The organism is Symplocastrum torsivum (genome assembly GCF_059505465.1).
On sequence record NZ_JCACKQ010000002.1, the window covers coordinates 56,484 to 114,154 of the forward strand.

The window sequence follows — 57,671 nt, forward strand, 5'->3', positions numbered from 1 at the left end:
ATTATTGGATACGTGCGAACTTGTGATTGTTGAAGCTGACAAAGAGCGATCGCATTGGATTGAGAAAAAGATTGAGGATACCACAAATATCCAATATGCTCATTTGCTTAACAGTGGAACCTTTCACAAAACAAAAGCTCTAAATCTAGGCTTAGCACTATCAAAAGGTCAATTTGTCGCACCATTTGATGTTGATTTAATTCCTATAGAAAACACCTTACTGCGACATCTCAAAATGGCAGAATTATCGCCGCATTTTCTAGTAACTGGATATCGTGTCATGTCAAGTTCTCTAAGTGTTGATGTTGATAACTTAGCCACTGAAATCGAACAGACATCAATTGCTCCAGAAGATATGCCAACAGCACTTTGGAAACAGCTTATTCGACAAGAACGCTTTGGCGTTGTGCCGTTATTTAATCAGTCTCGTCTTGTCGAAATCGGTGGTTGGGACGAAGCCTTTGTTGGTTGGGGTGGGGAAGATCAAGACATCATTGAGCGGTATCTTGACGGTGGGCGATTCTTGTGCAGGTGTCCAGAACTTGTGTATTTACATTTGCCTCACGAACCTAACCAACAATGGACAGAAGCCCCGCTTGTAGAGCAAAACAGGAAGCATTATTACGAAAAAATGCAAGCTCGACGAAAACCCATGTGAGCTAGAGAGAGCAGAGGAAAAGGCTCTATTGAGAAACGGTAAGTATATATACAGATACGGATTTCGGGTTTAGCGCCATAGATTGGGCATTATTACCCTGCAATTAGAGATTTAGAGATAACGTATGAAACACAGAGGTACACAAGAGTGAAAAAGGTAAGTAACTGGAAAAGTGCGATCGCCTTTGTTACATTGACGTTCTTATCTTTGATTGGAGTTAAGACTGCCTCGGCGACTACAGTAACGGCACAGACAACACAACCCGAAACCCAAAGCTCAACACCATTTCTCAATCCTGGTGAAACAATCCTGGCTCAGAGTTGCCCCTACGGAGGCACTAAATCACCTTATGCGAGGGTGACAACTCGACAGGGAGGTTCCGTCAATATCCGTTCCAGCCCTAACGGGAGAATCATCGGTGCAGTACCCAATGGCTGGGCTGTTGTCCCAGGTAGGAAAGACCCAACTGGCAGATGGACTTATCTTGACTATGGCACCTACTATCGTTACCCCTCTTTCATTTCCGCTCCAACGCTCCGAAGCGGTTGGGTTTCAACAGCTTTCTTAAGACAGCTTGGGTCGTTTTGTGAAAAGCCAGTGTCGATGATGCGTAGCAATCTCAAGGCGTTATCTGGAACCAAGCAGGTTCTAGTGAATGAAGACTGGGTGCAAATGGGTGACAGGATAGCTAGCAGGATTCCTAAGAAATAAGCGATCGCGTTTTTCATTTCAGGATGAAGCTTATTGCCCCCTAAATCCCCCAATTCTGGGGGACTTTGAACAAAAAAATATTAGATTCTTTCACCAATGACCTCTAAAATCTGCTGGAGAACTCCATCCAAATTGGTCATTACTGCCTGATTGTGAAACCGCACCACTTGATATCCAAAGCGGTTGAGTTGCTTGGTGCGAGCTGTATCATAATCAATTTGTTGGTCATGGATTTCTCCATCCAGTTCAACCACCAATCGACACTGAGGACAGTAAAAATCAACAATAAACGAACCCACTGGATGCTGACAGCGAAACTTGAAGCCGTTGAGTTGGCAATTTTTTAAAGCTTGCCATAAAGTCCTCTCAGCAGGAGTTAGGTTCTGCCGGAGGTGTCGAGCAGCAGCAACGATATTCGGAGTGGTTCCCCGGATGCGCTTAGGTGGCATAGGTAAGTGACATAGTTTAAGATTGGAGACTTTCTACGAGTGCCCATTACAAGCCGATTATCCACCAGTTTCCCACTCAACAGTTCAAAGTCCCCCAGAATTGGGGGATTTAGGGGGCGAAAGGGACTCAAACGCGCACCAGGGTTGTGTATAAACAGTACCTTCCCAAAGGTTCAAAGCAAGCCCTATGAGTCAAACGCTTGAACACCTGAGGCGGATGCTAGAAGCAGCAGTAACAACACCAGGCAATTACGATCGCTTTCGTGAAGCAGGTTTGATTCATAGTAATGATTGCCTTCAACTTTCACCTGACTGGCAGCAGGCATTTTTGAACCTCCGCCCAATTGATAAACAGACGGTTCGTGAGAGTCCGGGTTTGTTTCTCGCAGACGTTGACGATATTGTTTATCGCGGTGCTACCAGTGGCAGTCGAGGGCAGTCTTTTATTTATTTTGCGGGTACAAAGTGGAACGAGGTGAGGATTAGCTCACGTCGTCGAGCGCTTGAATGGTGGGGTATAGGTGAAAATACTCCAATCATTAATGTTGCCAGTCGGATGCAACCTGTACGGGCAATTGATGTTGCGATCGCAGGTGAACCTACGCAATATTTTATTCACATACTGAACAGCCTAATAACAGAGCGTCCAGTTGTGATTCGCGGCTATCCTAGCCGATTGTGTGAAGTTGCGACACGGCTTAAAAATAAGAGTACACCAAGTGTCATTGCTGTCATTTGTACTGGAGAATGCCTCTTTGAATACCAACAAGCTTTACTAGAATCAGTTTTCCACGCTCCAGTTATTAACGAGTACGGGTGTCAAGAGACAGGGATTTTCGGGCTGACTTGTCCAGAAGCCGGACACCTACATCTCGATGGTGAGCGCTGCTTGTATGAAGTCATCGATGGGCAACTGGTTACAACCGACCTTTTCAACCTCGTGATGCCAGTTGTACGCTACAAATGCGGCGACCTTGTAGAGTTAAACACAGAACCCTGTCCCTGTGGTCGTCCTGGTTTTACAGCCAAGGTTTTGGGACGCATTGAGGACAATGTTCGCACAATTGAGGGCTTAAAGCGTCCAGGTGAAATTTCCATGCCAGCCCTTGAGGGTATTCTGAATTACCAGGTAGTGCGTCGGGAAGGGACACAGATTGATATTTGGATACAGCCAGGAGACTCTGTGGATTTCACACCTCAGTCCTTAGAACCTCTGGTTAATTGGATGGACGCTACGTTTGGAGAAGTCCGTGCTGAAATCTTTTTGGATGATGCTCAGGAGATGAACACTGTGCCTGTGCGTCGTTGTAATGATGCGTTCTGGATTCGCTGCATTACCAAGGAATCGTGGACAAAATGGTTGAATGAGCCACGATTACCAAAAGGTGCTGCTTTTCAGGCGGCTCAATTACTGAAGAAACTGATCGAGCCAGGAGTGATTGTTGGTTCTGGGTTACCGCCTACAACCCAGGCAATGCTAACTGACATTCTTGATAGTCCACCTTGTAAAGAGCCACAGGTAGAACGGATGACAGCGCGGGTATTGCTGTTTGCTTGTAGCTTCCTGGCTGATGAGCCAGAGGTGGTATCAATTTATCATCGTGCTGCCGAGAGAGTGAAGCGTGCTGTGGCACAAATTGGTCAGTATGATGGTACTGCAATTGTTGACTTACTCGTTCCCACACTTTTTCTAGAGACGAACGTTGCAACAGCAATCTGGGCTGAGTATCCTTTACCTGTACATTTACAAGGCTCACTCGATACCTTTAACGTCCATCATCTGCTACATGCGTTTGAGCCAGCACTACGTCAGGCAAATGCATCTGGGTCAAAAACTATTGTGCGATCGCTAAAACCTATCCTATCTATATTGATTGGTGATCTAAACTTTTTTGCGCCACGCTTTGGGACTTGGCTTCTTGCTCATTGGGGTGAGCTAATTCATGGACAAGCGATCGCATTATCCCCCATACCAAAAGCACCCAAGGATGATGATTTTTTGACGGCTTGGCTGGCATGGCGGCAAGACATGATCAGGGGTGGACAGCATCAAGATATAAGATTATCTGCATTAGCTGACGCGGCGCGAGCGCATGAAGAACAAGCACGAGTTTACCTGGAGAAAGGTTACGGCAAGTTAGTTAGGGGAGAAGAACTTCACCCGCATCAGTGGCTCGACATTCTGGGGGCGAATGCTGGGATATTAAGTCAGGGACTACCCAGTGATGAGGTCGATCCAATTCCCTGGGCACCAATTATGCGATCGCTAGTTAAGCCGTTACAGATGCGCCAAGAGTACGAATTAGCTTATCAATGCTTGGTTGCCTCAGCAATACCATCGTCTCGTACCTCTGCATTTGAACGTTTAGCATTGAAGGTTAACGACAAGCAATCAGTGATTTACGACCTTGTTGCTTCAGGAATTATCTGAATCTACGTTACTAGTGCAGTTGCAAAAAATAGTCGAGTTGAATGTGCGATCGCTTATCAGGTAGAACTGTCACTGTGCATCGGCAGCGGTAAACTGATAGAACTCAGTTTTTCTCCAGATGAACGCTCAGATTCCACTCCTTAATTTATTTGAATACGAAACAAGAGCTACTGAACACCTCACTCAGATGGCGCTTGACTACTATGCTGGTGGTGCTTGGGATGAAGTCACCCTACGGGATAATCGGGAAGCTTACGATCGCATCAAGCTTCGTCCCAGGATGTTGATGGATGTCCTCAATCGCTCAACTTGCACAACGGTTCTTGGGCAAACCTTATCGATGCCTATTCTCATTGCCCCAATGGCGTTTCAGTGTTTAGCTCATCCAGATGGAGAAGTTGCGACAGCCAGAGCTGCTAGTGGTTTGGGAACCAGTATGGTAGTGAGTACACTGGCGACAAAAAGTTTGGAAGACGTTGCTGATACCTCGAACCAATGGCGACAGGAAAACCAGGAAGTAATTGAGCAACAAGAGGAGTTAGCATCCAACAATTTTTGGTTTCAACTCTATGTACATCGCGATCGCGGTTTAACTCAAGCTTTAGTAGAACGTGCCCAATCTGCTGGTTATCAAGCAATTTGTCTAACTGTCGATTCTCCAGTTATGGGACACCGGGAGAAAGATAAGCGTAACCAGTTTACGCTACCTACAGGAATGTCCCTAGCCAATTTAACGACTCTCAAAGACTTGAAAATCCCTGAACGTTTTGGCGAATCTGGCTTATTTGCCTACTTTTCCGAACAAATTAATCCAGCACTAACCTGGGCTGATTTAGATTGGTTATGTTCTTTATCACCTTTGCCTGTGGTTGTCAAAGGGATTCTGCGAGGAGATGACGCGCTAAAAGCTGTGGAACATGGAGCAAACGCCGTAATTGTATCGAATCATGGGGGGAGACAACTTGATGGTGCGATCGCATCAATTGAGGCTTTAAGTGAAGTTGTCGCGGCTGTCTCTGAGCAAGCTGAAGTCTTGGTAGATGGTGGTATTCGCCGAGGAACTGATGTTCTCAAAGCTTTAGCCCTAGGCGCAAAAGCCGTTTTACTGGGGCGTCCCGTGTTGTGGGGACTTGCTGTTGGGGGAGAAGCCGGAGTACGTCATGTCCTTCAACTGCTACGCGATGAACTAGACATTGCTATGGCATTGAGTGGCTGTGCGTGTGTTGATGATATTGATTCGAGTTTGGTATTGCCTCCAAAGTTTGGTTGGTAGCTGAAATTAGGCAGAGGAGACAAAGGACTCTTTGTCATAGTCACCCAAGGGTTTAGCAGCAGCCCCAGCGACCGTGCTAACAAAGTCAATCTGTCTCAAGGCTGATTGACTTTAATAGCTCTAAATCGGGTTTAGAACTGCGGGATTAACAGAAGGGTAGTAGCGCTAGAGATTTTCTTCTAATATATTAAGAAATATTAATTAACAAAAAAACCTATCCATAGGAACATGTCTGACAAAGTTTTAGGTAAACCGCGCCCTCTATGGCAAGTCATTCTCTTCTCAGGTGCCAGCTTGATGCTCTATTACGGCTGGTACAAGTGGATAATCCAAGAAGAATTGCGTCGTTACAATGGCGATGGTTGGTCGGGTACGCTGTGCTTACTTCCTTTTGTCTTAGGTGTAGTGGTTCCCCAAGCTTTATGGATATTTGACCCGGATGTTCCCGGATGGTTTGGCTGGTTTTCTTTGCTAGGTGTTGCCTGGATTTATATTGTTCAATTCAGGTTGTATAAAACGGTGAATGAACTTTATCGCCAAGAAGGTTTGAAAGCACCGCTTGTTGTTTGCTGGATTTTTGTACCAGGACTAAATTTAATTGTTGGATTCAGACAAATTCATTTTTTAAGTGAATATTGGGCAATGAAACAAAAGATTACGGTTAAAGATCCACTCGCCCAGAGTATTCCTTTCCTCTCAGCAAATGCTTGATATAGCAATCAGCAGTCAGCTTTCAGCGGTCAGCTTTCAGTCAATTAGGCTCTAGCGAAGGAACGCAAGCTCCCGTTAAGGTCCTAACCTAAGTGGCTACTGCTATATAGCTCCAAAGCCGTCAGCTATCAGCGGTTCAGATTCCCGTCTTCTCAAAGAAGACGGGAATCTAGCCTTCAGTTTGCCGTTTACTTATCACCATGTTTTCGAGATTTCAGCGATCGCAAAATTGCAGTTGTGCGATTAGCAATTTCTGGACGTGTCAAAATGCCTTGTGAAGGGCTAAATAAAAGCGCAAGTAAAAATAAACTGAAGGTTACCAATACGATCGCTGGGCCAGAGGGGATATTCAAGTAGTAGCTGCTGTAAACCCCGCTGATACTAGCAATAATTCCTAAAATTGCTCCCACTATCATGACTTGGTGTACTTCTTTCACCAAGAGATATGCTGTAATCCCAGGCCCAACGAGTAGGGAAATGACTAGCACAACACCTACCGTTTGCATACTCACAACAATCGTGAGCGTGATACCCGCCATTAAACCGTAGTGAAGGGCATTAATCGGATACCCAAGCGCTCTAGCACCCAGTTTATCAAAGGTAAAAAATAGTAATTCTTTATAGAAGAGTTTAACTAAACCTAAAATAATTACAGTAATGATAGCCGTGCGCTGAACATCATTGATTGTTACGCCCAAGATATCACCAAATAGAAAACTATCCAAGTCTAAATTACTTTTTAGCAAGGTAATTAGAACAATACCTAAAGAAAAGAAGCTAGAGAAGGTTAGCGCCATTGCTGCGTCAACTTTGACACGGGATTGTGAGCGAATCCAGGCAATTACAAATGTACTCAAGACACCGGAGATGAAAGCTCCGAGTAAAATATTAACGCCCCAGAAAAACGCGATCGCAAGTCCCGGTAAAACCGCATGGGCTATCACATCTCCCAGCAAAGCCATGCGCTGAACAATCAGATAGGTACCCACCACCGGGCAAAGAATTCCCGTGAGAATGCCTACTGCGATCGCATTTCGTATGAACTCGTAGCCCAGTGGTTCTATTAACCAATTCAGCATATTAATGGTAGATTTTGGATTTTTATGCCTGTTTTAGCCTCAAATAATCACTAAGCTCTAACAAACATATATCGTCTCTGCTGACTCATTCAAAAGTTGTGACTGTAAACCAGCACCATAAGCCTGTTGAATATTGTCTAATGTCATCACCTCTTGAGGAGAACCATTAGCAATTAAATATTGGTTTAACAACAGCAAGCGATCATAGTGAGACAATTCCTTCCCCCACTCATGAGAACTAATTAATAAAGTTTTCCCCTCTGCCTTTAGTTCAGCAAATATCTGAAAAATAATCGCTTCAGTCTTTTTATCAATACCTGCAAGGGGTTCATCAAATAAGAATAAAGAGGCTTGCTGTGCTAGCGCTCGTGCCAAAAAAACCCGTTGCTGCTGTCCACCCGAAAGTTCTCCAATTTGACGATGCCGCAGTTCCCACATTCCTACCCGTTGAAGTGCGGTGGCAACAATTTCTTTAGATTGATGATTAGGAGAACGGAACCATCCGGTGTGTTTGCTACGTGCCATCATCACCACACTCCAAACGGTTGTCGGATAATCCCAGTCAATTTGCGATCGCTGTGGCACATAAGCACAGCAACGAAGCTGTTGTTTGAGTACCTGTCCGCAAAACTTCACGACACCACTTGCCGTAGGCACTAATCCCAGCATCGCTTTAATCATTGTGCTTTTACCAGCACCATTGGGACCAATCACACCAACTAACTGTCCTGGTTGTAAGTAGAAGCTGACATTCCCTAAAGCGCGAACCCCCCGGTAGTTGACAGCTAAGTCTTGAACTTCTAACATTAACGAGCAATATGAGAATCATTATCGTTCTATTATATTGGCTCAAAGACTGGTCATGTTAAAAAGCATCGTCATGAAAACTCGCAGCTTAGGAAGCACAGCTTTCTTGCTACTGGTACTAGGGATAACAAGCTGTAGTGTCCGTCAGCAGACAACTAATTCAGCGTCTGACACAACGGCGACATCACCGTCCTCAGCAAATAGCGAAAAGCCAAAAGTTGTCGCAACTAGTAGTGTCCTTTGCGACATTACCCAAGAAATTGCCCAAGATACCGTTGATCTTACCTGTTTGATTCCGGCAGGGACTGACCCCCATGTGTATGAACCAAAGCCAAGCGATCGCAAAGCGATCGAACAAGCACAACTCATTCTCTACAACGGCTATGGTTTTGAACCGGGGTTGATCAAGATTATCGAGTCAAGCAAAAATTCTGCGTCAAAAGTCGCTGTCAGTGAAGTAGCTGTTCCTGAACCCCTTGCTGGTGAAGAGCATGATCATGAGGGTGAGGAAAAAGCAGAAGCCGGTCACGCTCATGAACATGAAGGTGAGGAAAAAGCAGAAGCCGGTCACGCTCATGGTGAAACTGACCCCCATGTTTGGAATAATGCCCAAAATGGTATCCGCATCGCTGAGACAATTAGCGACAATCTAGAAAAGTTATCCCCCAACAATGCCGCACAATACACCAGCAACACCGAAAAAATGACCAGTGAACTAGCGCAGCTAGATAGCTGGATTAAATCGCAAATCAGCACAATTCCAGCGAATCAACGCACATTGGTCACAACTCATGATGCAATGGGCTATTACTCTACCGCTTATGGTATTCCTGTAGAAGGTGCTTTACAGGGTATTAGCACTGACGAAAGAGCAACAGCAGGACGGGTAAAAGAACTGGTGGGAGAAATTAAAAGTACGAAGGTACCCACAATTTTTGCTGAAACTACAGTTAATCCGAAGCTGATCGAGTCGGTAGCTAAAGAAGCGAATGTTAAAGTTTCAGACCGAAAATTGTATGCCGATGGAATCGGAGAAAAGGGTTCAGAGGGTGATACTTACGAGAAGATGCTGATTGCCAACACCCAAACAATAGTGGAAGGACTGGGAGGCAAGTTCACGCCATTTCAGGCGAAATAAAGAGAAATACACAATCAATCCGAAGGTGGAATAATCAAGCGTAGGCTTTTTTTAGTTCTTGCCAGCGCTGGTTCCACAGTTGTTGCATCGCTTGCATCACCTCTGGTAAGTCAGAAAATTCTTGGCTTTGCTGTCGAATTTCCGGGGCTAATCGCTCTAGTCCCGTAAAATCTCGGCAACAGTACAACACTTGTTGCCAAGCCGAATACCACTCGCTTCCGGCTTGCTGATGAGCGCGAATGGGAAGAGTGCGTTCTTCTTCTTCCCGCAAGTGTTGAGCTTGTTGCGCCCAAGCGTCCCGCCACGGTTGCACGGCTTGAGGATTGTCATGCTCATCGTACCAGTCTCGTTCGCTGCGTAAGATTCCGCCTAACTGGTCGAGGCTGGCGCGGGATGTGCAGCGTTTGATAACAGCAATTCCCTGTTCAATCCAGAGGGGCAAGCTGCGATAACTGATGAATTTGGCACGGGATTCAACGAGTTTCACCCAGATTTGGTGCTGCCAGCACTCTATGCGATCGATTTGGTTGAGGGAAACTTTGAGGAAAGTGGCAACTTGCTGCCGTACTTGGTCGAGGGGTAATTGTCCGGGGTCGATGAACCCGGCGGTGATTAAGTTCTGGGACATGAGGGTAGATTGCTCCTGTTTTTGGGTGAAGGTGTAGTGACCCAAAATATTAGCCACCCCGCTTTATTGCATAGAAAGTCGGGGTGGCTAGAGGAGTGTTACCATTTCTTCTAGCCTCCAGACTGCTTACTCAGTTGGGGGGTTAGCCGCTCTTAAGCTCTGAACTAGCTTTTGAGTGGCGCTAAGATTTTTAGGTTTACTGAGTTAATTAAGATTACCTTAGCAGATTGAGTGATTTCTGCAATAAGGTCAAGTTTTTGTTATAAATCTTTAGATGATTTTGTTCTACTGTGCCTCATCTTAAGCTCCATAGCGTTAGCATAAGCTTGTTACAGAACTCAGAACACAATAAGGGTAAAATTATCAATTATAGCTTCTTTCTAGGAGGCGCAAAAAATGCTTAACGAAATTATCTGGGAGCTTGAAAAAGATCAATTTAATGAAACAGCACTTGATGTTAATAGTATCAAGCAAATTCTTGAAAGTCATCTTACTTCTAATGGAATAGAAGATGAAATCTCTGAGTTCTTTAGAGAAGTAGCTGCACTAAAAGGTAAAAGTGTTGATGATACACTACTTGAAATGATTGCAGGGAGTCAAAAATACATAGAGGCAGTCAATACACCTGTTGAGATTAAGGATGATATACCAACAAACGTAAATAAGTATGCAGATAAACTCGAAAAAATCTCTGTAGGTATAGAATCTTGCTGGGATATTTTTTCACAGGAAAGTCATCAATTTTTTATTAACTTAGCTTGGGATCTCTGTAGAGCAAGTTCAAAATTTTATGGCTGGAGGGGCCTATTGATTAGATTGCGGCTTCTTTTCCTCTCTATTCAACAAAAAGAAGATTTATTTAAAAAATATAAAGATTCTTTTTTGTTTATACCAAAAGCTGTGGATAGAGCTATAGAGCTTAGAGGCTCAAAGCCTACTGTACGATTACAGGCTACAGCACAATCTTTACTGAAACGTGCAAAAGGAATGAATACAGCCCAAGAAACATTATTACCATATTTAAGACACTTAGGACGTGATGAAGAAGAGCAATTAGAAAAGAACCAAGCAGCTATAGCGTGGGCTAAGGCAAGACTTGAAGAGATTCAAAGTAAAAGAAAGGGACAAAATTTATAGCGTGATTGTTATTTTAGACTCCGGAGTCCTTGGCTTACTAGCGAGTCCTGTTCAGGATGCATCTGAAGAAGAAGAGAATGAAATATCCCAATGTACACAATGGTTGTACACATTACTTTCTAAAGGCATTTATGTAGTAACTTCAGAAATTTCGGATTACGAGGTTAGGCGAGAGTTTATTCGTATACAAAGTGATGGTTTGGCAATTCTAAACAGCCTTAGAGAGGTGATTGATTTTCTCCCACTAACTACAGAGGTAATGCAAAAAGCTGCGGATTTTTGGGCTGATACACGTCAAAACCATGTACCTACAACAGATGATAAAAATATTGATGCAGACATGATTATTTCAGCTCATTGGAGTATATTAAGTGAAGCGTTTCCCGGACGTGCTGTCTTGATTGCTACAAAAAATATCCGGCATCTGAAGATATTTGCTCAAGAAAATGCTCAAGAATGGATGAATATTAAAATTTAGCTTCCTAATTTTTTGTCTTTAAACAAGGAAAGTTGGTTATCAGGAGGCATAGGTATAACTTCAATCACTTTCTGAATAGTATGCTGAGTAGATATTGACTCCCCTTTAAAATCATACTTAACTACAATTTCAACTTTCGCTTTAACTGCATCACCTGGTGCGATAATAACCTCTCTTTGCTTAAATTTTTTTAACCATTCTGAGTCAGTAATTTTTACATCAATCGATCTCCCGTCATATCTAAATTCCCATTTGGATTCACCTAAATAATCCGGCTTCTTAACTTTTAAAATCATCAATTGTTCAGATTTGATAGTCTCTTTGACTAATAAATTATCTCTCGACTCCGGAGAAATACTAAAATTCCGATTAACAGGCAAGTTTGATGAGCGAGTTAGATAATATAAATTATCTGCTGCCTGAAGCTCAGATGAAGCTAATTGAAACTTATCTATACTTAACAATAAATCTTTATCATTTGGAGGGGTATAAATGCCCAGAGTGTTAATATTAGTCTGGTTAGCTAAAGGTCTTAGTTTATCTTGTAACTCTAAAACTTCAGAATGACTCTTTATAGTATCCCTTTTATTGATAAACTTTATAATACAAGATTTAGATTCTACTAAATAAGAACTAAGGAGCTTTAAATTTAAATTGCTTAAATTGTTATTTACAGACTTGAAAGCAAATTTTAGCCAAACACTAATAGAGCCTTGCTCTATATTGTCTAAGAGTAGATCGGGTTCAATATCTATATCAAGAGATCTGATTAAACTTTTATCTGTTACTTGACAAAAATCTATAAGTCCCGAAAAAGCACGGAAAACTCTCGCCGGATCTTCTGTATCCCTAACAAAGTCAATCTTAAAACCAAAATCTGCTCTACCGGAAGATACAACCAAAGATTTTACTACCTATACAGACTTTAAAAATTTATCAACTATCAATTGTAAAACCAAATTCTTCTATTGAAATTCCTTTCTTTTGCTAAGGGATGTGCTCTTGCTTTGCACACTGCTCTGATGCGATCACCTTTTTGGATAGTTAGCCGAAGGCACTCACGCAGCCTTAAAATATTCCCACTGAGATCTATAGCTCTCTAGCCCTGAGTTATAAGATTGATATCTTGCCCGTTTTGCAACGAAGGGATGATTAGGATTCACGATATTGAGACAAAATTAGTGAGGCTACTTTTCATCCCGTTGAGTTTGCTTGAGAATTCTAGCAGAACGCTCGATCATAGCCTTCAACTCAGCCTCTACCAAATCTTCCAATTCTTCCTGAACTTGAGGAGAAAGCACCTCTCCAACAGCAACAGCCTCATGCAATCGATCCATCAGTTCCCGTAACCGTGCTTGTTGCTGTGCTGTAAACAAGTCATCGGGAAGAAATCGCTGCACAATCACCACTGTACAACCGCTCTGTTCACCTCCCCGTGCTGTCAATTCCTGCTCAATCCTATCGAGTGCTTGTCCTGGTGTTGCGCCTGTAGCCTCTTGCTCACCACAGATAGCTCGATATATTGTTTGCTCTGTTCTTTCTTCTGAAACAATCTCAATAGTTGTCATACTGGCTCAGGATAGGAGAGTTCATGACGAAAAATTCTACGGGTTCAGTAGGGTCTAAGGTTTAGCCTATCACTGCTCAAGGAGAGGCGATCGCACTTTACACATGACTAGAAATGCGATCGCTTTTTTGGATAGGTTGGCAGAATGCGATCGCCTTTGGGGAGGTAGGTGTTTTTTTCAACGCTGGCGAAATTATGGTTACATTCCTTATCACACAAGGGTTTGATGCGATCGCTTTTCCAATGCCATCATACCGAATCCGGGTCAGCTACCCCCTTTTTCGGCACCCATCGAACTTTGTAGAGACGTTCCGCCGGAACGTCTCTACGAATAAAACTAATTTCACGAATTCCCTAAGCACTGAGGACTGGTGGCTGTGCCTGTAAAACCTCTTTGGGTAATTCTGCAAGTTGAGCTTCAATCTGATCACGCACAATCTCGCGATATGCTAAAAAGTGTTCATTATGAGCACAGACTGTGAGGTAATGCTCCCAGACACCAGGATTATTCTTAATGATGCTAAAGAGATGATGCCAAAACTTCGTGCGAGTCTTGCGTTTGACTCCCTGACGCCAGCAGACAAGTAGCAGGGCTTTGAGATCTACCCAACTTGGTAGTTTTCCAGGAGGTTTGCACTTTGGCGCCCCTAGAATCAAGAAATGGCGATAGGCACGGTCTAAAAAGCGTTCCGGGTCATACAACTCACAAAACGCCTCAACATATTCCCTGGCGATGTCTTCCAGAGGTCGAGTTGGGATATAGTTCATCAAGGTGGCTTGGTCAATGTCGGTATCTTTGCTCCACAACCGACCCTCTTTTTCTAATCGGTGCCAGAGGGCAGTATTCGGTAAAGCTTGTAAGATGCCAAGTAGACCCGTAGGAATTGCTGTTTGCTCAATAAACCGGACAATCCGAGAACCTGCCCCAGCTTTCTCACCATCAAAGCCAATAATAAACCCAGCCATTACCCGCAAACCGGAGCGTGTAATCGCTTCCACAGAGTCACTAAGAGTTGTGCGTGTATTTTGGAATTTCTTGGTCAGTTGCAAACTCGCTTCATCTGGTGTTTCAATCCCCAAAAACACAGCATTAAAATTACACTCAACCATCAAATCCAATAACTCTTGGTCTTGGGCAAGGTCAATCGAGGCTTCTGTATTCAACGTAAAGGGATACTCATGTTCAGCTTGCCAAACTTTTAACTCTTTGAGGAATAACTTGACGTTGCGCTTATTACCAATGAAGTTGTCATCCACCATAAAGACGCTACGCCGCCACCCCAACTCGTAAAGGTAATCCAACTCTGCAATTAACTGGGCTGGTGTCTTCGTCCGAGGCTTGCGACCATAGAGGACAATAATGTCGCAAAATTCGCACTGGAAAGGACAACCTCGTGAGAATTGCACCGACATTGAATCATAAGCATCCAACTCCAACAAATCGAAGCGAGGAACAGGCGTTGTCGTCACATCAGGTTTTTCGCCACCAGAACGGAAAATTCCTGCTGTCTCACCCCGTTGAATCGCCTCAACAAACATCGGTAAGGTAATTTCCCCTTCATCCAAAATCAGGTAATCAACACCTGCTTCTGTTGCTTCGTAAGGTACAGAAGTTGGGTAGGGGCCACCACAGGCAACGCGCTTGCCTCGGCGTTTTGCTTCACGAATTTGATCGAGTAAGTCTTTTTTCTGGACAATCATCGCGGAAAGAATCACGACTTCTGCCCACTCCCATTCTTCCTCTGTAACGGCACGAACGTTCCGGTCTACCAGCTTAAATTCCCACTCTTGGGGTAAAATTCCTGCTACTGTTACTAACCCTAGAGGCGGCAGTAAAACTTTGCGGTTGACTAATTGAAGGACTTTCTCAAACGACCAAAAACTTTTAGGAAACTGGGGATAGATTAGTAAAACTCGCATTAAACCTCACAGCCTCACACTAAATTTAGCGGTTAGTTGGTTGACAGATTGGTTTTAAAGCTATAAGATATGCAACTTTTGCCTTCTATAACAAACCTTAAAGCTAATTACCAACCATTAGGTCAATGCTAACAACTCCCCTTTTTGTTTCTCTCTTGTCTTGAGGTATTTGTAGAAGCGATCGCCAAGCGAGAAGAGCAAAGCAGATCGCACAATGCTCGATTAGCCTCATACCAGTAATCCAGAAATAATCACACCACCTTCTTGTATGTTTCACTATACGGTGGTCTTCCATGCTCATAATAACGGCGATAGAGCAGCTCAAGCTTACCACCATACTCCTGAATCGCTGCCCGTTGGCGCCGATATAGCCCGCGAAATGTGTTGGCAAACAGTAGTGTAAAGATTGCCACGCATAATCCCGCTACAGTTGAGATTAAAGCCTCGCTAATGCCGCCTGTAACACCAGCCGTTTTGCTCCCTCCAATATCGCCTATCCGAAGCGCGGCAAAGGCGTTAATCAATCCGAGAATAGTTCCTAGAAGACCAAGAAGTGGCGAAATACTAATGATCGTTTCAAACACCGTGTTGAAACGGCTGAGTGTTGGCAACTCGGCTTGCGCTGCACTTTCTAGCGCCAGTTGAAATTCCTCTGGGGTAGCTTTTTCGAGTTCCAAAGCGGCGATAAAAATCCGTGCAATCGGTAGATCGCTATTTTGTTCTAGCTTGACCAATGCGGCTTGGGGATCGTATTGGTATAGCTTGAGAACTTCCCGGATGACCTTGTTCTGACGCTTCGTTACTCGCTGCCAAAAGATAATGCGCTCCAAAATTAATGCGATCGCAAGTATGGAGAACGCTAACAGGGGCCACATGACAACCCCACCTAAAGTAAAGAAGTTGCCGAGTGACATTATTGGCTTTTAAGCTCAGGGATTATTTGGGACGCGCTCAATTTGAGCATAGCCACTGAAAATCAGCCTTGTTCCTTGGGTTTCTAAGCGGTTGATACGCATCGTGACACCATCAAGGTTGAAGCGATCCAGATCAACCATATTATTTAATATCTCTGCCAATGCCGTCGTCAAGGTTTGAGAAATTTCTCGAAAAGACTCTGGTACAGCATCCGGTTCAAACTGAGCATCTTGAAAGAGAACACGACGACGCCGCTCAACTGCCAAGGTTGATGACATACTAATCGGTACTAAACCGTGTTCAGGGAGATTCCCTTTTGCAAAAAGCCGTATCCGGTTGTTGGGTTGCAATTGCACCTGCACGTCTGTGAAAGAAATTGGCTGACCACCAGAGAGTTCATCCAACGCTGGGATCGAAAGATTTTCCAGGCGCTTTCTTACCAGTTCGGCTTTGAAAGACTCGTTGATGTCGTCTTGAGTGAGTACAACTTGTGCGATCGCTTGTGTGGGTTGCTTTAGATTAAGCTGACCCTTCAGAACTGAGCCAAAATCCAGCGAGACAGCATCAGTTTCAAACGACATCTCCTCAGTCCGGAATTCCTTGCGGATTACCAAACCGCGACCACTCATTTTAAAACTGTCGATAATACCCTGTAACAATTTGCTAGACGGATAGCAGCGAACTGCAACCTCTATTGACTCGCTCCGAGTGAATAGGTGGCGAATCGTCTTGCTGGCGACTGTATTGAGCATCTGCTCTCCCCAGTCGGTACCAGGTGTATTCTTTGTACCGGCGAAGCCACCAAACATAACGTTGTGCATCCACGAGAGTTCTTTATAATTTGTAACAAAATGTGAAGCAGTCAGCAATCTATACTTTGACGGGTTGCAGGTTGAAGGGGAGGTAGCAGAATCACTGAACAGCCATCAACTAGTTTTGGCATAAAGATTCTTTAGTTGTAATACGGAAGTCGGCGAGATGGGGACAGAATTTCTTAAGGCATCTATCAGTTTTACTGACAAGACTTACGCCCAGACACGACACCTGGTGGGGGCGCAAAGCCTTGCACCCCTACAGATGGTGGTTCAAAGTAAAGGTGGTCTTGGCGACTCTTGACCCTCGCTCTCATACTGAAACCAAGACTAGTCAATATGCATCCCTTCTGCCTTCTGCCTTCTCCCCTGGAGCCTTTTGCTGTATTTCAAGTCGGTGAATCACTGGCAATCGACAGTACCCAGTCCCGTAGAATAGCATTCACCTGCTCTGGCACCTCATCATGGGGACAATGACCAGCCTGAAGATAGTGTTCGGTCAGTTGGGGATAATATTGACGGAACTGTGCGCCCCGTTCCTTTGAACGCATCCAGGGGTCGGCTTCTCCCCACAGCAGGAGTAACGGGCAGGTTAGTTGTTTGAGTAGGACATCAATTTTTTCTCCTTGGGGTGACTTGAAGACAGAAGCAAAAACTTTGTGGGCACCGACATCACAGGAAGGGCGATAAATTTCTTCTACCAGTTGGTCTGTGATCGCACTCTGGTCAAAATAAACTTTCTCAAGCGTATTGCGAATCACTGAGCGTTGTCGTACATATTGGAACAAGAGAAAGCTTGCCCAAGGTTGCAGCAAAACTGAGCGACTGACATCACCGATGAACTTTTGCAGAGGATTTGGTTGAGTCGGTACCTTGGTATCCGTAAATGGACCAGCACTGTTGAGTAAGACTAAACCAACCGCAGATTCAGGACGTTGTGCAGCCACACACAGCGCTGAATAACCCCCCAAAGAGTTTCCTGCCAAGACAGCAGGTTGACCGATGATATCGGTGATAAAGTCATTTAGCTGGTCACGCCACAAGTCGCCTCCGTATTGCCACTCAGGTTTAGCAGAGCGTCCAAATCCCAAAAGGTCAATTGCCCAAACCTCAAAATCGTTACTCAGTTCGGCAATATTTTTGCGCCAGTGGTCTGTGGATGCCCCGAACCCATGAACCAACAATAAGGGTGGGTGTCCTGATTTTTTTTCACCAGCTCGTACATAGTAAATAGATTGCCCTCGCCACTGCCAGTAAGTGCCTGGTATTGGTCTGGTAGCGGCATCTTGGGTTGCCTGTGTGGTCACGGGAAATGTTAAGTAACGTTAACTTATTTATTTTAGCGTTGGCGAAGAACTGGAACGAGCGTCGCTCTTAGCCTACTGTCAGGCTTAGCGCTTCCCTGTCATCTCGATAAGGAGGCAATGAAACTGATGTAATATCATGGGTTGGGACGAATAATGTTGAGTAATATAAAGACTAAAGATAAAATAATTCCCTGTAATAATGGGAATTCGTTTCTACACATGAACTGGAGAGGGTAGAGCAGTGTCTGTCGAAACTATTGAGAAGCGTTCAACATCAACAGTCCGTAAACCCGCGCCTCGCTACCGCGTTTTGCTCCACAATGATGACTTCAACTCGATGGAGCATGTGGTGCAGACTTTGATGTCAACAGTATCGAGTTTGACCCAACCTCAAGCGGTCAACATTATGATGGAAGCCCATATGTCGGGTATTGCTTTGGTTATTACCTGCGCTCAAGAACATGCTGAGTTCTACTGTGAAACGCTGAAAAATCACGGTTTGACTAGCACAATCGAACCGGATGAATAAGAGGTTGGGTTCTTAAGGGCTATGGGTTAGGCATCGCCTCAAGTACTACACTCTGTTCAAAAAATTGTGACTAAGTAGACAAAGCAGCCTGCGTTTAGAGCTTCTATAAATAGACTTCATCTATGGGGTGCCGAATTTTTGTTGGGAACGCCTACAGCGAACAGTTTGCAGGTACACTTCAAAAACTAGTTCTAGTTTTGTGCTGAGCTACATAGCCTTAAAGTTTTGAAATTTAACCTTCCTAAATTTAGACAATACCCAGCACCAATGCGGCTGGGATTTTTTCTTTTAATATTAGTGCTACTTTGGCTTCCGGTAGCAGCACCGATTTACTTTTTAATTTCTGACTCAAACTTGGTTACTATCCTGACGATGGGGCTATTGTTTGGGGAATTCCTGCTGTTGCTGCGATGGTGGGGTAGAAAAGTTTATCAACAACCCAAACTCCTAAAACGTTATGGTTTGGAACGAACGCGACAGAATGGATTAGATCTGCTCAAGGGATTGAGTATTGGTCTAATGTTTACCTTGAGTTTATTTGCCCTGGAAGGCTTGCTGGGTTGGCTGGAATTTCAGACACCTAAAGTAGTACTGCTACGGGTGATTTTAGAAGGATTACTCAGCGCCCTTGGCATTGGTTTTGCGGAAGAGTTAGTCTTTCGGGGCTGGTTGTTGGATGAGTTACAACGAGATTATACCCAAAAGGCATCACTCTGGATTGATGCGATCGCGTTTGCTGTACTGCACTTTCTCAAGCCGTTTAAAGAAGTGATTCGCACATTCCCTGCATTTCCAGGTTTGTTGCTGCTGGGGTTGACATTAGTTTGGGCAAAGCGATCGCGTAAAGGCCGTCTGGGTCTGCCAATCGGACTGCACGCGGGTCTAGTTTGGGGCTACTACATTATTAATGTGGGGCAATTAGTACAATATTCTGGCAACGTTTCTCCCTGGATTACTGGCGTTGATAGTAACCCAGTTGCAGGATTAATGGGGCTGTTATTCTTGAGTGTTCTTGCGTTCTGGATGAGGAAGCAAGCAATCTAAGAGAGAGTGAAATGAGGAGCAGAAATTCGACAGAATCTTGAGGATTTAGTTATGGGAATTGATGAATTACTGAAGGAAAAACGAGAAGAAATACTAAGGATTGCAGCACAGCACGGTGCTTATAATGTGCGGGTTTTTGGTTCGGTGGCGCGGGGGGAAGCTTCTAATGAGAGTGATATTGATTTTTTAATTGATGTTGGGGCAAATCACAGTCGTTGGTTTCCCGGTGGTCTATTAGCTGATTTAGAAGATTTGCTGGGCTGTAAAGTCGATATTGTCACGGAAAATGGACTGCATCGACTAATCCGGGAACGGGTTCTCAAAGAAGCTGTGCCATTATGACGGACAACCGCGCTTATCTAGAGTACATTCGCGAGTGTGTTGAGCGCATTACTGAATACACAAGCGAAGGAAGAGAAGCGTTTTTTGCTAATACAATGATTCAAGATGCTGCTCTCCGTCGCTTGCAAACATTAGCTGAATCGACACAACGCCTTTCCGATGATTTAAAGGTAAGGGTAACTGAGGTTGATTAGCGTAGTGTTTCGGGCTTTCGGAATATTTTAGTGCATGATTATTTGGGAGGAATTGATCTAAATATTATCTGGGACGTTATTGAGCAAGATTTGCCAGACTTGAAGGAGAAGATCGAGGCAATATTGGAAGAGTTGGAGGAGGATTCGTAAGGTAGATACTGACCGTAAGGAAGTATAAGCAATCGCTCACAATCAAGCATCAGGAAAAAGCGATCGCCTAATGTAAACTTCCAGAAGTGAATTCACTCCCAAGCCTCAAACTATCCGCACTGGAAAATCATGACTGATCAAACATCTCTCCCAATTGACTTTGTCCGTCAACAGTTTCCCTCTCTTGCTGGCGATTGGACATTTTTTGATAATGCTGGCGGTTCACAAACGCTCAAGCAGGTGGTAGAGCGAATTAGCGAATATTTACTAACCTCTGATGTGCAATTGGGCGCTTCTTATGCTGTCTCACAATTAGCAGGCGATCGCGTTGCAAAAGCTGCCCAAGCAATGGCAACCTTGATTAATGCGAAATCAGCCTCAGAAGTAGTGATGGGTTCATCAACTACGTTGCTGTTGCGGATTCTTTCCCTATGCCTTAGCCAAACTTGGAATCCAGGTGATGAGGTGATTGTCACTAACTGTGACCATGAGGCAAATATTGGTGCTTGGGTTGACCTGGAAAAACAGGGAATCAAGATTAAAGTGTGGCGAATTAATCCTGACACATTGAAGCTACACCTAGAGGATTTAGAGCCATTACTATGCGATCGCACTCGTCTTGTGGCCTTCACTCATACCTCTAATGTCTTAGGAACGATAAATCCGGTTAAAGATATTACCGAATTTGTCCACAGACATGGAGCAATGGTCTGTATTGATGGTGTTGGTTATGCACCTCATCGCTTGGTGGATGTCCAAGATCTAGATGTGGATTTCTATGTATTTAGCTTCTACAAAGTTTATGGTTCGCACTACGCCTTACTTTATGGCAAGCAAGAGCATTTACTGGCAATGCCTGGGATAAACCATTACTTTATTGGTCAGAGTGATATCCCCTACAAGTTTCAACCAGGAAATGTCAATTTTGAGTTGAGTTATGGGATGTTAGGTTTGTGTGATTATTTGAGTGAACTGGCAGAAGTTTCCTCTGGTGAGCAGATGGCTCCAGATTTGAGAAGCCAGATGGTGCAAGCCTTTGAGTTGATGAGTACTCATGAGGATGTAATAGGCGATCGCCTCCTCAAATACCTCACTAGTAAATCTAATGTTCGGATAATTGGTCAACCCCAAGCCAATCGCCATTCACGAGTTCCAACTATCTCTTTTGTTGTCGATGGAATGAACAGCGGAACTATTCCACTGCAAATTGACAAGCATAATATTGGGATTCGCTTTGGTGACTTTTACGCCAAGCGATTGATTGAAGATTTGGGGTTAGATAAGCAAGGCGGAGTGGTGCGAGTCAGTATGGTGCATTACAACACTATTGAGGAAGTTGATCGACTGATAGAAGCTCTTGAGACAGTGTTGTGATTTACGAGTGCGATCGCTTTTTGTATTTGATGGGGAAAATGCGATCGTGTAAGCTTATGGACTTTGAACCAGAGGGGCAATCCCTTCTCAAGACTATGCTGAATAGAGGTTCTATATTTGTAGAGATCTTCCGGCGGAACGTCTTAAGACGAGCCTGACACTTAAATAAACCTTGTAGGGGCACAAGCCTTACGCCCTTTAAAATTTCAGTTTTAACCAACAGGTCTAAGAGGCGTATACCATACGCCCCTACCACAAAATCATCCCGTGATTGTGCAACAACTTAATGTGCGATGCCCAGTTTATTCTGGTATTTCTTTTGTCGAAGTATGCTCAAACTCAGCAATTTGTAAGGGGATTTTAACAAGCTGCGGTGGTGGAATTACGGCTGATAGAGATGTGCCAACTAGACAAACTCCAGTTAAATTGGCTCCATCCAGATTCACACCCTCTAACTCCGCACAGAGGAGACTTGCTCTTGTTAAATTTGCACCGGACAGGTTTGCCCCACGTAAGTCTGCCTCCTCAAAATTAACTTCGCTCAAGCTAGCGCCTTGTAAATCCGCTTGCGATAAATCTGCGCCTTTGAGATTAGCACCATTCAGATTCGCCCCTCGCAAATCTGCCCCTCGTAGGTCAACGCCCTGCAAGTCAACACCCATCAAATTTGCGCCACTCAAAAACGCCCCTGTAAAAGACGAGCGAGTAAGCTTTGCCCCCATTAAATTAGCGCCTCGGAGGTTGCTACCTCGCAAATCAGCCCCGGTTAAGTCAGCTTGCATCAAGTTGGCTCCCAGGAAATTTGCGCGTAAGTCCGCTGACACTAGTTTGGCACCAACGAGGTTCGCACCATCTAGCCGTGCGCCATTGAGGTTGGAACCTGAAAAATTTGTTCCTATCAATGTCGCACCCGCAAGATTAATCCGTTCTAGTTGGCTACCAGAAAGGTCTTCGTCTTCTAAATCGGCTCCTGGCAGTTGCTTGAGTTTTCCTGCCCGAATTGCATCTATCTCCATCACCATTTCTTGTTGCCTATGCTTTTATGCTAGAAACACCTAACAATTCTTCTTCCACAGGGTGAGAGCCTAGCAACCACATCCCTGCTGCAATCTTTGGTTGATGCGTCTGGAAGCTCATACCTTGTTGCATCCCCATCACTAACAAAGTGAGGGTTTCTACCAATTTAGGGTCAAATGCCTCACCGGAGAGTGCCTGACATTCAGCCAAAGCTCTGGACATCGCTTCTTCCCGGCTCAGGGTTGGCTTATCCTCCTCTTCCTGCAACGTCTGTACCTGCCTGACACGCCACTGAAAATCTGTCACTAACCCTAAAATTCTTGACTCTAAAGGAATGGCATCATAAGCTATCGCTGCCGGGATACCAGTGCCATTCCACTTCTCGGTTTGGTGAGTCAGGATTTGGGCGATCGCACGTAGCTGTGGCATTGCTCGTAGTGCCTGCACCCCCGGCATTAGAGGGCAACAGGGAGCTTCTTCCTGAGAATGAACCGCCGTCACCAACGAAGAACCCAACCCGTGCAGCAAACCCGCAAGACGCAGACGCTTGAGCTGCCAAGCGGGTAAATCCAACAACTGCCCCATTGCCTCTGAGATTGCTGCCACCTCGGCTGCCGCCATTGGGTTGGTTGCATCGGCTTGGTCGATTAGCTGCGCCATGCGTAAGAATGCCTGCATCTCATTAGAAAGCAGGTTGTCATCCAAAGCTTGTTCTTGAATCGGTGAGCCAAGCAGTGCGGTTTCTTCAAGGTGAGATAAATCTTCATGACTGTGTTGGAGATAATCCACCACACGCGACACGACAACGCTGATGTCATCTCGCGACCTAGTCCCAAAGGTAGCCGTAATCTTCTCGACTTGTGTTTTTAGGGTTTGTTGTAACTGTGGGTCGTACTCCCCAATATGAGCGATCGCAAGTTCCACTGTCTCCCGTACCAAGTCCGGCTCAAATGTCCAAAAACCGTAGAACTTGCGCTCTGGGTCATTTTCCGGCAGCCCTTTTTCACCATAATCCGATGCTGACAACTCTTGACATAACACCATTGCTGTGTAGGTCTCAGAGAGAATCATCAGGTGCCACTCTTGCGCTACTGGGTCTGTTGGTTCCAGACTTACAAGAGCAACATTTGACTTTTGGCTAGTTGGATGTTCCGCAAAACCAGCATCAGGGGCAGCCATAATTGCTATCTGAGCTGACTTATCGGCTAAGTCTCCATAACGTTCCGCTTCTTGCAGATACCACTTACCCCGCTGGAAAGCTGTAATCACAATCGGCGGACTATCCGACTCCAGGATGAAGTCTTCTAAGGCATGGCACAGAGCAACCAAAGTGTTCTTGAAATATACACCAAAGTTTAGAGGTCGTTTACCTCCTCGATGGGCTGCTTCTAGTTTTTGTAAAATCGAACCTTCCAGCATGGCGAGAGTTTTATTAAATGAACTGCGAAGACGCTAAGTAAAGAGTGTTAAAGGACGTTGCTTTCTCAAAAATTGTATCGGTAACCACAAGAAGTTGCCTATTGTATTAACCCGCTGTGACGAGTTGTTTCTTCTTGGGTTCGACGGGAGCAACGAGTGCTTCTTCCAATTCAGCACAACCCAGTCTTTCTTCAAGAATTTTCATGACTTCACGTCCAAAGTCATTCGGGTTTTGGCGCCAAGCTTGTAAGCAAACTTCACCGAAGAAGGAACCCAACGGTTCTGGATTCCACATCAGTTTCTTCACCGTCCAAGGCTTCAGGTTCATCGGGTCATAGTTCCGATTGAGGATATTGTTCTCAAAGGCATACTCTTCTAAGTGAGTGTGCGGTTGCAAACCGATGAAGAAAATCGCGGGTTCGACTTTATCTGCACCAAAGATTCGTTCTAACTCCCGGTGATAAGCAATCGTCTGACGAATTGTTTCCGGTCGCTCGTCTATTACATTAAAGGAGTAGTTGACCGAAACCAGGTCATTAAAGCCAGCCGCTTTTAGGTCACGACAGTTTTCTAACACTGTACGCAGGTTGTAACCCATCCGCATCTTCCGCACTAGTTCCTGAGAGCCACTGGTGATGCCAATTTCAAAGTAATTCATCCCGGTTTTCACCATAAGGTCGCATAATTCCGGCGTGAGATTGTCGGCACGGATGTAAGCTGCCCAATGGATGTCAGTCATGCCAGAGTCGAGAATTTTCTGCAACAGCTCAATGGCATCGTCGATGAACTTCCGCGCTGGGATGAACTGAGCATCGGTGAACCAGAAGTTCCGAATTCCCCGATCATAGAGTTGGCGCATTTCCGCCACGACTTCATCAGCGGGGTTAATCCGAACTTGCTTGCCTTCTACAACTGTATAGATGCAGTAACAGCAATTGTGTGGACAACCGCGCTTGGTTTGCACACCTATATAGAAGTCTTGGTCTTGCAGGTAGTATTGAAACTCAGGCCAGATGCTTGGGATGTAGTCGTAGTTGCAGGCGCTTTTTTCAATGGGAGTGGGCCATTCGTGTATCATGCGATCGCGTGGCTTTGTTTCACCTACCACGTAACAGCGCTCATCCCGAAACTCTTGACCCCTGAGAATTTTTTCAAGAAGTGTTTCCCCTTCGCCAACAGAAATAATCGTTCCGGCTGGCAACTCTTTCCCTAGCTGCTCATAGAAAACACTCACTGCACCACCACCGACAACAGCACGAACCTCTGAGTTATAGTTTTGAGCGCGTTTAAGCCCTCTTGCAATCAACCCCCGATTACGCCAAAGTTCTGCATAGTAGGAAATGGCTAGACGCAGCAGCCCAAAAGCCCCTCGGAACTTTAAGAAGGGATTCCAGGCATAGAAGAACTCGAAAGCATTTTGCAGGGGATTACCTCCTCTACCGCCGACTGGGGCATAGATTTGGATGTCGCGCCAGGAAAATACCAGTAGGGTGGGTTGAAACTCGTCCACACAGGCATCCAGGGCAGACGCAAAATCTAGAGGAGGCACAGTTCCCAAGTCAAAGATGCGCTGCTCAACCTCTGGAAACAGTTTGTGAACATGATCGGCTAGATAGACAACGCCAATCGGAAAGATTGGATTACAGGGAAGGCGTACATAGAGGATTTTTTGTTGCATTGTTAATTTCAGGTGGAAGCTGTTCTTTCTTAGATCAATTGCTTACTCAGAATTAAAAATTTAGGGAAGTTTTACCTCATATTGCTTTATCCGACATGCCTCGGAAGGCTTAGATAGACTAAGCCAACACTTATCCGCTGGTGGATTAGGGTCGCCTCTATAAAGCCCCAGCCTCAACCGTGAAGTTACTGACACGAATTCTGAAAGCCTTATTCATATAACTTAACTTTAACAAGATTAACGACTTCTCTCAACTGTGTGGTATTTTTCTTGAGGAAGTAAATATCTTCAGAAATTAAGTCAGGCGCTTGCTAAGCTAGCAAACGCGAGAAAACCTGAGTATTTTTACTTAAAATTGCTAAGTTTTGGTTAAAAACACAAATAAGCGGCAAAATCAAGTATTTTCCCAGTCTAATGTTCTAGACGTGACTGGGTAGAAAAACTGATTGGTAGTCGCGTTTACAGCCAGTGGGGATCGCAGGTGCTAACTTGAATGATGTAATAACAAGTTTTAGAGTAAGCACATAGGCAATCATGGCTCAAATTCTTGATCCCGTACCACCAGATAACCAAAATCACCTCTTATGCTGCTATGTGAATGCGACTAGTCATATTCAAATTGCCCGAATCTCGAATATTCCCAACTGGTATTTTGAGCGTGTGGTTTTTCCAGGGCAACGCTTAGTGTTTGAAGCCATGGCCCAAGCGCTGTTGGAAATTCATACAGGCATGATGGCAAGTGCAATTCTCTCAGATACTATACCGTGCGATCGCTTATGTGTGGAGGATAGTGGGAATTCTGCTTCAAAGGCTGAGTCACTCCCAAAGTCAGCAGCCGAGGCTAATGTCACTAAACCTAGCATAGGAACAGTTAGCAGCAAAATTCGATTGACCACAGAATCTTTAACCTTGGCTACCCTTGGCTAGCTCATTTTCATCCTTTCTTTACATAAAGAGTCTGGTTGAGGTTGTCACGTTTTGGCAGCCTCTTGTTTTTATGATGGGAGGTAAGAGTCTCTAGTATTTTTGGAAATTAAAGAGTGAATCTGCCTTCTTTTATCTGGCTATGGAAGATAGCCGCCTGGTCAATGGGCTTATCGCTCTTGGCTTACTTGATTCTGGCTGTTACTGGAATTAACCTCTTCTCTAGACGAAACAATGAGCATCCACAACCCAATTGGCTGCGTACAGCCCATTACACCACGGGTTGGGTGATGGTAGCTCTAGTTTTGCTTCTTCTTGCGATCGGTATTGTCGGTACCCTTGGGCATTTTGGTAGTTTGGGGCACTCTGGACACTTGATTGCTGGCTGCTCTGTTGTCGTTTTAGTATTACTTTCAGCCGCTAGTTCCACCCAAATTAGTCCGAGTCAGCCTTGGGCGCGTGCTGTTCATGTCGGGACAAATATAGTACTGCTTGTAGGGTTTACTTGGGTTTCACTTACAGGTTGGCAGGTTGTGCAGAAGTACTTACCCTGACACCATTGGTATCTATCCTGAAAGCCTTATAGCTCTGGAAGATAAGAAATATTTCTTTCATTAGAAAGAGCGAAATTACCAGAGTCTTAGGGACAATAATTGAGTAAGCTTGAGTTAAAATTGCGAGGCAAACACTTAATTAGCATTCATTACCAGAACAAAAGCTAAAAATGCTTGTAGATTAGTTCTGAGTAATTTTTGAAAGTAACGAACGCGAAATTCTTGGCCTTAACTAGAGTATGAGCAAATTTCTTGGAATAATTCTTACAGTAGTTGGAGTTGCCGCTCTGGTGGGAGCAGCGATTGGCTGGCGCTTTCCCTTCATCGGTCAGAGTCGCAGTTCAAATCAGCTAGAAACGGTTCAAGATGCTCCGACTGCTGGACAACCTGCAACCCGCACACGAGTACAACCAGCGAACCAGCCAACGCGAGTACAACCAGCTAATCAGCCAACGACAACAGCGCAAGCGCAAAACAACCAAAGAACTGTCCAAGCTCCTGCCCAGACAACTGTCCCAACAATTGACCCAGAGGGAACGGCAGGAACTGGTACAGGGCAAACCAATCCCAGTGAACCCATTCGTGCCCTGTGGTAAACTATGCCTCTTGAGTTGTTAGTTTCTAGGTTTGAGATAGTAACTAACAAGGATACGGACGTGTGAGCAAGCACGTCTAATTTTTTTCAAATGAACGCAGCAAGTGACATTCTCATCATCGGTGGTGGCGTTATTGGTTTGGCGATCGCACTCGAACTGAAGTTACGCGGCGCAACCGTAACTGTCGTTAGCCGCGACTTCAAGCAAGCCTCTACTCTAGCTGCTGCGGGGATGCTGGCACCTCAGGCAGAAGAACTGTCCGAAGGCCCAATGTTGGACTTATGCCTGTGGTCACGCTCTTTGTATCCTGAATGGATTCGTAAACTTGAGCAACTGACAGGTGTTGCAACAGGTTATTGGCCTTGCGGGATTTTGGCTCCAGTGTATGAGGTAAGAGGTAAGCGACAAGAGGCAAGAGGCGATCTGCGCTACGCAGCAGCGCTTCGCGATCGCATAGACGTTGCCGACTGGCTAGATAGAGATTCAATTAATTTGTATCAGCCCGGATTAGGTGCAGAAGTCGTTGGCGGTTGGTGGTATCCCGAAGATGCTCAAGTCGATAACCGGGCAATGGCGAAAGCGTTACGGCTTGCGGTGCAGGAATTGGGTGTCGATATCCGAGAAGGGGTTGAAGTCGAGGCATTTGAGCAACACAATCGGCAAGTTCGTGGTGTCAGAACCTCAGCAGGGGAATTGCAAGCCGATCATTATGTCCTAGCAACAGGGGCTTGGTCAAATGAATTATTGCCCGTGCCAGTACGCCCAAAAAAAGGTCAGATGTTGTCTTTACAAGCACCTGAAGGCAATAATCAGCCTTTACCCCTACAACGAGTACTCTATGGTTCTGACATTTATCTAGTACCGCGACGAGATGGGCGAATCCTAATCGGCGCAACGAATGAAGATGTTGGTTGGATACCTCACAACACCCCAGCTGGGATTCACACCCTCCTAGGGGAAGCGATTCGACTTTATCCAAAATTGCAGGATTGGCAAATTCAGGAATGTTGGTGGGGATTTCGACCTGCAACACCCGATGAATTACCTATCCTTGGCAGTAGTTCCTTAGAGAACCTTACTCTGGCAACAGGTCACTACCGCAATGGCATTCTCCTGGCACCAGTGACTGCCCTGTTACTGGCAGACTTGATTAGTGAGCAAAAGTCTGACCCAATCCTTGCTCATTTTCGCTACGACAGGTTTTACACTAAATCTGCCCCAGCTAAGACTAGTCCGATGATTTTTTCGAGCCACTCTAACCTAACTCCGGTGCCAAACCCTAATTCCTCCTCACTGGTTGCTTCTCAAGCGGCAACTCTTACTGAACACTACCCAACTGACCAGTTAACGATTGCTGGTCGTACCTTTCGCTCTCGCTTGATGACGGGTACAGGCAAGTATGGCAGCCTTGAACAGATGCAGCAAAGTATTGCCGCAAGCGGTAGCGAGATTGTGACGGTGGCAGTACGTCGGGTACAAACCAAAGCACCAGGACATGAAGGGTTAGCAGAGGCGCTGGATTGGACAAAAGTGTGGATGCTACCCAATACCGCAGGCTGTAAAACTGCAGAGGAAGCGGTGCGGGTAGCGCGGTTGGGTCGCGAAATGGCGAAGTTATTAGGGCAAGAGGACAATAACTTTGTCAAGTTGGAAGTGATTCCTGATGCCAAGTATTTGTTACCCGACCCCATTGGCACCCTACAAGCGGCAGAGCAATTGGTGAAAGAAGGGTTTGCTGTGTTGCCTTATATTAATGCTGACCCCTTATTAGCTAAGCGCCTGGAAGAGGTTGGGTGTGTCACAGTGATGCCTCTAGGTTCACCGATTGGTTCGGGACAAGGGATAAAGAATGCGGCAAACATCCAAATCATTATTGAAGAAGCCGGTGTACCCGTGGTGGTGGATGCTGGAATTGGTGCGCCCAGCGAGGCGGCGTATTCAATGGAGTTGGGTGCAGATGCTTTATTAATTAATAGTGCGATCGCATTGGCTCAAAACCCAGTCGCGATGGGTAGGGCAATGGGTATGGCAACGGAAGCAGGACGCCTTGCTTATTTGGCAGGTCGCATTCCGGTAAAAACCTATGCCAGCGCCAGTTCTCCGCTTAGTGGCACGATTAACTAAGGTGACAGGTTTTAGATGTTAGGTGGTAGGGGTTTACAGGTATGCCTTGCTCTTCCAAATCTCTTCAAAACCCTGATCTTTGCGACAGCGCCATTGCTTTTCTCCTAAAACCTACCACCTACCACCTACGACCTAACACCTTGATAGGGCTAGGTGCGCTAAGCCTGATGTTTGGCTGATAATTCAGGGTTGAACATCACCTCAAATTTAGCATTAGGCATTAGGCGACGAATGACCCGTAAATGACCGTCTGCATCAGAACGAGAGCGGTATTGAGCTACAGTGATTTGTTGTAGGTTGGGCAGCAAGCGAACAAGTACCCAAGGGTGAAGGCGTTCTTTGTAAGGCATAATTAACTTGTCTCCATTGCAATTGGAGCCAGAGCCAGTGCTAAAAGGTTGGTAGCCGGGATGCACTGGCTTTCTGACCTGGTAAAACCATGACTTTATATTAGGCTAATAGCTTAATTAAGTCAAGTTGGTTAAGCTAATTTGGGGATAAGACAAGAATGGCTAGTTTGGGAGAAAAGCTCAAACAACGACGAGAATCGCTGAATGTAACGCAGCGGCAAATTGCTAATGAATTGGACGTGACTGTGACGACTGTGCAAAATTGGGAAGCTGGCAGACATATCCCAAAGCTAACTCCAACACAGATGAAAGCATTGTGCGATCTTCTGCATTTCACACTAGAGGATTTGGCAGACTGAGCGATACATGAAACCACTAGTCTAAGCGAGAAGATGCGATCGCCTGTTGAAGTTGCACAGGAAAGCGATCTCAGCTTTGAGATTGTAATTGGTGGGGTGCGATTTCTTGTTGAGATAGGTTATCAAAAGAATGAGAGGGGACTACTTCTCTGTTGAGCGGACATAAACAACAAGGCGAACCACTATGGACTTTATTGATGAAGTTAGAGCTTTAGCTGCAAAAACCACTGGATTGCTAGAGCATATTAAGACTGAAGCTGCTGTTAGAACGGCTCTAGTTGAGCCTTTTATTAGAGCATTGGAATTGCTATTGCTACTAATGGGATTATCTATCGGTTCTATGCTGATTTAGAAAAGAACCATATTATGGATAAAACACCATTTCTGGAACTTGATATGCTCAATTTCCAAGAGTCGTTAGTTGAGGAGCTTAAGAAGTTAACTAAATCAGCTTTTGACATTGACGGAATGGTGACATCAGCGAATGAACTCAAGTTTGTTGGTGGTATATTGAATCTACTTACACAGCAGATAACGTCTACTGATGAAGAATTTGCTGAGTATTTCTTCCGTAAGCTTTGCCCAGACAAAAGTTTTAGAGGTGGGATAAGGCAGCAGTTTGCTACTTTTACACAAAAAGCACTTAAGCAGTTTGTCAGAGAACAGATAAAAAGCCTGTTGGATGCTTCAGTAGTTGGAAATAGTAGTTCTGTTAACTCTAGCTCTGTCAGTACAGTAGAACAAGTAGATTCTGACAATGACAGCAATGTAACCAATTCAGAGTCTTCTAAACAGATTGTTACTACAGAGGAGGAGCTTGAGGGGTTCTACATCGTCAAGTCTATTCTCCGAGAGAGCATTGACCCAAATCGCATCTTTTACAGAGATGTCCTCTCTTATTGTGGTATTTTGCTTGATGACAATAAGAATAAAACTATCTGCCGACTCTACTTCAACAATTCACAGAGTAAAAAACTAGCACTTTTCGATCAGGGTGAAGATGGGAAGCAGGAAGAACTGAAGGCAACTGTTACTTACTACAACAAAAAATAGCTGCCGTGTATTCTTATAAATTGGCTAGGAGATAGTAACTTAAAGAGCGATCGCACTTGTTGAAAATTCAATTTTGAGAATTAAATCGTAGCGATCGCTTTGCTGACTTCCTAATGCCAGTTACTCTTTCATAAGCGAGAACCTATTATGAATCAAACCGTCTGAAACGAGCTGCGATCGCATTAAATAATTCCTTTCGGTTATATGGTTTAGTCAGATAATCATCTGCGCCTAATTCCATTCCTAACCGCATATCTTCTTTAGATACTTTTGCACTCAGAAAAATAAAAGGAGTCTTTGCTGTATTTTGGTTAGCACGTATAGCGGTTATCACGTTATAACCCGTTACGCCTGCCATTGTGACATCACAAATGACAAGATCGGGTTTTTCTTTCAAAGCTATTTCTATTCCTAGTCTCCCACCAGAAGCAACAAGAACTTCATACTCTTCTGAGAGCAGTTCTTCCAGGTTCTCTCTGATATCTGCTTCGTCTTCGATTACTAAGATTTTTCTCTTAATTTGGTTCATAAACTTAATAAAATTTCTAGCACCCTCTGGAGAAAACGTTCAAATCCATTTCACACAGAGTAGACTTACTTGGAACTACAGTTTTAATTTTAATCCTCATGACGGCTTATCTCGGAATTACTGATGAGGCTGTCGTGTCATCTAGTTTTCCCGCCGCCACCAAGCACGTACCAACCGAATATCTTCGTAACTATAACTTTCTCCCAAGTGTTCGCGAAGGCTTTTGAGCGACTCAGCACCGACAGTTTGAATAGCTTGGATGATCGGCTGTTGCAATTCTGGGGATACCAGTCGGTTTAAATCGACTGGCTGCTTCATCTCAAGTAGTTCACCGAGATGGTTGATGATCGTACTAGCGCTATAGCCACGTTGTTGAGCAATTTCTTCAATGCTCAAACCCTGTTGGTGGAATTGCAGCGTCACCATATGAGTACTGGAAGGGAGGGGGACTGGTGGTTTCTGTTCCTGGCAAAAGGCGCGAATTTCTGAGAGAAATTTGTCACCGTATTGAGTGAGTTTGTGTGTACCGACACCAGAAATTTCTGCAAAATCCTCCAAGGTTTGGGGCTGCTGCTGTGCCATCAGCTTGAGGCTGGAATCTGCAAAGACGACGTAAGGCGGAACTGATTGGGCATCAGCTAGCTGTTTACGCAGCTTTCGCAGTCGTTCAAAAAGAATTTCTACTTCAGCACCTCTGGGGTTAATATCAGCTAATGCCTTCGCTACGGGTGTCTCAGTCACCGCAATATAAACCAAACGCTGGCTTCGCAGGATTTCCCAACTGAGTTTGTTGAGCTTCAGGATTCGGTATCCATCAGTTGTTTCGTCTACTAAGCCTTGATGTAAAAGCGATCGCCCTAGCATTTTCCACGCTTCTACACTTCTATCCTTGCCAATCCCATAGGTAGACAGCAAGTGATGCCCATTCTGCTCGATCTTCTGCTTCCTAGAACCCCGCAGCACATCAATAATATGAGTCATCCCAAACCGTTCCCGACAACGCGCCACACAGGAAAGAAATTTTTGCGCCTCAATTGTCCAGTCTTCTACAGGTTTAGGAGAACGACAATTATCACAGTTACCGCAATTCCCTGGAAACCGTTCGCCAAAGTAGCGTAGCTGAATCGTGCGGCGACAGTCTGTTCCTTCTGCATAGTCAAGTACCTGACGCAGTTGTTGACGGGCGACTCGTTGCTCTTTCGGATCGGGTTTTTGATCGATGAGATAGTCAATCGTGCGGATATCGCCAGCACCGAAGAATAGGGTGCAGTCGGCTGGTTCTCCATCACGCCCCGCTCGTCCTGATTCCTGATAATAACTCTCCAGGTTGCGGGGTAAGTCGTAGTGGATGACGAAGCGTACATCGAGTTTATTGATACCCATACCAAAGGCAACCGTCGCTACCATTACCTGAACATCATCCCGGATGAAGCTAGTTTGGTTGGCTAGTCTCGCCTCATCAGTCATTCCTGCATGGTAGGACAGAGTAGGAATGCCATCTTGCTGTAGTCGGAAGGCAATTTCATCGACTTTGCGACGGCTGAGGCAGTAGATAATGCCTGAACCTTTATGAGAGCGGATTTTCTTTAAGAGTTGGTTGTAGCTTTGTCGCTCTTTGGGTTGTACTTCATAGTAAAGGTTCGGGCGATTGAAGCTAGCAATGTGAATTCCAGGTTGCTTAAGCGCCAGTTGTTGGATGATGTCATGACGCACGCGCCCGGTGGCGGTGGCGGTGAGGGCGAGAAGAGGAATATCTGGGTAACGTTGGCGCAGTTGCTTCATCTGCCGATATTCTGGGCGAAAGTCGTGTCCCCACTCGGATACACAGTGCGCTTCATCAATGGCAAAAGCGGAAATCCCAATTTGCGATCGCACTTTATCGAGAAATGGCAGAAATTTCTCTCCTAGTAGACGTTCTGGCGCAACATAGAGTAACTTAATCTTGCCGTTGAGTATGTCTGCTTCACGCGATCGCACCGCTTCCCAGTTCAGACTACTATTAAGAAACGTTGCACCAATGCCATTATCTTGCAACGCCGCCACTTGGTCTTGCATCAGAGCAATGAGCGGTGATACCACTACCGTTAAGCCAGGTTTTAGTAATGCTGGTAGTTGAAAACATAGAGACTTCCCTCCACCTGTGGGCATAATAATCAGCAAGTCCCGTTGGGCAATTGCTTCTTCAACAATCTGTCGCTGCCCTAGACGGAAGGTATCATAACCAAAGAAATGTTTGAGAGCTTCCTCCAGAGAGTCAAACTGTGGCATAGTTAATAGCCTTTGCACTGATGATGGAATCATTTTAGAACCCACATTTTGTCGCTTCAATTGATTGTTGAGGTTCTGTCTTACTGTTCTATTTTGAGCAAAAGATTTTCATCCAAGGCTTGTGTACATAGCAGAATTACTTAATTTTCCTTAATCAGTAAGATCGGGATTTCTAAAAAAAGCAATGATTGTCGCATAGCCTTTTGCTACCGTCAAGGATTTAGGTTACAGCATTGTCTTTTCTTATATAAGCAGTTAGATTCCTTATTTTTTTTTACACAGATAGTTTATTTCTGTGATTTAAGTGGGTATGCTAATATCTCAGTTTCCGCATCAGGGAATCTACGGAAAAAGTTTATCAGTGCCATAACAACAGAGCTAAGCTACAAGCTTTTTCATAAGTATCTAGAACCCAGATTGCCAAGGTGTCTACCTTCTGATGAAATTCCCAACTCAGCGGTTGGGGAGCTACAGACTGCTCCTCACTGTCCTACTGCCTGCTTTCTTCGTGAATGGTGCATTGCCGATTGCGGCGGCTGAAATCAAAAATACAGCTTCAGCATCAGGTGATAATGTCCCAACTGTTAATTCCAACGAAACTACCGTAACCGCTGGTCAAGCAATTCTAGAATTAATCAAAACCGCAGACCGTGCGGCGGCTGAACCTGGTGACACGGTGGTTTACCGCCTCGCCCTGAAAAATACCGGAGTAGGTCCAGCGACCAACATCTCCATTACAGACACATTGCCACTGGGATTGCAGTTTTTGCCAGAGTCACTGCAAGGCTCTCTCACCACCGAGTTTGGCACTACACCAGTCAACTTACCTCCGGCTGTAACATCAAACCGGACAGTAACCTTTACCTATCCGAGTCTGTCCCCTGAACAGACGTTGAACATAGTCTATGCCGCCGTCGTGACACCGGATGCTATCCGAGGCGACGGCAGAAATGTTGCACAGGAGAGTCGAAGTAACATCGCCAGCTATCAGCTGCGGATTGAACAAGGCATCCTCTCCGACTGCGGCACGTTAGTAGGACGAGTCTTTGTTGATAAAAACTTTGACGGACAACAGCAGCCAGGAGAGCCTGGAGTCCCCAATGCTGTGATCTACATGGATGATGGCAATCGCATCACCACCGACCCGAACGGATTGTTCTCCTTAGCGAACGTTATCTCTGGTCATCGCACCGGAACGCTGGATTTGAGCAGCCTACCCGGATACAGTCTAGCTCCCAACCTCTACTTCATTGAAGGCAATAGTCAATCGCGCTTGGTGCGACTCGAACCAGGAGGAATGGCTCGAATGAATTTTGCTGTGACGCCAGCCTATGGTCAGGAGGAGCAGTGAACAATTCTCAAAATAAGGTGAAAGGCATTACTAGTTATCGACTATTAGTCGTGGCTAGCAGGACAAAGGAGAAGTGGCTTTCCTCCGTCACGCTTGGTTTACTGACAACTGTGTTAGGGATGGTAGGAATTCTCCCAACCGCTAAAGCTGATGAACTGCCGGAATTATTAAACCCAGAATTGAGTAACGAGGAATCCCTAAACGTTGCAGATGGGGAGATGGGGAGATGGGGAAATGGGGAGAGAGGTTTTTCTAGCTTCTTGGTTAGTGAACAGCACCTAGAATCTAATCTCTCGACTGTAACGCCTGACGTAGATGGAACTGAGGAAACAAAGGAGAGTACCATCCCCTTAACTGTGCCCAAGAGTCAAGGCGTAGAGGAAGCAGGATTGTCTACCGATTCGGCGCAAATCCCAGAAACTCCACCTCCTCTTGATACGGTTCCAAAGCTAGAAGAGGCAGACTCGACGGAACCGCAACCAGTGGTGGCTAACCCAAGTCCTGATAGTGCTGAGGGATTGCCAGATACTCCAGCCGAAACAGTATCTCAGAACGACGCTCCACTAGCTGAGCCAGCAGCGACTTTAGCTCCTAATGAGGTACGCATCCTCACACCCCAACAAGGAGTCACCTCATCACGCTCGACGAATCTAGTTGTTCAGTACAACGCAGATGCCCAAATCCAAGTCAACGTCAACGAAGACCCCATCGACCCCTCGATAATCACCCAGCAGGAGCGGGATGAGGTTCAAAACATCATTACCCAAGTTTGGTACAACATCCCCTTGGAAGAGGGAGAAAATACACTGACGGTTCAAGCAGGGGACGGGACACCTAGTAGCGTTCAGTTAACGGTTGAAGAGAAAACCGTTCAAATCGAAGTTGCTCCAGTTGGCGACCCCCGTGTACCTGCTGATGGTCGCTCGACTATCAGTTTGCAAGGGCGAATTACAGATGAGAATGGTCAACTAATCACTAAGGACACTGTTGTTACCCTGACGGCAAGTGCTGGTGAGTTTGTTGGTGCTGATGAGGATAAAGACCAACTGGGATTCCAGGTTACGGCAAGAGAAGGCTTATTTACTGCCCAGTTGCAATCAGGTTTGGAAGCTCAGAAAGTCCGGATACGAGCGGCTGTGGAAGATTTGAAGCAGGAAAGAGAGGAAGTTCGCCAATCTCTAATCCCGATCACATCACCCTTTGAGGCTTATACCCAGATCGAGTTTGTTACTAATCTCCGACCCTCACTGGTTTCTGGCGTTGTTAACTTACGGATTGGTGCTTCTGGAACTGACTTTTGGGGAAGCCGACGCGATTTCTTGAACCCAGACCTAATTGATGAGGGAACTGAGGTTGATTTAGATGGGGCTGTTTTTGCGACAGGTCGGATTGGGGAATGGTTGTTTACAGGTGCCTATAATAGCGATCGCCCTCTCAATGAAACTTGTGATGGCATCACCCGTTTATTCCGGGGGCCACAATTTTGTGAGCAACAATATCCGGTTTATGGTGATAGCTCCACAGTTGATTACCTGACTCCCTCCACCGATAGCGTGTACCTCCGCTTCGAGCGCACGTCTCCTGTGTTTGGCGCAGAACCGGACTATGTGATGTGGGGAGACTACAACACCCAAGAATTTACTAGGAATTCCCAGCTATTTACCGCAACAACTAGGCAACTGCACGGCTTCAAAGGGAATTACAACCTAGGCAATCTGCAAATCACTGCCCTCTACAGCCCAGATATTGACGGGTTCCAGCGAGACACCATTGCTCCCAACGGCACCAGTGGCTATTACTTCCTCTCCAGACGGTTGCTCATAGAAGGTAGTGAAACGATTTTTCTTGAAAAGGAAGAAATCAATCGTCCTGGAACCGTAATTGAGCGCAAACCGCTCTATCGCGGTACCGATTACGAAATTGATTATGACCGAGGCACCATTTTGTTCAGGCGTCCGGTTCTGGCAACAGAAACCGTTTTCTTTGATGCCGATACAGGTGGCGTAACTGAGGGAGCAACCTTGCTAGTGCAGCGGGTTGTTGTCACTTACCAATATGACAACGCTGGTGGAGATGATACGAATCTCTATGCAGGACGGTTGCAGTACAACTTCTCTCAAGACTTCGACTCCGAAAGCTGGCTTGCTGCGACTTACTTACGAGAAGATCAGGGCGATCGCGATTTTGAGCTATATGGAGCTGATTTCTTGGTGTCGTTGGGTACCAATAGTCGGCTGATTGGTGAATATGCTCACTCTAGTAACAACTCCCTCTTCCTGGGCAATGTCACGGGTTCAGCGTATCGCTTTGAACTGTTGGCGAATATTATCCCAAGTCTGACAGGTCGAGCGTATTATCGCTCCGTGGAAGAAGGCTTTGTCAATAATGCAACGACGAGCTTTACACCCGGACAAACAAGATATGGGGCGGCGCTGTCCTATCAACTCGGTTCTACCACCAGCTTTCAGGCTGGGTATGACTACGAAGAAAACTTTGGCATTGCCCCAGAAGTCCGCACCGACTTCTTTGACCTATTTAACCCCGGTGTTGAAGCCGCACCTGGTGAACCTGTCAACAACTCTCTAACAACCATCCGTGCTGGTATCCAACAAGAAATTGGGGAAGCTACTCTCGGTGTTGATTATGTCAATCGCTCCCGTGACGACCGGATCGACGATGTTTTTGATAGTGATGCCAGCCAAATCGTTTCCTACCTTGGTCTTCCCTTAACTGAATCTCTTACCTTCCGTGCCCAGAACGAACTCAACATTGGGGATAGCGACCCCCTTTACCCCGATCGCACAACGTTTGGACTGGATTGGGGTGTCTATCCCGGCGTTACGGTACGACTAGCACATCAGTTCTTTGATGGCGGATTGCTCGGTAGTGACTCACTCACCAGCCTTGACACCATCCTGGAACACCGCTTAGGCGAAAACACCGATATTACGGGTCGATACTCGATTATTAGCGGTTTTAATGGCGTTACGGGTCAAGGGGCTGTCGGGTTAAATCATCGTTGGGTTGTCTCCCCTGGATTGAGGGTAAACCTGGGTTACGAACACACGTTCAGCAATACTAATATCTCCACAGCCGCAGGAGAACGCTTTGCTCAACCTTATGCCGTTGGTCAAACGGCTGCCTCTTTAGCACTTCTCGGTGGTGATGTCTATAGAGTTGGGATTGAATACAGCGATAACCCCGGCTTCCAAGCCTCGGCTAACTTTGAGCATCGTACTGGTTCGGGTAACAACAACACCGTTTTCTCCCTCGCCGCAGCAGGTAAACTGACCCCAGCTTTAACGATTCTTGGACGTTATGAGCAAGCAAACTTTGCCAACCAGCTATTAGAGGGACTGGGAGATACGGCAACACTCCGCTTGGGGCTAGCATACCGTAACCCAAATAGCGATCGCTGGAATGCTCTCTTGCGCTACGAGTATCGGAGAAATCCCTCAACAATTCCTGAAGCGTTGTTAATTGACAGTGGTACTGACTCCACCGAACACCTATTTGCCGCTGAAGCTATCTATGCCCCCAATTGGCGCTGGGAATTTTACGGCAAAGGAGCAATGCGGATTAGTACGACCGATTTAGCCGATAATTTCGAGAATTCTTCCAGCGTTTTCCTCTCCCAGCTACGGGCATCGTACCGCTTAGGGTATCGGATGGATTTAGCGGTTGAGGGACGCTGGATTGGACAGTCCTCACCCACGTACAACGAATTTGGGGTGGCAGTGGAAACTGGCTATTACCTAACGCCAGATTTACGCCTCGCCGTTGGCTATAGCTTTGGTAGTGTCGATGACCGAGATTTTAGTGGCTATCGTTCCGAAGGTGGGCCCTACTTCGGTTTGACCTTTAAGGTTAATGAACTCTTTGGTGGGTTTGGGCGGCAAAGAGTAACACCACCTCAAGAGCAGGAATCGCGTGTGGAACCTGTTGCTAGTGAATCCCCCGCCACGCCTAGTGCCGTCAATCCTACAAGCCTCGGTCAAGGGAGTGAAAGAGAGAGTCAGTAAAAGAGAGGGGAATAGCCTCAAGGGATGGTTCCTGCAATTTTTCCCTCACCTCCTCTTTTTTTTCTTCAGCGAATCGTTACTGGTGGAACGCAAGCCGTTTAAACTTTCAATGAATCACACAGGTACAAAACTAGAGACTGGGGATGCTCTCAAGAGTAGACAAACGAGAGTAGACCTTTTGCACACATATAGAAGTCCTCTTATCGTCTTTTTCCTCCTTAGCCTCTTCGCCTTTCCTACAAAAGCTACGGCTCAAGCGACTAATCAGGTTGTCGTTGTCAACAGTAATCAGGATGGAGCGATTCAACCAGATGAGGCATTAACTTTACGAGAGGCAATTGAGATTGTCAATGGTCAGCTAAGTATTGAGCAACTAAGCGAAGCTGAAAGAGCCCAGATTGCACCCTCACAAGCCAATACACCCTCACGGATTGAGTTTAATTTACCGCCTGAACAAACGACCATCCGCCTCCAGGAAATGTTACCTGACCTGGAAAGACCGGGATTAGTCGTTGATGGCACCACACAACCTGGCTATGATGCCACCCGCTCAGCCACTGCTGAAATTGCGATTCCGATACCTGTAGTCGCCATTACGCCAGCACCTGAGCAGGAGATTTTACGGGGTTTAACGATTGTTGGCGATCGCATTACAGTTCGGGGTTTAAGTGTGTATGGTTTCAAAGAACTGCGTGGAGCAACACTAAGCACACCACCTGCCGATATTTTCATCGCTCACCCTTCCCCGCCACCAAACATCTCACGACAGCAACCCTCAAATAATACTCCTCCATTCTCCTCAGATGAGATTCCCCCTAAGAATGTTGTGATTGAGGAAAACTGGTTGGGTATTCCCCCAGATGAATCAATGCCAGAGCAGCCATCGGCGTTTGGTGTGTCAGTCTTTAACGCCGATGGGACGACAATCCGACGCAATCGCATCAGTAACCACGAAGGCAGTGGCATTATTACCTCGGTTCAAGCAAACAATCTGCTAGTGACTGAAAACATCATCGTTGGCAATGGCATTGCTGGGATGCCTGATGCGATTCGCCTAGAAGGAGTCATCACTGACTCACAGATTACCGGGAATTTGATTTGTGGCAACGATGGCAGTGGAGTGTATTTGTTTAAACCTGAAGGGTCAACCCAAATTCGGGATAACCAAATCACATTCAACGGTAGACGCCTGCGTAGGGCGGCTGTTTACTTGATGGGAGATAATCACCAAGTCACTGGCAACCAAATTCGCAATCAATCGGGACCAGGTGTTGTAATTACGGCTTATCCCAAGAGTGATGGCAACGTGATTGAGGCGAATCGCTTTGCTGGACTGGAAGGGCTAAGCATTGACCTCAACACGCAGCAGAACGTTGAGCCGATTCATTTTCAACGTGGGGATGGCCCCAATCCTCTACGCAATTCACCCAATCGACGCAAGGAAACCGGAAACTCGGCAATTAATGCCCCCCAGTTTCTCAGTTCACAGTTCTATGTCCTAAACTCTCAGGTCGAACTTTTGGGTAAGGCTGACCCAGGTTCAAGCATTGAACTCTATCGAGTCAGTGAAAATACGGAGATTAGCCATGGGCCATTAAGTGAGCCGATCGCAACAGCTACGACCGATGCCACAGGGGAGTTTCGCGCTAGTCTCAATAATTTACAACCTGGGGATATAGTAAGTGCGATCGCAACTCATCCCCAATACGGTACCTCTGAACCTGCGCTCAATGCCTTAGTCCAATCTCCAACAGCTACCGTCACCCCCAATTCAGACGCACCAACCCCAGTGACACCCCAATGCACAACTCGACCCGCACCTCCTGCCCCCCCGCAAGCCCAAACGCCAGAAGAACCCCCAACACCCATAACACTTCGGGTGCCAAGAATTATCCACTTTGCGCTCGACCAAGCGACGATTAGCTCTGCCAGCGCGGCTGTTCTTGACCAAATTGCCGACGTACTGCGTACCTATCCCTTCCTCACCCTTGAGATCGAGGGTCACACTGACCCCCGTGCCACTAACGCCTACAACCAAGAATTGGGGAACCGCAGGGCATTAGCTGCGCGAAATTACCTCTTAAGCCAAGGAATTGCACCAGAACGGATGACGATTCGCTCCTTTGGGGAAACACAGCGTCGCACAACTGGGGCTGAGATTTTGGATTACGCACGCGATCGCAGAGCCGAGTTCATCTTCCAAGACACCAGAGGATTAGAAATCATCTTTGAAGAGCAAGAAACAGACCTGCAACCAGAATCCAGGGGAGGCACTAGGTAATGGTCAAACCTTCCCATCAATCTAAGCTACAGACTTGCTTGGGTGTGCATTCTTCTAGTCATTCAATTTCTTTAGCATCCATGTTTCCAATCTTAGATAAGCAAGCTGTGAGAAAACCTTGGCAACTCTTTACTCATCTCAATTCTTCCCAGCGCCTTGGCTGGCTGACTAGCACAGTGCTTCTGCTACTAGCGATCAGTGGTTCCCCAGTCGCCGCTCAAACAACTCTGGTTGAAGAGGAATTTGATGACAACACTACCTTTGGTTGGTCAGTTGATGTAGCTAACCCAAACACACCCCCTCCTTGTTTAACAGCAGGAGACGCATTTACTCCGGATGGTTCAATTGGAGCCTGTAATCCTGCACAACCGGATGTACAGGGAGAAGGAGCGCTGAGAATCACGACAAATAACTTCGGGCAATCAGCCTTTGCTTTCTACGACTTCACTATTCCTTCAGGCTCCGGTTTAGTAATTACCTTCGACTACTTCTCATACGGTGGTACCGAAATTGGCAATCCTCCCAGTACAGCAGATGGAGTCACCTTTTTCTTATTCAGTGGCGAAACCACTAATCCTCAGCCTGGTGCTTTTGGTGGTTCGCTTGGCTACGCTCAACGAACTGGAGGAGGCAATCCTCCTGGTTTGACCAATGGGTATGTTGGTGTCGGACTAGATGAGTATGGCAACTTTGCCAATGATGGCGAGGGACGTGGTGCAGGCTGTCAGAATCCGTCTCCCTTTGGAACAGGAGACACTAGAGTCCTTGATTCTGTAACTCTCAGGGGTTCGGGTAATGGAAATACTGGATATTGCTATCTCGAAAATTCCGATGTTCTACCTCAGGGCATTGACGTTCCTGATGCGCTCAATCGCGAGGTAGCACAACGAAGGGTCAGGATTACGCTGACTGAGGATAATAGGATATCAGTCGAGCTAGACTTTACAGGGACGGGAAACAACTTCCAACAAGTTCTTGACCCAATCAACTTGAACGATCCAGCACGCGGTCAAGCTCCTTTGCCCAGCTCGTTCAAGTTTGGTTTTGCGAGTTCAACTGGAGATGCAACGAACATTCATGAAATCCGGAACCTCAGAATTACAACGGTCACGGAGGCTCCAGAGCCTGACTTGGAGATTACCAAAAGTCACGCTGGTAATTTTGTCGCTGGGGAAACTGGTGAATACACTTTGACCGTGAGGAACGTCGGTAATAATCAAACCTATGGTCCCACTACGGTTACAGACACTCTCCCTCCCGGCTTCAGCTTTGAATCATTTAGTGGTGATGGCTGGAACTGCTCGGAAAACCCACCGGGAACGGTGACTTGTGTCTATTCTCCTGAGACAGACAACCCAGCAATCCAGGTCGGTGAGAGCCGTTCAGTTGTGATCAACGTTAATGTGACTTCTACGCCTGGTGAGTACATCAATACTGCAACCGTTTCGACATCAGCCGATAATAACCCAAGCAACGATATAGCAGAAGACGCAACGACTGTCACGGATGTCTTGACGGCGAGTAAAGAGGGAACACTCGACGATGCTAATAACAATGAAGCCGCAGACCCTGGAGAAGCAATTACCTACACAGTAACCATTTCTAACGTCAGTTCTGTCGCCTCTACAGGGACAAGCTTTACCGACCAAATCCCGGAGGGAACAACATATATTCCAGGTACAACAACACTGAATGGCACACCCGTAGATGATGCTCCTGGCGATACCATGCCGTTTTCTGGTGATGGCGCACTTGTTAACAGCGTTGGTGCGTACCCAGGAGAAATCGCTCCTGATGACACGGCTACAGTTCAGTTCCAGGTCAGCATTAATAATCCCCCAGGCGTAACCCAAATTGAAAACCAAGGTGCGGTAGCCAGTGACCAAGTTATCCTGCCTCCCCTATTGACCGAAGCCCCAGTGACAGGTGGTCCGGACATTATCCCGATTGGTCCGATTGATCCGGTTGGAGAAGTATCACCGCGTCTGCGTTTAGTGAAGCGGATAACGAGCGTGAATACAACCCCCTTCAACAACGTTGTTGATGATCCAGCGGATGTAAATGACAATCCAGGGATTTGGCCAACAACACTACAGCCAGTGGGACTAAGAGAATTAGACCCACAAACCCCTCTAGAAAGCGGAGACGAAGTTGAGTACACCATCTACTTCATCTCAGATGGCACCGAGGAGAGTCAAAACGTTAGGCTTTGTGACGCGATTCCCCTTGGGACAACATTTATCCCTGAAAGTTTTGGGTCAAGTAGTGGGATTTTATTAAATCAAGGGGGGACACAAGTTCCACAAACCAATGCACCAGATACTGACCAAGGAACATTTTCTTCTCCGCTGACCCCTGTAACGGCTCCTTGTCCTGATACCAATAACCCAAACGGCTCGGTACTCGTTCAATTTGTACCTTCTATTCCAAATACTCCTCCAAACAATGTCGGATTTGTTCGCTTCCGGGTCAGAATTGACTAAACTTTCTCTCGGTGCTGTCTAGATGACAGACCATACTAGGAGTTTAGACAAAATCTGTCCTTAAGTTGTGAAAGCTCTCATCGAAAAAATTCAAACAAGCTTACTGAATCTAATTGGTTCAGGTATCGAGGTTTTACCAGGAATTATTGTAGGATTGGTAATCCTCCTGTTGACCCGTTTGGGTGCTAACTTTATCGAGCGATTAACCACGAAAGTCGGCAAGCGGACTCTGCGTAGTCAATCGTTACAACTACTGCTGGCGAAGACGAGTTATGTTGCTGCGTGGGTCATTGGAATTTTAGCCGCAAGTGTGCTTGCTTTTCCAGGCTTGCGACTCGGTGACATTATTGCGGCATTGGGGTTGGGTTCTGTCGCAATTGGCTTTGCGTTTCAAGACATCTTCAAGAACTTCCTGGCAGGTGTACTGTTGCTATTGCAGGAACCGTTTCGGATTAATGATCAGGTGATTATTGAAGGGTATGAAGGTACAGTAGAGCAGATCAACATTCGTTGCACACAAATTCGTACCTATCAGGGAGAGCGCGTACTATTACCCAATTCAACCGTATTTACCACAGCGGTGCAAGTCAGGACGGCTTATGAGCATCGCCGAACAGATTTAGGGGTAGGTGTTGATTACAATACATCTCTACTTGAGGTTACCGAGCTTTTAGAACACACGATAATGGGTGTAGATGGAGTTGTGTCTACTCCTGCGCCGGAAATAGATTTGGTGAGTTTTGGCGATAGCTCGATCGATTTTGTCGTGCGGTACTGGACATTACCGCCGCAAAAACAGGTGCGCCAAGTCAAGACAAAAGCGATTATTGCGATCAAAAAAGCTTTTGATCAAGCAGAGATTAACATCCCTTACCCGATTCGCACACTTTATCTCTATGACCAGCAACGGTTTAATGATAATTCTCCTGTTTCAACGGATACTGAGTCCAATTGAAAGTCTCTCTATCTATAGGTAGACCATAGCGAAAGTTAGATTCAAACAATGTGTATAGATACTTGTTGTTCCATAAACCCTACGATATTTTAAGCCAGTTTACTGACAACGTCGGTAAAGTTCAGCAAGGCTGTGGCTCATTACTAAGCGATCGCGCTACACTCAAAGACTACATTCCAGTACCCTCAGTTTACCCAGTGGGACGCCTTGATAGGGATAGTGAAGGGCTAATGCTGTTGACGAACAATGGACGCTTACAGCATCGACTCTCAGATCGACGGTTTCGTCATCCTCGGACATACTGGGTACAGGTAGAACGTATTCCTGATGAAGCCGCCTTGAACCAGTTACGCGCGGGTATAGTAATTCAAAATTACTGTACACGACCTGCGTTGGTGCAACTATTCCCAACCCACCCCCCTCTACCGGAGCGCCAACCTCCGATACGCTTCCGTAAAACGGTGCCAACGGCTTGGTTGGAGATAACCTTAACGGAGGGACGGAACCGTCAGGTACGGAAGATGACAGCCGCTGTAGGGTTTCCTACATTGCGACTGGTGCGGATTGCCATCGCTCATCTGCGTTTAGACGGTTTGGAACCAGGACAGTGGCGTGATCTCACACCAGCAGAACTAGAACCTCTGCATCAGCTATGACAAACTAAATCCAGTACTACCACTGAGGGATTTTAGTTCCCCTCTACACTCATACACCCAGCAACCAACCCCAAAAGCTGCAACCTTCGATTCTGACGTGGCAAACTAGATGGCAGTTAGCTTATATACCAAAATTTAAAAATATTGACAGGAATTGAGGAAGTTCCATTATGTTACTTTGTCCCCAGTGTCCGTTCGAGAACCCCAATACTAATAAGTTTTGTCAACGATGTGGAACTTCCCTGACCCATAAATCTTGTCATGAATGTGGGACTCAAGTCCCAGTGAATGCCGCGACTTGCCACAACTGTGGGGAGTTCACGGGAACGGTTTGGTGGGCGATTATTGCAAAAGACCTAGAGTCTTTCTCCCCCCTTACCAATGCTCAAGCGGTGCCCCTTGAGGCGCTAGAGTCAGTAACGGATAACACCTACCAAACAGAGGTATCACCGTTACAGGAACCCGTTGATTCGGAGGCAAAGGGGCATGAATCGACCTCTAGTTCCCCACAAATGGGCGTGAACCCCCCGGATGTCGAATCTATTCCCCTCTCACCTGTAGAACCGCTTGAGGCGACGGCAAATGAAGAAGGTTCGCAAACGCCAAGTTCACTTCCATCAGATTTAGCTGAACCGGTTAACAATGACAACAATCATAGCGAGGTAGCTTCTGGCACACCAACGACTGTCTATCTAGACCCTCAACAGCGCTACCGACTGCTAGAACCCTTAAGCTTAGAACAGATAGCGGCGGCTGCCGAAACCCGCTACGGTACAGCTGTTCAAGTCCTGGATTGTCAACCTTTCCAGCAATCACCCTTAGAAGCGCTGCTCGAACAACAACCCAGTGAAGCGCAGAAACTTGAGGGGCTAGGTGGCAAATCGGCGAACATACACTCAGATTCCTGGAAAGCCCTTGGCATTCCAGCGATCGCACAACCCTATCTTGCTCTTAAAGAATCGTACTACCCAACGCTGCCAGAAGTTCATGATGCATGGCAACAGGATGGACAAGCCGTTGTGCTGCTAGAAGACCGCTCTGAGTGGACGTTGCTAAGTGACTTATGGGGCAACGAACAGCTCTCTACGTTGCAGATTTTATACTGGCTTGGTGAAATTGCCGAATTGTGGGAGGCACTAGAACACTGGCATTGTCGTCAGAGTCTTTTGGAGATAGAAAATCTCCGGGTAGATGAAGACCAAGTGCTGGGTCTAGTACGCCTGTATCCAGAACCAAGCGAGCAACAACTGACCCTTCAAGATTTGGGGCAACTGTGGCAGCAGTTATTTAGTCAGTCCCAGAAGACACAATTTACTTCTTTGGGGGCGGTTTTCCGGCAGTTATGTACGAATGAAATCAAAACCGTTGATGAACTGCGATCGCAATTGCTTGCAATTGCCCACGAACAGCAATCGTCAAGCCCAACAGTCGCTCAATCCCCGGATTCTGCTTGGGACGAATCAGATAGCCCGATGCCAATAAATATCGCAGATGAGGGGGGAACGCCTATGACGATGAAATCTCCTTTCAATAACGCCAGTGACAATGATGGTGATGCTACTGTAATTTTGCCAATGCAGTTGCTGAGTTTGGATGATGCCGGTTGCACAGATATCGGTCAGCAACGAGAGCATAATGAGGACTGCTTTGGCATCCACACCCAAGTCAAAAAGCAGGAAAGCCCAATGGGTCGATCTGTACAAGCTCATGGCTTGTATGTTCTTTGTGATGGCATGGGAGGTCATGCCGCAGGAGAAGTTGCTAGTGCAATGGCGGTTGAGACAATCAAGCGTTATTTCCAAGACAATTGGCAAGACCAGCAGCTACCTACAGAAGACAGTGTCCGTGAGGCGGTACTGCTAGCCAATCAGGCAATTTATGATGTCAATCAACAAAACGCCCGTTCTGGCAATGGTCGTATGGGCACAACGTTAGCAATGGTGTTGATTCAAAACACTAATGCCATGATTGCTCATGTGGGAGATAGCCGCCTTTACCGTTTGACCCGCAAGCGGGGCTTAGAGCAAATCACAGTAGACCATGAGGTGGGTCAACGCGAAATGAAGCGGGGAGTGGAACAGGCAATTGCTTATTCTCGCCCTGATGCCTATCAGCTTACTCAAGCCTTAGGACCCCGCAGCGAACAGTTCATCAATCCTGATGTCCAGTTTTTGGAGCTTAATGAAGACACGTTGTTTGTTCTATGTTCCGACGGTCTGTCGGATAATGATTTCATAGAAACGCATTGGCAAAGTCACCTCGCCCCCTTACTCAGTTCTCGTGCCCACCTCGATCAGGGTATCCTTCAGTTAATCGAACTCGCCAATAAACACAATGGTCACGATAACATCACGGCTGTGTTAATCCGGGTGAAGGTACGACCAAACTTTGATCAACAACAATTACTCTAGTCGTAGGAGATGGAGATTGGGGTGATGAGCTATGGGCTATGGACTATGAACTATAGGCTATGGGCAAGAAATTCCTCGTTCCACCATCGCCTATTACTTTTCTAGTTCCCAGTTCCCCGTCTCGGCGAAGCTATGGTCACGCTGACCCTCTTACATCCTCAGGCATCCACCCCTCTGCAACAGTGGAATTTCGATAGCCAGTCAATTATCCGGATTGGTCGTTCTCCTGATAATGATGTCATTCTGAATGACCCTCTAGTTTCACGACATCATGTGGAACTTAGGGTTAGTTCGTCCCAATCCGGGGATTTATGGCAGTTGGTCAATCAGGGTACCAATGGAACCTTCCTCAATGGCATTTTGGTATCACGAGGTTTAGTCCCGGATGAAGCATTGATTCGACTTGCCCGTGAGGGACCAATGCTGAAGTTTCAAAACCACAAATCAACAACTCCTCCGACTTCCTCTCCTGTGCCTCTGCCTCTAGAAGAAGAAGAGGAATGGCCAACTCTCTCACAAAAGCCTAACCTATGCACCCACACGGGTAATCCACCAGCGAACTTATTCTGCATTCACTGCGGTCAACCGTTGGTGCCAATCCAGAAAGTCATTCACCAATACCAGGTATTACGGACTTTGGGACAGGGGGGAATGGGTACGACCTATCTCGCTTGGGACAAAGGCGGCTGCATCAAGGGGCGCCCTAGTCTACTGGTGCTTAAGGAAATGAACGCTGATATGGCGCAAGTGGCAAAAGCACAAGAACTCTTTGAACGTGAGGCTCGCACGCTAAAATCACTCAGCCATTCAGGAATTCCTAAGTACTACAATTTCTTTGTCGAAGGGGGTAAGAAGTATCTGGCAATGGAACTTATCCATGGTCAGGATTTAGAGCAGCGCGTTTTGGTTTCTGGTCCTGTAGCACCGCCACAAGCGATTGACTGGATGATTCAGGCCTGTGAGATTCTGGACTACATCCACTCCTGTAACCCGCCTTTAATTCATCGGGATATTAAACCCGCTAATTTGATGGTTCGCCATCGCGATAATCAAGTGGTGGTACTAGACTTTGGCGCTGTCAAAGAGATTGGGACGGCTCCTGGGACACGGATTGGTGCTGAGGGTTACAGTTCCCCAGAACAAGACCGAGGTAATCCCGTGACTCAATCTGACCTTTATGCGATTGGTCCGACGCTAATTTTTCTACTGACAGGCGTGATGCCTTTAAAGTTTTACAAAAAGCGTGGTTCTGGATATGGGTTTGATGTTTCAACAATCCCGACAATCACTCCCCAATTGCGGGAAGTGATTGAACGAGTGTGTGAATCCAAAGTTCGCGATCGCTACCAGACAGCGAAAGAACTGTCGAAAGCGTTAGCGGCTTGTCGCTAAGTATCAGCGTCACGTTTCGCACCTAGCTTGAAGAATCGATGATGTCTCAAGTTAGCCAACCGCTAACTTATTCTTCGTCCCAAGCTTCTACTGCGAGTAAATCCGCGATCGGGTCTTGCATGGTAAAACCAAAGTCAATCAGTTCCTTCTTCCAGTAAGACCATTCATCCCCATAGAGAAGGGCGATTTTCCAAAGGCTATCGCTTGGCTTAATAATCTTAGATTCAACGAGTGAATACACCTGACGCTGAAACTTCACCATTGGGTGAGTAACTAATTGCTGAGTCATACTCTCAATAATTTTCAAATAACTTTTGCAAATGCTTGAACTAAAATGCTTCCTGATTTTTGTATTGCGCCGGTTCGTAGAGTTCTGCACGGCAAGGAAGCAGACATTTACTCTTGTAGCGCATCTAAGGAAGAGAGTGCAAGCTTTTTTGGGTAAGTGTACGGGAATTACTACCACTTGGCGTGGATTACTACACTCAACCTCTCCTACATCATACACCCGACACCCGAAAGTGTCGTTATCTCTTTTCTAAATCTCCAGAGGTTTGTTTACTTGTTCGTTGCTCTCTGGAAGTCTTGTCCTTTAGCTGAATCACGAAAGCCTTCCTTTCGTGTTCCCAATAGGCTTGGCGAAACAACCTTCGGTAAAGGTGGGACATTATCATCAACACGCAGTGGGACATAGTATCGGCTGTAGACGACACTGCGGGGTTTCCAAGGCGGTCGCCAAAAGCTATCCTGAATGACAGCTTTCCCTTTGTCATTCTTGGGTGACCATTCAAAGCTAATCACACCAAAATTGCTATGCCCAATCACTTCTTCCCCTTCTTGAATCCACGGATTCCGCCAAAGCATTGCTAGCCAATTTCCCAACCCTGTAAGCAATCCAGGATTTTCTTCCTTAGATGCTGCTGATGAACCCGGCTTACCTTCCCAAGGTGCAAGCGTGGCTTTCCCGCGTTTAAGCCACTCAACGTGGTATTGCCAGTCAGGGAGGCATTGAGCGTCTTTGAGGGCAATTTCCCAGGCAATGCCCCAGTTACCTTGCGCTCCCAAGATTTGCCGTACAACAGCACCCGTTGGGGGAAGCTCAACATCCATCACTCTTACACTTTCCTGTGTGACTTGGATTTCAACGAGTTCTGGCGGTTCATTCCAGCCTGCCCAATCTTGGGGTTGTTCCGGGGCAAGAGATTTTGCTCTAGTGTGGATGAAATAGGTCTTCAACTCGCTGTTTTTGAAGGCACTTGCCGTCAGTTGGGCAAGCACTTGTCCATTTGGGTAGGGGCGCTGTTCCTCGTTTTGTGCTCCTCGACCTTGAACGTTTATCAGTGCGGAATTAGGCTCTCCTTTTGGTGGTTCAAAATGGCGACGTGCCCAATAACTGATGCGAATCGCCCCCGCAAAGTGAATATCACCGGATAGCACTACCACCTGCTGCCGTCGCTTGAATAATTCAGCCAACAGCCTCGATAATGCCACCTCATGCAAATTCCAGGCATCACCTACATCCGAGTCGAAAACATTGCCTTTCTCCAGCTCCCACTGTTGAACTATGTCAATAATTCGTAGGCTTACGAGATTGGTAGGTACAACGATAAATGTGGCTTCAATGTCTGACTCATGGGTTTGGTTAAGCTGATCGGTAAACTCTAAAGGCTTTTGAATTTGTTTTCTGAAAGCCGAGGGGGACAAAAGCATGGGGGGATCGATCGCTCCTTCAGAACCTTGTGGATAGCCTCGCCAAGTTCGAGTGTCAAGCACAATCACTTCATGCTTGAAGCTTCGGACGGTGTAATGCCACTCGATCGGTTGTGTCCCATCTGGATAATCTCGATCCATGACCAAAACATCTTCATCAAGCTTAAACTTTGGCAAACCAGTTTCCGGTTCCACCGCAGGAAGTCCGAGGCACTTAGCAATCTCCCCTAAGGCAGATTCATCGGTTCCTGCCGATGCTGACCAACGTGTTGCCGCTTTCAGCAAGTTGCCACCCGGTCGTCCTTCCTGAAACTGGTCGGGGGTGTTTCCCCAGGCTTGAAACACAGCGTAGGCTAACAGCCCATTTTGCACCACACGTTTACCCAGTGGTTTACCCAACACACTCTCACACCAAGCACGATTCAGGTACCAGTCATCGCTCAAGTCGTGGTCGTCACAAATCATATAAACTGGCACATTTGCCATTGCCCGTCGGACTTTCCAAAGCTCACTAAAGCACTCTTTCAGCAAAACGGCTTCACGATCCCAGTGCTTTGCCAACTTTGGGTCTTTGTGGATATCCTTACCCCTCGGAAAGCGATCGGGCCAAAGAATCGGCGACCAAACAAGCATATAGAGGGTGAAGTATTCACCCAAGCTAAACAGGTGGCTTTTCGATTCCTCTGGAGTATCGAGCAGCATCGCTGTCAGCCCAGCGTAATCCTTGGCAATGTCAGTGCGTTTTCCAGGCTTAAGTTCACTCGGTTTCCTGCTTTCATAGCCATCAGTTGGTCGGATCTGAAAAGGCAAATTTTCTTCCCAACCGAGCAAAGTATCACCGACATCAGTGGCTAGCCACAGCAACGGGTCAGCAACGTCGTCACCGTAGATTTGGTCACCCGTGAAAAATAGCTGATGCAGTCGGGAATTTGGCTCCTCAGCATAATGCTCAATCAAGTCATCTAGAATTGGTAAGGCATCGTGTCCACCACCGTGTAACTTCCGACAGGAACCATGAGCCAGCCGTAAGTGATTTAAGTCTTCCGGTGGCATGGCAAAGGTGGGTAGCTGATGCTCAAAATAGCTGACTGTGATTGGGGGAGAAGGTATCGCCAACTGTAATGCTTGAGCCAGATTCTGTTCCTGGCTACCGAAACTTAGATCGTAAGCATAAATTTGTCCAGATTTTAATACGCCGGAGGGGGTAAAAAAGTCAACTTTTTCCGTCTCCTCCTCATTCACTGGCTTCGCGGTGACGGCAACAATGTGCAGATACTTACCAAGTGGCACAGTGGAGCGTGTACCTTCGAGTAACACAGTTTTGATTGTAGAACCGTTGTCCTGTGTCGCGTAAACTTTCAGAGTGACTTCGCGAGGCTCTTTGAGAGCAATCCAAACTGTCACAGCATTACTCTCTGTACGCCGCAAGATTGGGCCGACCAGAATTAGTGGCAGATGCTCAATGCGATCGCTAGTCCGCAGCATTGGTAATGCCTGCAAAATCATTTTGCTATTTTCATCGGCGCGCTGTACGCGATCGCCTAGCGGGACACTACTGCGTCCTTCGCTTAAAGGTGTCCGTGACATACAACAAGAGTTGCTGCCTCACAATGAAAGCAGCCTTAGTTAGAACTATGACGAATAGCTTAGCCTATGCCTAGTTAGATCCAATTTTTTTAGTTATTTGCACTACTTCTCAGAAAATAGGCGGGGGGAGCAGGGGAGGCACTGGAGGCTTTTAAGGGTAGGTTTGTAATAAAGACCCTCAATAATGAAGTGATGCAGTTGCACATATCCGTTAAAAAAATCCGGAAAGCGAAAACTGTCACGGGTAACGATTAATAATCAAAAGTGAGATGCAGTTGGAGGAAACCATGTCTGTACCCACGCGCCGTACCTTGCCGCTAATCTTAATTCGCGGATTTGGCGGTTTCAACACTGATGATGAGAAGAGGGTTGCTTATCAGGGATTTAACAACGGCACCGTCTATCCTCATAAGCGCGGGGAAAACTACATCTATGAGGGACTAATCCTACGGCTGATGAAATCGTCTTGGCGTTATCATGACGCTACTAATGTGGTGGGATATTACTCAAATAGAGTGACAGAACCAGCGCTTATTCCAGAGGCACTCAAGCATTTTAATCCAGAATTCTTCAGTGGCGACAAAGTTGTGATCGATCCAGCCATGGCGCTACATCTGATCAAGACTATTGAAGATTTGCGGCACACATTCTGGGTATTTCGCTACTACGACCTCAATGACCGGACTTTTGAGACATACGGTCAAGCACTGGTTCGGCTGATCGACTTTATTCGCGAACTGGCAGTAGACAAGGATGGTACTAGACCCAAGGTCAATATCATTGCTCATTCTATGGGTGGGCTACTCGTTCGCGAGGCAGTGCAGTGTACCTACCCAGACAGTAACCGCAAGGCTGAGGACTACATCAACAAAATTGTCACTTTAGGAACGCCACACCAAGGTGTCACCTTTCAAATTTTCAAAGATTGGATTGGTATTCAAGCGGAAAAGGAATTTGAGCATTTTAGTCCTGAGTTTCAAGCTGACGAAAACAATCGTGCATCCTATAAGCATTTTCAAGACCACTTCCCAGTAGAACGGTTGCTAACGGTTGTTGGCACTAACTACCGTTCTTACAGCATGACCCCCGCTATCATGCTGAACCGTGTCTTCTCTGCTGGGGGTGAATATGGACAAAACTACAACCGGAGTGACGGGTTGGTAAAGCAAGCGTTTGCTCAGATTCCTGGGGCACCGCGAACTTTTGTTCACAAGTGCCATGGAGGTATTGATTCACTAATTACAGCCCGTGAGTCCTTTGAGGTGGCAACGCGATTTTTCTTTGGGAATGTGCGGGTACGGTTACGCTTGGTACGGGGAAAGATTACCCGTGGTCAAGATTTGTTTGGTAAGAGTGAATTCTTCCTGGGGGTTTCTATCAAGCCACGCCGTGTAGATTTTGAGCTTTTCCACCAAAGTGCGGAAGCGGAAAACTGCTATGGACCATTTCGTAATGTTGATTTGAGCGATCGCAACATTGCCTTCCCTTGGGCAGATGACAACAAGCTCATCTGGGAGGGCTACCTGAACACCCTGCCGATTATCAACGACGAGAGCATTACCATTAAGGACATGGTGATGCGGCTAGACTTCTATGTTGGCGAACGTGATTTGTTTGGGATTGGTTTTTCCGATAACTTGATCTTCCGCAAGCACTACTACGTTCGTGCTCTGTTATCACCTAACTTAAAGCTTTACCTCCATACAGGTGAAGAGTTTGCTCTAGACGAATTCCAGCCAACGAATGAGCAGGAAATGAGGATAGTCGCTGATGGTTGGGAATTTGATGTTGTAGGAACTGGTTTTGAAGGTACGTTCGGTATCGAAATTGAGCGAGTTCCTGAAGAGGGACAGCCAGAACCGTTGACAGATGAGATCGCGACATAATTGAGCAACACTTAAACAAATCCGTTTTTGTTGGCAGTTTTTTCAATAAATCTTTGACTAATGCGATTGCCTTACAGTGCGAGGAATCGCTTTTTTCTTAAAATCTGTACTAAAGTAATAAACTGCTATTTTTTCAGGAGTAGCGTCGTGCTGTTACATGGATACAGCTTGATTTTTAACTGTGTTATTCTTTTCTATCTGATTAATAGTTAAATAGAAGAGGGGTACTATTCATCAAGGCGATCGCAATTAGAAAATCAAATGGGATTCCAGCTTGAGAAAGTGATTCCCTGGGGTCGTTCGATGGAGGAATATGTCAAGATGTTCAATCTGACTCCTGACGATCTCCAATTAAATATTCTTGACTGTGCGGGTGGCCCTGCTAGCTTCAATGCTGAAATGAAGCACCAAGGGTATGAGGTTATTTCCTGTGACCCAATTTATCAGTTTTCTGCGGGTGTAATTGCCCAGCGCATTCAAGATACTTACCAATCTGTAATAGACGGCGTTCAGGCAACTCGTGAAGACTTCGTTTGGCAGGATATCCAATCACCCGAACATCTAGGGCAAATCAGGATGTCAGCGATGCAAAAATTCTTAGAAGATTTACCGTTGGGAATTCAGCAAGGACGCTACATTACTGCTGAGTTGCCAACGCTGCCATTCGATAGCGATCTCTTTGATTTAGCGCTTTGCTCGCATTTGCTGTTTACCTATTCTGATCTACTTTCGCAAGAATTTCACCTTGCTTCAATCCGAGAACTATGCCGCGTTGCAACACAAGTACGAATTTTTCCCTTGCTGAATAATTTTTCTACAGAACTATCACCTTTAGTACCGTTGGTAATAAAAGAGTTAACAGCACAGGGATATAACGTAGAAATTCACCAAGTGTCCTATGAGTTTCAAAAGGGCGGCAACCAAATGTTGCAAGTTCAGCGCAACATCTCTTAAAAGCTGATCAGATTGTTCCTCTCTCGACAGGAACCAAATAACAGCCATTAATCCGCCAAGTCCTGTCAGGCTGCTTTTCCATCAGGTAAAGCGCTGTCATTTTGCTGAGCTTTAACAGGTAGAGCAAGTCGTGAACGGTTTACTCAAAATATAAGGAGTGTTCAAGAGTTCAATTCTGTAGGCTGAGGCACTGCTCAAAAAATTCAAGGCGTCCTTCTTTTAAGAAAAACGCCTTGCTGCCTATTGATATTTTTTTAAGAATTGTTCAAGGTTCAGTGGGGTTACACATGACTCAGAAGTACCACCACGAGACTAGCTTTGAACCCTACAATCGGTAGTCAACCTAGCTGAGTGAAGCGTTACTACGATCATAGGTAGCGCTGAAGCTAGGATGCGGCTTACCTTGAATGTGGTTCCAGTAGTCCACAGTATCCATTTCCATGCCTACTTCGGCGGCAGCGCGACCAAGCATAGATTGCTGGCGATTTTTGATGATGTGGTGATGACGCATCATTAGGGCGCGAGCTTGTTCTTGAGTAGACATTTTATTATTCTCCGATTACCTTAACGAGGCTTGGTTAGATTCTTTTTTCCTTACATTTATAACTATACCAGAAAATTCTGTAACAAAAGCTACAAAAAGGCTTTGACTACAAAACTTTACATAATTTCTTAGAAACATAAGAGACAGCTTCTGGCAATACTCTCAGCGTGAGAGTCCAGCTATTGGCGCTCGCTTTTGTGAGAAAGTTGTCAAAATCCATAATCTAAATGGGTATCCCTTCTTGTCCTGTCCAGAAGACGAAACGCCTGTAACATCATGAGGCACTCGTGGTACGGTAGTGCTTTCTACGATGTAGAGAGATTAATCCGTATGGATAGCCAAACCGCTAGCAATTCCCCAACCTCACTTGAGACTCAGTGGGATGCACAACTCTACGATAGTAAGCATTCGTTTGTCTCCCAGTTCGGTACAAGCTTGGTTGAGTTGCTATCTCCAAAATCTGGAGAATCTATTCTAGACCTTGGTTGCGGAACAGGTCATCTGAGTGACAAGATTGCAGCGTCTGGGGCGGAAGTCATTAGTATTGATAGCGCCTCAACAATGATTGAGCAAGCAAGTCAGCATTACCCCAACCTACGGTTTGAAGTAGCGGATGCAAGAGATTTGCAATTTCAAGAACAATTTGACGCAGTATTTTCCAATGCTGTACTGCATTGGATTAAAGAACCAGAAAAGGTTATCGCAAGTATCCAGCGTGCGCTGAAACCAGGAGGGCGTTTTGTTGCTGAGTTTGGTGGCAAGGGTAACGTTAATGCCGTTATTAGGGCGATTTCCAACGCTATGGAGGCTGTCGGTTATCCCGTTGATGAAGCGATGAATCCCTGGTATTTTCCTAGTATTGGGGAATATGGAACGTTACTGGAACAACAAGGATTAGAGTTGACCTTTGCTAC

Annotated in this window: 52 protein-coding genes and 2 pseudogenes (2 of these 54 cut by a window edge); 34 read left to right on the plus strand and 20 right to left on the minus strand. The window is 46.0% G+C overall.

The features are described 5' to 3' along the window. Together AC5JL3_RS00850 and AC5JL3_RS00855 are read left to right on the plus strand one after the other, a co-directional pair. Nucleotides 1–658: the 3' portion of a galactosyltransferase-related protein gene (locus tag AC5JL3_RS00850; RefSeq protein ID WP_496072683.1), read on the plus strand. Its footprint begins 89 nt before the window's first position; 658 of the gene's 747 nt are visible here — the last part of the coding sequence; its start codon lies beyond the left edge, outside the window; it ends in the stop codon at nt 656–658. A gap of 147 nt (nt 659–805) precedes the next feature. Beyond that, nucleotides 806–1,369 carry a hypothetical protein gene (locus AC5JL3_RS00855; RefSeq protein WP_496072684.1) on the plus strand — a complete coding sequence of 188 codons (564 nt, stop codon included), beginning with the start codon at nt 806–808 and terminating at the stop codon, nt 1,367–1,369. Between the two features lie 80 nt (nt 1,370–1,449). On the opposite strand, the gene AC5JL3_RS00860 is transcribed toward AC5JL3_RS00855, so the two are convergent. Continuing rightward, the gene (locus AC5JL3_RS00860; protein WP_496072685.1) at nt 1,450–1,818 is read right to left on the minus strand and encodes an endonuclease domain-containing protein; all 369 of its coding nucleotides are present in this window, start codon (nt 1,816–1,818) and stop codon (nt 1,450–1,452) included. A 187-nt stretch (nt 1,819–2,005) separates the two neighbouring features. Here AC5JL3_RS00860 and AC5JL3_RS00865 point away from each other — a divergent pair, with 187 nt between their 5' ends. From AC5JL3_RS00865 to AC5JL3_RS00875, 3 genes are all read left to right on the plus strand, one after another. Next, nucleotides 2,006–4,249, plus strand: coding sequence for a phenylacetate--CoA ligase family protein (locus AC5JL3_RS00865; protein ID WP_496072686.1), 2,244 nt, complete (start codon nt 2,006–2,008; stop codon nt 4,247–4,249). A gap of 118 nt (nt 4,250–4,367) precedes the next feature. Then, a complete protein-coding gene (locus AC5JL3_RS00870) occupies nt 4,368–5,522 on the plus strand; it encodes an alpha-hydroxy acid oxidase (protein WP_496072687.1) in 1,155 nt (384 codons plus the stop codon). Nucleotides 5,523–5,750: 228 nt separating this feature from the next. After that, the gene (locus AC5JL3_RS00875; protein WP_496072688.1) at nt 5,751–6,233 is read left to right on the plus strand and encodes a hypothetical protein; all 483 of its coding nucleotides are present in this window, start codon (nt 5,751–5,753) and stop codon (nt 6,231–6,233) included. Between the two features lie 188 nt (nt 6,234–6,421). Here AC5JL3_RS00875 and AC5JL3_RS00880 read toward each other — a convergent pair whose 3' ends face one another. Next, complete coding sequence (locus tag AC5JL3_RS00880; RefSeq protein WP_496072689.1) at nt 6,422–7,312, minus strand: metal ABC transporter permease; 891 nt, start codon at nt 7,310–7,312, stop codon at nt 6,422–6,424. Nucleotides 7,313–7,369: 57 nt separating this feature from the next. Further along, nucleotides 7,370–8,119: a metal ABC transporter ATP-binding protein gene (locus AC5JL3_RS00885; protein ID WP_496072690.1), complete on the minus strand. Its 750-nt coding sequence runs from the start codon at nt 8,117–8,119 to the stop codon at nt 7,370–7,372. A 73-nt stretch (nt 8,120–8,192) separates the two neighbouring features. Here AC5JL3_RS00885 and AC5JL3_RS00890 point away from each other — a divergent pair, with 73 nt between their 5' ends. Next, nucleotides 8,193–9,257, plus strand: coding sequence for a metal ABC transporter solute-binding protein, Zn/Mn family (locus AC5JL3_RS00890; RefSeq protein ID WP_496072691.1), 1,065 nt, complete (start codon nt 8,193–8,195; stop codon nt 9,255–9,257). A gap of 34 nt (nt 9,258–9,291) precedes the next feature. On the opposite strand, the gene AC5JL3_RS00895 is transcribed toward AC5JL3_RS00890, so the two are convergent. After that, entirely contained in the window at nt 9,292–9,942 is a 651-nt protein-coding gene (locus AC5JL3_RS00895; protein ID WP_496072692.1) for a hypothetical protein, read from the minus strand. Between the two features lie 339 nt (nt 9,943–10,281). Between AC5JL3_RS00895 and AC5JL3_RS00900 the strand changes: the two genes are divergently transcribed. Then, entirely contained in the window at nt 10,282–11,022 is a 741-nt protein-coding gene (locus AC5JL3_RS00900) for a hypothetical protein (protein WP_496072693.1), read from the plus strand. Continuing rightward, a complete protein-coding gene (locus AC5JL3_RS00905; protein WP_496072694.1) occupies nt 10,982–11,500 on the plus strand; it encodes a PIN domain-containing protein in 519 nt (172 codons plus the stop codon). Before AC5JL3_RS00900 ends, AC5JL3_RS00905 begins: the two co-directional genes overlap by 41 nt. Here AC5JL3_RS00905 and AC5JL3_RS00910 read toward each other — a convergent pair. Next, the gene (locus AC5JL3_RS00910) at nt 11,497–12,402 is read right to left on the minus strand and encodes an LAPAL motif-containing putative phage structural protein (RefSeq protein WP_496072695.1); all 906 of its coding nucleotides are present in this window, start codon (nt 12,400–12,402) and stop codon (nt 11,497–11,499) included. The two genes, AC5JL3_RS00905 and AC5JL3_RS00910, sit on opposite strands and share 4 nt — an antisense overlap. Before the next feature lie 285 nt (nt 12,403–12,687). Next, on the minus strand, nt 12,688–13,068 hold the full coding sequence (locus AC5JL3_RS00915; RefSeq protein ID WP_496072696.1) for a hypothetical protein: 381 nt from the start codon (nt 13,066–13,068) through the stop codon (nt 12,688–12,690). Nucleotides 13,069–13,181: 113 nt separating this feature from the next. Here AC5JL3_RS00915 and AC5JL3_RS00920 point away from each other — a divergent pair, with 113 nt between their 5' ends. Beyond that, nucleotides 13,182–13,454, plus strand: a complete 273-nt coding sequence (locus AC5JL3_RS00920) for a hypothetical protein (RefSeq protein WP_496072697.1) — start codon at nt 13,182–13,184, stop codon at nt 13,452–13,454. Here AC5JL3_RS00920 and AC5JL3_RS00925 read toward each other — a convergent pair. The 3 genes from AC5JL3_RS00925 to AC5JL3_RS00935 all read right to left on the minus strand — a co-directional run bounded on the left by AC5JL3_RS00925 (nt 13,422) and on the right by AC5JL3_RS00935 (nt 16,723). Further along, a complete protein-coding gene (locus AC5JL3_RS00925) occupies nt 13,422–14,987 on the minus strand; it encodes a B12-binding domain-containing radical SAM protein (protein ID WP_496072698.1) in 1,566 nt (521 codons plus the stop codon). The two genes, AC5JL3_RS00920 and AC5JL3_RS00925, sit on opposite strands and share 33 nt — an antisense overlap. 251 nt (nt 14,988–15,238) lie before the next feature. Then, on the minus strand, nt 15,239–15,901 hold the full coding sequence (locus tag AC5JL3_RS00930) for a MotA/TolQ/ExbB proton channel family protein (RefSeq protein WP_496072699.1): 663 nt from the start codon (nt 15,899–15,901) through the stop codon (nt 15,239–15,241). 15 nt (nt 15,902–15,916) lie between these two features. Continuing rightward, the gene (locus AC5JL3_RS00935; protein ID WP_496072700.1) at nt 15,917–16,723 is read right to left on the minus strand and encodes an LmeA family phospholipid-binding protein; all 807 of its coding nucleotides are present in this window, start codon (nt 16,721–16,723) and stop codon (nt 15,917–15,919) included. Nucleotides 16,724–16,880: 157 nt separating this feature from the next. Between AC5JL3_RS00935 and AC5JL3_RS00940 the strand changes: the two genes are divergently transcribed. Continuing rightward, nucleotides 16,881–17,018 (plus strand): hypothetical protein, encoded by a 138-nt coding sequence (locus AC5JL3_RS00940; RefSeq protein ID WP_496072701.1) that lies wholly within the window; start codon nt 16,881–16,883, stop codon nt 17,016–17,018. 85 nt (nt 17,019–17,103) lie between these two features. On the opposite strand, the gene AC5JL3_RS00945 is transcribed toward AC5JL3_RS00940, so the two are convergent. Next, the gene (locus tag AC5JL3_RS00945; RefSeq protein ID WP_496072702.1) at nt 17,104–18,021 is read right to left on the minus strand and encodes an alpha/beta fold hydrolase; all 918 of its coding nucleotides are present in this window, start codon (nt 18,019–18,021) and stop codon (nt 17,104–17,106) included. A 241-nt stretch (nt 18,022–18,262) separates the two neighbouring features. Here AC5JL3_RS00945 and clpS point away from each other — a divergent pair, with 241 nt between their 5' ends. The 5 genes and pseudogenes from clpS (at nt 18,263) to AC5JL3_RS00970 (ending at nt 21,654) form a co-directional block, all read left to right on the plus strand. Next, the gene (gene clpS / locus AC5JL3_RS00950) at nt 18,263–18,550 is read left to right on the plus strand and encodes an ATP-dependent Clp protease adapter ClpS (RefSeq protein WP_192219431.1); all 288 of its coding nucleotides are present in this window, start codon (nt 18,263–18,265) and stop codon (nt 18,548–18,550) included. Nucleotides 18,551–18,817: 267 nt separating this feature from the next. Continuing rightward, nucleotides 18,818–19,594, plus strand: a complete 777-nt coding sequence (locus AC5JL3_RS00955) for a CPBP family intramembrane glutamic endopeptidase (protein WP_496072703.1) — start codon at nt 18,818–18,820, stop codon at nt 19,592–19,594. A gap of 51 nt (nt 19,595–19,645) precedes the next feature. Then, nucleotides 19,646–19,936 (plus strand): nucleotidyltransferase family protein, encoded by a 291-nt coding sequence (locus AC5JL3_RS00960; protein WP_496072704.1) that lies wholly within the window; start codon nt 19,646–19,648, stop codon nt 19,934–19,936. After that, nucleotides 19,933–20,280 (plus strand): annotated as a pseudogene (locus AC5JL3_RS00965) (HepT-like ribonuclease domain-containing protein). The gene AC5JL3_RS00960 and the pseudogene AC5JL3_RS00965 overlap by 4 nt, the downstream one beginning before the upstream one ends. A gap of 129 nt (nt 20,281–20,409) precedes the next feature. Then, entirely contained in the window at nt 20,410–21,654 is a 1,245-nt protein-coding gene (locus tag AC5JL3_RS00970) for a cysteine desulfurase-like protein (protein ID WP_496072705.1), read from the plus strand. 302 nt (nt 21,655–21,956) lie between these two features. Here AC5JL3_RS00970 and AC5JL3_RS00975 read toward each other — a convergent pair whose 3' ends face one another. From AC5JL3_RS00975 to AC5JL3_RS00985, 3 genes are all read right to left on the minus strand, one after another. Beyond that, complete coding sequence (locus AC5JL3_RS00975; protein ID WP_496072706.1) at nt 21,957–22,676, minus strand: pentapeptide repeat-containing protein; 720 nt, start codon at nt 22,674–22,676, stop codon at nt 21,957–21,959. A 10-nt stretch (nt 22,677–22,686) separates the two neighbouring features. Next, nucleotides 22,687–24,090: a DICT sensory domain-containing protein gene (locus AC5JL3_RS00980; protein WP_496072707.1), complete on the minus strand. Its 1,404-nt coding sequence runs from the start codon at nt 24,088–24,090 to the stop codon at nt 22,687–22,689. Between the two features lie 106 nt (nt 24,091–24,196). Continuing rightward, entirely contained in the window at nt 24,197–25,768 is a 1,572-nt protein-coding gene (locus AC5JL3_RS00985) for a photosystem II high light acclimation radical SAM protein (RefSeq protein ID WP_496072708.1), read from the minus strand. Between the two features lie 534 nt (nt 25,769–26,302). Here AC5JL3_RS00985 and AC5JL3_RS00990 point away from each other — a divergent pair. The 5 genes and pseudogenes from AC5JL3_RS00990 (at nt 26,303) to AC5JL3_RS01010 (ending at nt 29,966) form a co-directional block, all read left to right on the plus strand. Continuing rightward, nucleotides 26,303–26,695 carry a DUF1830 domain-containing protein gene (locus AC5JL3_RS00990; RefSeq protein WP_496072709.1) on the plus strand — a complete coding sequence of 131 codons (393 nt, stop codon included), beginning with the start codon at nt 26,303–26,305 and terminating at the stop codon, nt 26,693–26,695. Between the two features lie 113 nt (nt 26,696–26,808). Next, nucleotides 26,809–27,246 (plus strand): DUF4079 domain-containing protein, encoded by a 438-nt coding sequence (locus tag AC5JL3_RS00995; protein ID WP_496072710.1) that lies wholly within the window; start codon nt 26,809–26,811, stop codon nt 27,244–27,246. A 239-nt stretch (nt 27,247–27,485) separates the two neighbouring features. Then, nucleotides 27,486–27,842 carry a hypothetical protein gene (locus AC5JL3_RS01000; RefSeq protein ID WP_496072711.1) on the plus strand — a complete coding sequence of 119 codons (357 nt, stop codon included), beginning with the start codon at nt 27,486–27,488 and terminating at the stop codon, nt 27,840–27,842. A gap of 90 nt (nt 27,843–27,932) precedes the next feature. Further along, a pseudogene (gene thiO, locus AC5JL3_RS01005) lies at nt 27,933–28,991 on the plus strand (glycine oxidase ThiO); the annotation flags it as partial. Between the two features lie 144 nt (nt 28,992–29,135). Beyond that, on the plus strand, nt 29,136–29,966 hold the full coding sequence (locus AC5JL3_RS01010) for a thiazole synthase (RefSeq protein WP_496072742.1): 831 nt from the start codon (nt 29,136–29,138) through the stop codon (nt 29,964–29,966). Between the two features lie 158 nt (nt 29,967–30,124). Here the strand turns inward: AC5JL3_RS01010 and AC5JL3_RS01015 are convergent, their stop codons facing one another. Beyond that, the gene (locus AC5JL3_RS01015; protein WP_496072712.1) at nt 30,125–30,316 is read right to left on the minus strand and encodes a hypothetical protein; all 192 of its coding nucleotides are present in this window, start codon (nt 30,314–30,316) and stop codon (nt 30,125–30,127) included. A gap of 158 nt (nt 30,317–30,474) precedes the next feature. Between AC5JL3_RS01015 and AC5JL3_RS01020 the strand changes: the two genes are divergently transcribed. From AC5JL3_RS01020 to AC5JL3_RS01030, 3 genes are all read left to right on the plus strand, one after another. After that, entirely contained in the window at nt 30,475–30,675 is a 201-nt protein-coding gene (locus AC5JL3_RS01020) for a helix-turn-helix transcriptional regulator (RefSeq protein ID WP_192219419.1), read from the plus strand. Between the two features lie 184 nt (nt 30,676–30,859). Continuing rightward, nucleotides 30,860–31,027, plus strand: coding sequence for a hypothetical protein (locus AC5JL3_RS01025; protein ID WP_496072713.1), 168 nt, complete (start codon nt 30,860–30,862; stop codon nt 31,025–31,027). Between the two features lie 14 nt (nt 31,028–31,041). Further along, entirely contained in the window at nt 31,042–31,728 is a 687-nt protein-coding gene (locus AC5JL3_RS01030) for a hypothetical protein (RefSeq protein WP_496072714.1), read from the plus strand. Between the two features lie 145 nt (nt 31,729–31,873). Here AC5JL3_RS01030 and AC5JL3_RS01035 read toward each other — a convergent pair whose 3' ends face one another. Further along, nucleotides 31,874–32,257, minus strand: coding sequence for a response regulator transcription factor (locus AC5JL3_RS01035; protein ID WP_496072715.1), 384 nt, complete (start codon nt 32,255–32,257; stop codon nt 31,874–31,876). Nucleotides 32,258–32,398: 141 nt separating this feature from the next. Then, the gene (gene recQ / locus AC5JL3_RS01040) at nt 32,399–34,525 is read right to left on the minus strand and encodes a DNA helicase RecQ (RefSeq protein WP_496072716.1); all 2,127 of its coding nucleotides are present in this window, start codon (nt 34,523–34,525) and stop codon (nt 32,399–32,401) included. A gap of 439 nt (nt 34,526–34,964) precedes the next feature. On the opposite strand from recQ, the gene AC5JL3_RS01045 reads away from it, so the two are divergent. The 8 genes from AC5JL3_RS01045 (at nt 34,965) to AC5JL3_RS01080 (ending at nt 50,076) form a co-directional block, all read left to right on the plus strand. Further along, on the plus strand, nt 34,965–35,876 hold the full coding sequence (locus AC5JL3_RS01045; RefSeq protein ID WP_496072717.1) for a hypothetical protein: 912 nt from the start codon (nt 34,965–34,967) through the stop codon (nt 35,874–35,876). Then, nucleotides 35,873–39,898: a TonB-dependent receptor gene (locus AC5JL3_RS01050; protein WP_496072718.1), complete on the plus strand. Its 4,026-nt coding sequence runs from the start codon at nt 35,873–35,875 to the stop codon at nt 39,896–39,898. Before AC5JL3_RS01045 ends, AC5JL3_RS01050 begins: the two co-directional genes overlap by 4 nt. After that, nucleotides 39,825–42,179, plus strand: a complete 2,355-nt coding sequence (locus AC5JL3_RS01055; RefSeq protein ID WP_496072719.1) for an OmpA family protein — start codon at nt 39,825–39,827, stop codon at nt 42,177–42,179. Before AC5JL3_RS01050 ends, AC5JL3_RS01055 begins: the two co-directional genes overlap by 74 nt. Nucleotides 42,180–42,259: 80 nt before the next feature. Beyond that, complete coding sequence (locus tag AC5JL3_RS01060) at nt 42,260–44,662, plus strand: hypothetical protein (RefSeq protein WP_496072720.1); 2,403 nt, start codon at nt 42,260–42,262, stop codon at nt 44,660–44,662. Nucleotides 44,663–44,729: 67 nt separating this feature from the next. Continuing rightward, entirely contained in the window at nt 44,730–45,617 is an 888-nt protein-coding gene (locus tag AC5JL3_RS01065) for a mechanosensitive ion channel family protein (RefSeq protein ID WP_496072721.1), read from the plus strand. Between the two features lie 50 nt (nt 45,618–45,667). After that, nucleotides 45,668–46,273, plus strand: coding sequence for a pseudouridine synthase (locus AC5JL3_RS01070; RefSeq protein ID WP_496072722.1), 606 nt, complete (start codon nt 45,668–45,670; stop codon nt 46,271–46,273). Between the two features lie 170 nt (nt 46,274–46,443). Next, a complete protein-coding gene (locus tag AC5JL3_RS01075) occupies nt 46,444–48,684 on the plus strand; it encodes a serine/threonine phosphatase (protein WP_496072723.1) in 2,241 nt (746 codons plus the stop codon). A 132-nt stretch (nt 48,685–48,816) separates the two neighbouring features. Next, the gene (locus tag AC5JL3_RS01080) at nt 48,817–50,076 is read left to right on the plus strand and encodes a protein kinase domain-containing protein (RefSeq protein WP_496072724.1); all 1,260 of its coding nucleotides are present in this window, start codon (nt 48,817–48,819) and stop codon (nt 50,074–50,076) included. Between the two features lie 67 nt (nt 50,077–50,143). Here the strand turns inward: AC5JL3_RS01080 and AC5JL3_RS01085 are convergent, their stop codons facing one another. Continuing rightward, the gene (locus AC5JL3_RS01085) at nt 50,144–50,365 is read right to left on the minus strand and encodes a DUF4327 family protein (RefSeq protein ID WP_192219407.1); all 222 of its coding nucleotides are present in this window, start codon (nt 50,363–50,365) and stop codon (nt 50,144–50,146) included. Between the two features lie 269 nt (nt 50,366–50,634). Further along, entirely contained in the window at nt 50,635–53,373 is a 2,739-nt protein-coding gene (locus tag AC5JL3_RS01090; RefSeq protein ID WP_496072725.1) for an alkaline phosphatase D family protein, read from the minus strand. A 287-nt stretch (nt 53,374–53,660) separates the two neighbouring features. Here AC5JL3_RS01090 and AC5JL3_RS01095 point away from each other — a divergent pair, with 287 nt between their 5' ends. Next, nucleotides 53,661–55,259 (plus strand): esterase/lipase family protein, encoded by a 1,599-nt coding sequence (locus AC5JL3_RS01095; protein WP_496072726.1) that lies wholly within the window; start codon nt 53,661–53,663, stop codon nt 55,257–55,259. Nucleotides 55,260–55,520: 261 nt separating this feature from the next. Beyond that, nucleotides 55,521–56,213 carry an SAM-dependent methyltransferase gene (locus tag AC5JL3_RS01100; RefSeq protein WP_496072727.1) on the plus strand — a complete coding sequence of 231 codons (693 nt, stop codon included), beginning with the start codon at nt 55,521–55,523 and terminating at the stop codon, nt 56,211–56,213. Between the two features lie 7 nt (nt 56,214–56,220). Here the strand turns inward: AC5JL3_RS01100 and AC5JL3_RS01105 are convergent, their stop codons facing one another. Further along, nucleotides 56,221–56,313: a DUF4864 domain-containing protein gene (locus tag AC5JL3_RS01105; protein ID WP_496072728.1), complete on the minus strand. Its 93-nt coding sequence runs from the start codon at nt 56,311–56,313 to the stop codon at nt 56,221–56,223. Nucleotides 56,314–56,556: 243 nt separating this feature from the next. After that, nucleotides 56,557–56,757 carry a glutamine synthetase inactivation factor IF7A gene (gene gifA / locus AC5JL3_RS01110; protein ID WP_192219403.1) on the minus strand — a complete coding sequence of 67 codons (201 nt, stop codon included), beginning with the start codon at nt 56,755–56,757 and terminating at the stop codon, nt 56,557–56,559. Nucleotides 56,758–57,033: 276 nt separating this feature from the next. Here gifA and AC5JL3_RS01115 point away from each other — a divergent pair, with 276 nt between their 5' ends. Next, nucleotides 57,034–57,671, plus strand: the 5' portion of a protein-coding gene (locus AC5JL3_RS01115) for a class I SAM-dependent methyltransferase (protein WP_496072729.1). The gene runs 214 nt beyond the window's last position; 638 of the gene's 852 nt are visible here — the first part of the coding sequence; its start codon is at nt 57,034–57,036; the stop codon falls past the right edge of the window.

Bases quoted from the DNA above. Each gene is read 5' to 3' on its own strand.
- AC5JL3_RS00860 (WP_496072685.1), bottom strand. From the start codon at position 1,818: ATGCCACCTAAGCGCATCCGGGGAACCACTCCGAATATCGTTGCTGCT.
- AC5JL3_RS00865 (WP_496072686.1), top strand. From the start codon at position 2,006: ATGAGTCAAACGCTTGAACACCTGAGGCGGATGCTAGAAGCAGCAGTA.
- AC5JL3_RS00870 (WP_496072687.1), top strand. From the start codon at position 4,368: ATGAACGCTCAGATTCCACTCCTTAATTTATTTGAATACGAAACAAGA.
- AC5JL3_RS00875 (WP_496072688.1), top strand. From the start codon at position 5,751: ATGTCTGACAAAGTTTTAGGTAAACCGCGCCCTCTATGGCAAGTCATT.
- AC5JL3_RS00880 (WP_496072689.1), bottom strand. From the start codon at position 7,312: ATGCTGAATTGGTTAATAGAACCACTGGGCTACGAGTTCATACGAAAT.
- AC5JL3_RS00885 (WP_496072690.1), bottom strand. From the start codon at position 8,119: ATGTTAGAAGTTCAAGACTTAGCTGTCAACTACCGGGGGGTTCGCGCT.
- AC5JL3_RS00890 (WP_496072691.1), top strand. From the start codon at position 8,193: ATGAAAACTCGCAGCTTAGGAAGCACAGCTTTCTTGCTACTGGTACTA.
- AC5JL3_RS00900 (WP_496072693.1), top strand. From the start codon at position 10,282: ATGCTTAACGAAATTATCTGGGAGCTTGAAAAAGATCAATTTAATGAA.
- AC5JL3_RS00915 (WP_496072696.1), bottom strand. From the start codon at position 13,068: ATGACAACTATTGAGATTGTTTCAGAAGAAAGAACAGAGCAAACAATA.
- AC5JL3_RS00920 (WP_496072697.1), top strand. From the start codon at position 13,182: ATGCGATCGCTTTTTTGGATAGGTTGGCAGAATGCGATCGCCTTTGGG.
- AC5JL3_RS00925 (WP_496072698.1), bottom strand. From the start codon at position 14,987: ATGCGAGTTTTACTAATCTATCCCCAGTTTCCTAAAAGTTTTTGGTCG.
- AC5JL3_RS00930 (WP_496072699.1), bottom strand. From the start codon at position 15,901: ATGTCACTCGGCAACTTCTTTACTTTAGGTGGGGTTGTCATGTGGCCC.
- AC5JL3_RS00935 (WP_496072700.1), bottom strand. From the start codon at position 16,723: ATGCACAACGTTATGTTTGGTGGCTTCGCCGGTACAAAGAATACACCT.
- AC5JL3_RS00940 (WP_496072701.1), top strand. From the start codon at position 16,881: ATGGGGACAGAATTTCTTAAGGCATCTATCAGTTTTACTGACAAGACT.
- AC5JL3_RS00955 (WP_496072703.1), top strand. From the start codon at position 18,818: ATGCGGCTGGGATTTTTTCTTTTAATATTAGTGCTACTTTGGCTTCCG.
- AC5JL3_RS00960 (WP_496072704.1), top strand. From the start codon at position 19,646: ATGGGAATTGATGAATTACTGAAGGAAAAACGAGAAGAAATACTAAGG.
- AC5JL3_RS00970 (WP_496072705.1), top strand. From the start codon at position 20,410: ATGACTGATCAAACATCTCTCCCAATTGACTTTGTCCGTCAACAGTTT.
- AC5JL3_RS00975 (WP_496072706.1), bottom strand. From the start codon at position 22,676: ATGGTGATGGAGATAGATGCAATTCGGGCAGGAAAACTCAAGCAACTG.
- AC5JL3_RS00980 (WP_496072707.1), bottom strand. From the start codon at position 24,090: ATGCTGGAAGGTTCGATTTTACAAAAACTAGAAGCAGCCCATCGAGGA.
- AC5JL3_RS00985 (WP_496072708.1), bottom strand. From the start codon at position 25,768: ATGCAACAAAAAATCCTCTATGTACGCCTTCCCTGTAATCCAATCTTT.
- AC5JL3_RS00990 (WP_496072709.1), top strand. From the start codon at position 26,303: ATGGCTCAAATTCTTGATCCCGTACCACCAGATAACCAAAATCACCTC.
- AC5JL3_RS01000 (WP_496072711.1), top strand. From the start codon at position 27,486: ATGAGCAAATTTCTTGGAATAATTCTTACAGTAGTTGGAGTTGCCGCT.
- AC5JL3_RS01015 (WP_496072712.1), bottom strand. From the start codon at position 30,316: ATGCCTTACAAAGAACGCCTTCACCCTTGGGTACTTGTTCGCTTGCTG.
- AC5JL3_RS01020 (WP_192219419.1), top strand. From the start codon at position 30,475: ATGGCTAGTTTGGGAGAAAAGCTCAAACAACGACGAGAATCGCTGAAT.
- AC5JL3_RS01025 (WP_496072713.1), top strand. From the start codon at position 30,860: ATGGACTTTATTGATGAAGTTAGAGCTTTAGCTGCAAAAACCACTGGA.
- AC5JL3_RS01030 (WP_496072714.1), top strand. From the start codon at position 31,042: ATGGATAAAACACCATTTCTGGAACTTGATATGCTCAATTTCCAAGAG.
- AC5JL3_RS01035 (WP_496072715.1), bottom strand. From the start codon at position 32,257: ATGAACCAAATTAAGAGAAAAATCTTAGTAATCGAAGACGAAGCAGAT.
- recQ (WP_496072716.1), bottom strand. From the start codon at position 34,525: ATGCCACAGTTTGACTCTCTGGAGGAAGCTCTCAAACATTTCTTTGGT.
- AC5JL3_RS01045 (WP_496072717.1), top strand. From the start codon at position 34,965: ATGAAATTCCCAACTCAGCGGTTGGGGAGCTACAGACTGCTCCTCACT.
- AC5JL3_RS01060 (WP_496072720.1), top strand. From the start codon at position 42,260: ATGTTTCCAATCTTAGATAAGCAAGCTGTGAGAAAACCTTGGCAACTC.
- AC5JL3_RS01075 (WP_496072723.1), top strand. From the start codon at position 46,444: ATGTTACTTTGTCCCCAGTGTCCGTTCGAGAACCCCAATACTAATAAG.
- AC5JL3_RS01080 (WP_496072724.1), top strand. From the start codon at position 48,817: ATGGTCACGCTGACCCTCTTACATCCTCAGGCATCCACCCCTCTGCAA.
- AC5JL3_RS01085 (WP_192219407.1), bottom strand. From the start codon at position 50,365: ATGACTCAGCAATTAGTTACTCACCCAATGGTGAAGTTTCAGCGTCAG.
- AC5JL3_RS01090 (WP_496072725.1), bottom strand. From the start codon at position 53,373: ATGTCACGGACACCTTTAAGCGAAGGACGCAGTAGTGTCCCGCTAGGC.
- AC5JL3_RS01095 (WP_496072726.1), top strand. From the start codon at position 53,661: ATGTCTGTACCCACGCGCCGTACCTTGCCGCTAATCTTAATTCGCGGA.
- AC5JL3_RS01100 (WP_496072727.1), top strand. From the start codon at position 55,521: ATGGGATTCCAGCTTGAGAAAGTGATTCCCTGGGGTCGTTCGATGGAG.
- AC5JL3_RS01105 (WP_496072728.1), bottom strand. From the start codon at position 56,313: ATGACAGCGCTTTACCTGATGGAAAAGCAGCCTGACAGGACTTGGCGG.
- gifA (WP_192219403.1), bottom strand. From the start codon at position 56,757: ATGTCTACTCAAGAACAAGCTCGCGCCCTAATGATGCGTCATCACCAC.